At 69.5% G+C, this 50,056-nt stretch carries 54 protein-coding genes and 3 pseudogenes; 9 read left to right on the top strand and 48 right to left on the bottom strand.

The genetic code is table 11. The features are described 5' to 3' along the window. A pseudogene (locus VFQ64_RS04850) lies at positions 1 to 111 on the top strand (PaaI family thioesterase); the annotation flags it as partial. Here the strand turns inward: VFQ64_RS04850 and VFQ64_RS04845 are convergent. From VFQ64_RS04845 to VFQ64_RS04665, 37 genes and pseudogenes are all read right to left on the bottom strand, one after another. After that, a complete protein-coding gene (locus VFQ64_RS04845; protein WP_414712865.1) occupies positions 98 to 1,225 on the bottom strand; it encodes a PQQ-dependent sugar dehydrogenase in 1,128 nt (375 codons plus the stop codon). The pseudogene VFQ64_RS04850 and the gene VFQ64_RS04845 sit on opposite strands and share 14 nt — an antisense overlap. Positions 1,226 to 1,289: 64 nt before the next feature. Next, positions 1,290 to 1,727 carry a VOC family protein gene (locus VFQ64_RS04840; protein WP_325102167.1) on the bottom strand — a complete coding sequence of 146 codons (438 nt, stop codon included), beginning with the start codon at positions 1,725 to 1,727 and terminating at the stop codon, positions 1,290 to 1,292. Continuing rightward, positions 1,724 to 3,037: a UDP-glucose/GDP-mannose dehydrogenase family protein gene (locus VFQ64_RS04835; RefSeq protein ID WP_325102166.1), complete on the bottom strand. Its 1,314-nt coding sequence runs from the start codon at positions 3,035 to 3,037 to the stop codon at positions 1,724 to 1,726. The genes VFQ64_RS04840 and VFQ64_RS04835 overlap by 4 nt, the downstream gene beginning before the upstream one ends. Positions 3,038 to 3,203: 166 nt before the next feature. Then, positions 3,204 to 4,163 carry an alpha/beta hydrolase gene (locus VFQ64_RS04830; RefSeq protein WP_325102165.1) on the bottom strand — a complete coding sequence of 320 codons (960 nt, stop codon included), beginning with the start codon at positions 4,161 to 4,163 and terminating at the stop codon, positions 3,204 to 3,206. A 134-nt stretch (positions 4,164 to 4,297) separates the two neighbouring features. Further along, positions 4,298 to 4,714: a hypothetical protein gene (locus tag VFQ64_RS04825; protein WP_325102164.1), complete on the bottom strand. Its 417-nt coding sequence runs from the start codon at positions 4,712 to 4,714 to the stop codon at positions 4,298 to 4,300. Positions 4,715 to 4,815: 101 nt separating this feature from the next. After that, positions 4,816 to 5,949 (bottom strand): OmpA family protein, encoded by a 1,134-nt coding sequence (locus tag VFQ64_RS04820; RefSeq protein WP_325102163.1) that lies wholly within the window; start codon positions 5,947 to 5,949, stop codon positions 4,816 to 4,818. A 151-nt stretch (positions 5,950 to 6,100) separates the two neighbouring features. Beyond that, positions 6,101 to 6,598: a DUF2793 domain-containing protein gene (locus VFQ64_RS04815; RefSeq protein WP_325102162.1), complete on the bottom strand. Its 498-nt coding sequence runs from the start codon at positions 6,596 to 6,598 to the stop codon at positions 6,101 to 6,103. Then, positions 6,595 to 7,512: a phage tail baseplate protein gene (locus VFQ64_RS04810; protein ID WP_325102171.1), complete on the bottom strand. Its 918-nt coding sequence runs from the start codon at positions 7,510 to 7,512 to the stop codon at positions 6,595 to 6,597. The genes VFQ64_RS04815 and VFQ64_RS04810 overlap by 4 nt, the downstream gene beginning before the upstream one ends. Before the next feature lie 141 nt (positions 7,513 to 7,653). Beyond that, a pseudogene (locus tag VFQ64_RS04805) lies at positions 7,654 to 7,851 on the bottom strand (phage tail protein); the annotation flags it as partial. Between the two features lie 867 nt (positions 7,852 to 8,718). After that, complete coding sequence (locus tag VFQ64_RS04800; protein ID WP_325102161.1) at positions 8,719 to 9,108, bottom strand: peptidoglycan endopeptidase; 390 nt, start codon at positions 9,106 to 9,108, stop codon at positions 8,719 to 8,721. Beyond that, positions 9,105 to 9,923: a DUF2163 domain-containing protein gene (locus VFQ64_RS04795; RefSeq protein WP_325102160.1), complete on the bottom strand. Its 819-nt coding sequence runs from the start codon at positions 9,921 to 9,923 to the stop codon at positions 9,105 to 9,107. The genes VFQ64_RS04800 and VFQ64_RS04795 overlap by 4 nt, the downstream gene beginning before the upstream one ends. Before the next feature lie 88 nt (positions 9,924 to 10,011). After that, positions 10,012 to 12,285 carry a DUF2460 domain-containing protein gene (locus VFQ64_RS04790; RefSeq protein WP_325102159.1) on the bottom strand — a complete coding sequence of 758 codons (2,274 nt, stop codon included), beginning with the start codon at positions 12,283 to 12,285 and terminating at the stop codon, positions 10,012 to 10,014. 333 nt (positions 12,286 to 12,618) lie between these two features. After that, the gene (locus VFQ64_RS04785) at positions 12,619 to 13,161 is read right to left on the bottom strand and encodes a tail tape measure protein (RefSeq protein ID WP_325102158.1); all 543 of its coding nucleotides are present in this window, start codon (positions 13,159 to 13,161) and stop codon (positions 12,619 to 12,621) included. Next, complete coding sequence (locus VFQ64_RS15585) at positions 13,154 to 13,447, bottom strand: phage tail assembly chaperone (protein ID WP_414712864.1); 294 nt, start codon at positions 13,445 to 13,447, stop codon at positions 13,154 to 13,156. Before VFQ64_RS15585 ends, VFQ64_RS04785 begins: the two co-directional genes overlap by 8 nt. Before the next feature lie 33 nt (positions 13,448 to 13,480). After that, positions 13,481 to 13,792, bottom strand: coding sequence for a gene transfer agent family protein (locus VFQ64_RS04775; RefSeq protein WP_325102157.1), 312 nt, complete (start codon positions 13,790 to 13,792; stop codon positions 13,481 to 13,483). 161 nt (positions 13,793 to 13,953) lie between these two features. Next, complete coding sequence (locus VFQ64_RS04770) at positions 13,954 to 14,361, bottom strand: phage major tail protein, TP901-1 family (RefSeq protein ID WP_325102156.1); 408 nt, start codon at positions 14,359 to 14,361, stop codon at positions 13,954 to 13,956. A gap of 243 nt (positions 14,362 to 14,604) precedes the next feature. Beyond that, positions 14,605 to 15,003, bottom strand: a complete 399-nt coding sequence (locus VFQ64_RS04765; protein WP_325102155.1) for a hypothetical protein — start codon at positions 15,001 to 15,003, stop codon at positions 14,605 to 14,607. Beyond that, positions 15,000 to 15,548, bottom strand: coding sequence for a head-tail connector protein (locus VFQ64_RS04760; protein ID WP_325102154.1), 549 nt, complete (start codon positions 15,546 to 15,548; stop codon positions 15,000 to 15,002). Before VFQ64_RS04760 ends, VFQ64_RS04765 begins: the two co-directional genes overlap by 4 nt. Before the next feature lie 175 nt (positions 15,549 to 15,723). After that, the gene (locus VFQ64_RS04755) at positions 15,724 to 16,725 is read right to left on the bottom strand and encodes a phage major capsid protein (RefSeq protein ID WP_325102153.1); all 1,002 of its coding nucleotides are present in this window, start codon (positions 16,723 to 16,725) and stop codon (positions 15,724 to 15,726) included. Between the two features lie 95 nt (positions 16,726 to 16,820). Further along, positions 16,821 to 17,156, bottom strand: a complete 336-nt coding sequence (locus VFQ64_RS04750; RefSeq protein WP_325102152.1) for an HK97 family phage prohead protease — start codon at positions 17,154 to 17,156, stop codon at positions 16,821 to 16,823. Further along, entirely contained in the window at positions 17,153 to 17,458 is a 306-nt protein-coding gene (locus VFQ64_RS04745; protein ID WP_325102151.1) for a DUF6127 family protein, read from the bottom strand. Before VFQ64_RS04745 ends, VFQ64_RS04750 begins: the two co-directional genes overlap by 4 nt. Next, positions 17,455 to 18,570, bottom strand: a complete 1,116-nt coding sequence (locus tag VFQ64_RS04740) for a phage portal protein (RefSeq protein ID WP_325102150.1) — start codon at positions 18,568 to 18,570, stop codon at positions 17,455 to 17,457. The genes VFQ64_RS04745 and VFQ64_RS04740 overlap by 4 nt, the downstream gene beginning before the upstream one ends. Positions 18,571 to 18,745: 175 nt before the next feature. Further along, entirely contained in the window at positions 18,746 to 20,071 is a 1,326-nt protein-coding gene (locus tag VFQ64_RS04735; protein ID WP_414712863.1) for a DNA-packaging protein, read from the bottom strand. Continuing rightward, a complete protein-coding gene (locus VFQ64_RS04730) occupies positions 20,068 to 20,589 on the bottom strand; it encodes a hypothetical protein (RefSeq protein WP_325102149.1) in 522 nt (173 codons plus the stop codon). The genes VFQ64_RS04735 and VFQ64_RS04730 overlap by 4 nt, the downstream gene beginning before the upstream one ends. A gap of 321 nt (positions 20,590 to 20,910) precedes the next feature. Next, positions 20,911 to 21,252: a hypothetical protein gene (locus tag VFQ64_RS04725; protein ID WP_325102148.1), complete on the bottom strand. Its 342-nt coding sequence runs from the start codon at positions 21,250 to 21,252 to the stop codon at positions 20,911 to 20,913. A gap of 176 nt (positions 21,253 to 21,428) precedes the next feature. After that, positions 21,429 to 22,262 (bottom strand): archaeosortase/exosortase family protein, encoded by an 834-nt coding sequence (locus VFQ64_RS04720; RefSeq protein WP_325102147.1) that lies wholly within the window; start codon positions 22,260 to 22,262, stop codon positions 21,429 to 21,431. Between the two features lie 11 nt (positions 22,263 to 22,273). Beyond that, on the bottom strand, positions 22,274 to 22,984 hold the full coding sequence (locus VFQ64_RS04715) for a hypothetical protein (RefSeq protein ID WP_325102146.1): 711 nt from the start codon (positions 22,982 to 22,984) through the stop codon (positions 22,274 to 22,276). Next, a complete protein-coding gene (locus tag VFQ64_RS04710; RefSeq protein WP_325102145.1) occupies positions 22,974 to 23,213 on the bottom strand; it encodes a hypothetical protein in 240 nt (79 codons plus the stop codon). Before VFQ64_RS04710 ends, VFQ64_RS04715 begins: the two co-directional genes overlap by 11 nt. Next, positions 23,213 to 23,866: a hypothetical protein gene (locus VFQ64_RS04705; RefSeq protein ID WP_325102144.1), complete on the bottom strand. Its 654-nt coding sequence runs from the start codon at positions 23,864 to 23,866 to the stop codon at positions 23,213 to 23,215. Before VFQ64_RS04705 ends, VFQ64_RS04710 begins: the two co-directional genes overlap by 1 nt. A gap of 134 nt (positions 23,867 to 24,000) precedes the next feature. Continuing rightward, positions 24,001 to 24,627: a hypothetical protein gene (locus tag VFQ64_RS04700; protein WP_325102143.1), complete on the bottom strand. Its 627-nt coding sequence runs from the start codon at positions 24,625 to 24,627 to the stop codon at positions 24,001 to 24,003. Positions 24,628 to 24,735: 108 nt separating this feature from the next. Beyond that, on the bottom strand, positions 24,736 to 25,398 hold the full coding sequence (gene pdeM / locus VFQ64_RS04695) for a ligase-associated DNA damage response endonuclease PdeM (RefSeq protein ID WP_325102142.1): 663 nt from the start codon (positions 25,396 to 25,398) through the stop codon (positions 24,736 to 24,738). A 131-nt stretch (positions 25,399 to 25,529) separates the two neighbouring features. Continuing rightward, the gene (locus VFQ64_RS04690; protein WP_325102141.1) at positions 25,530 to 26,528 is read right to left on the bottom strand and encodes a sensor domain-containing diguanylate cyclase; all 999 of its coding nucleotides are present in this window, start codon (positions 26,526 to 26,528) and stop codon (positions 25,530 to 25,532) included. Continuing rightward, positions 26,521 to 26,790, bottom strand: coding sequence for a hypothetical protein (locus tag VFQ64_RS04685; protein WP_325102140.1), 270 nt, complete (start codon positions 26,788 to 26,790; stop codon positions 26,521 to 26,523). The genes VFQ64_RS04690 and VFQ64_RS04685 overlap by 8 nt, the downstream gene beginning before the upstream one ends. Before the next feature lie 93 nt (positions 26,791 to 26,883). After that, complete coding sequence (locus VFQ64_RS04680) at positions 26,884 to 28,272, bottom strand: M20/M25/M40 family metallo-hydrolase (protein WP_325102139.1); 1,389 nt, start codon at positions 28,270 to 28,272, stop codon at positions 26,884 to 26,886. A 289-nt stretch (positions 28,273 to 28,561) separates the two neighbouring features. After that, positions 28,562 to 29,461: a retroviral-like aspartic protease family protein gene (locus VFQ64_RS04675; protein ID WP_325102138.1), complete on the bottom strand. Its 900-nt coding sequence runs from the start codon at positions 29,459 to 29,461 to the stop codon at positions 28,562 to 28,564. Between the two features lie 44 nt (positions 29,462 to 29,505). Then, positions 29,506 to 31,911, bottom strand: coding sequence for a ligase-associated DNA damage response DEXH box helicase (locus VFQ64_RS04670; protein WP_325102137.1), 2,406 nt, complete (start codon positions 31,909 to 31,911; stop codon positions 29,506 to 29,508). A gap of 189 nt (positions 31,912 to 32,100) precedes the next feature. After that, complete coding sequence (locus VFQ64_RS04665) at positions 32,101 to 32,283, bottom strand: hypothetical protein (protein ID WP_325102136.1); 183 nt, start codon at positions 32,281 to 32,283, stop codon at positions 32,101 to 32,103. A 90-nt stretch (positions 32,284 to 32,373) separates the two neighbouring features. Here VFQ64_RS04665 and VFQ64_RS04660 point away from each other — a divergent pair, with 90 nt between their 5' ends. Then, positions 32,374 to 33,372 (top strand): ligase-associated DNA damage response exonuclease, encoded by a 999-nt coding sequence (locus tag VFQ64_RS04660; protein ID WP_325102135.1) that lies wholly within the window; start codon positions 32,374 to 32,376, stop codon positions 33,370 to 33,372. Positions 33,373 to 33,651: 279 nt separating this feature from the next. Here the strand turns inward: VFQ64_RS04660 and msrA are convergent, their stop codons facing one another. The 6 genes from msrA to VFQ64_RS04630 all read right to left on the bottom strand — a co-directional run bounded on the left by msrA (position 33,652) and on the right by VFQ64_RS04630 (position 38,619). Next, positions 33,652 to 34,311 (bottom strand): peptide-methionine (S)-S-oxide reductase MsrA, encoded by a 660-nt coding sequence (gene msrA / locus VFQ64_RS04655; protein WP_325102134.1) that lies wholly within the window; start codon positions 34,309 to 34,311, stop codon positions 33,652 to 33,654. Then, positions 34,308 to 34,442, bottom strand: coding sequence for a hypothetical protein (locus VFQ64_RS04650; protein WP_325102133.1), 135 nt, complete (start codon positions 34,440 to 34,442; stop codon positions 34,308 to 34,310). The genes msrA and VFQ64_RS04650 overlap by 4 nt, the downstream gene beginning before the upstream one ends. A gap of 183 nt (positions 34,443 to 34,625) precedes the next feature. After that, positions 34,626 to 35,825, bottom strand: a complete 1,200-nt coding sequence (locus tag VFQ64_RS04645) for a pyridoxal phosphate-dependent aminotransferase (protein WP_325102132.1) — start codon at positions 35,823 to 35,825, stop codon at positions 34,626 to 34,628. 77 nt (positions 35,826 to 35,902) lie between these two features. Then, a complete protein-coding gene (gene pabB / locus VFQ64_RS04640; RefSeq protein WP_325102131.1) occupies positions 35,903 to 37,660 on the bottom strand; it encodes an aminodeoxychorismate synthase component I in 1,758 nt (585 codons plus the stop codon). A gap of 121 nt (positions 37,661 to 37,781) precedes the next feature. Next, positions 37,782 to 38,276 carry an RES family NAD+ phosphorylase gene (locus VFQ64_RS04635; RefSeq protein ID WP_325102130.1) on the bottom strand — a complete coding sequence of 165 codons (495 nt, stop codon included), beginning with the start codon at positions 38,274 to 38,276 and terminating at the stop codon, positions 37,782 to 37,784. Further along, entirely contained in the window at positions 38,269 to 38,619 is a 351-nt protein-coding gene (locus VFQ64_RS04630) for a hypothetical protein (RefSeq protein ID WP_325102129.1), read from the bottom strand. The genes VFQ64_RS04635 and VFQ64_RS04630 overlap by 8 nt, the downstream gene beginning before the upstream one ends. A gap of 92 nt (positions 38,620 to 38,711) precedes the next feature. Between VFQ64_RS04630 and VFQ64_RS04625 the strand changes: the two genes are divergently transcribed. After that, on the top strand, positions 38,712 to 39,365 hold the full coding sequence (locus tag VFQ64_RS04625) for an MBL fold metallo-hydrolase (protein WP_325102128.1): 654 nt from the start codon (positions 38,712 to 38,714) through the stop codon (positions 39,363 to 39,365). 205 nt (positions 39,366 to 39,570) lie between these two features. On the opposite strand, the gene VFQ64_RS04620 is transcribed toward VFQ64_RS04625, so the two are convergent. Continuing rightward, positions 39,571 to 40,074, bottom strand: coding sequence for an MAPEG family protein (locus VFQ64_RS04620; protein WP_325102127.1), 504 nt, complete (start codon positions 40,072 to 40,074; stop codon positions 39,571 to 39,573). Positions 40,075 to 40,206: 132 nt separating this feature from the next. Between VFQ64_RS04620 and rpmF the strand changes: the two genes are divergently transcribed. The 5 genes from rpmF (at position 40,207) to VFQ64_RS04595 (ending at position 43,166) form a co-directional block, all read left to right on the top strand. Further along, positions 40,207 to 40,386 carry a 50S ribosomal protein L32 gene (gene rpmF / locus VFQ64_RS04615; RefSeq protein ID WP_325102126.1) on the top strand — a complete coding sequence of 60 codons (180 nt, stop codon included), beginning with the start codon at positions 40,207 to 40,209 and terminating at the stop codon, positions 40,384 to 40,386. Between the two features lie 29 nt (positions 40,387 to 40,415). Beyond that, positions 40,416 to 41,456, top strand: coding sequence for a phosphate acyltransferase PlsX (plsX, locus tag VFQ64_RS04610; protein ID WP_325102125.1), 1,041 nt, complete (start codon positions 40,416 to 40,418; stop codon positions 41,454 to 41,456). Further along, entirely contained in the window at positions 41,453 to 42,439 is a 987-nt protein-coding gene (locus VFQ64_RS04605; protein WP_325102124.1) for a beta-ketoacyl-ACP synthase III, read from the top strand. The genes plsX and VFQ64_RS04605 overlap by 4 nt, the downstream gene beginning before the upstream one ends. Before the next feature lie 80 nt (positions 42,440 to 42,519). After that, complete coding sequence (locus VFQ64_RS04600; RefSeq protein ID WP_325102123.1) at positions 42,520 to 42,819, top strand: integration host factor subunit alpha; 300 nt, start codon at positions 42,520 to 42,522, stop codon at positions 42,817 to 42,819. A 5-nt stretch (positions 42,820 to 42,824) separates the two neighbouring features. After that, positions 42,825 to 43,166 (top strand): MerR family transcriptional regulator, encoded by a 342-nt coding sequence (locus tag VFQ64_RS04595; protein WP_325102122.1) that lies wholly within the window; start codon positions 42,825 to 42,827, stop codon positions 43,164 to 43,166. Positions 43,167 to 43,168: 2 nt separating this feature from the next. On the opposite strand, the gene VFQ64_RS04590 is transcribed toward VFQ64_RS04595, so the two are convergent. Further along, positions 43,169 to 43,780, bottom strand: coding sequence for a TetR/AcrR family transcriptional regulator (locus VFQ64_RS04590; protein WP_325102121.1), 612 nt, complete (start codon positions 43,778 to 43,780; stop codon positions 43,169 to 43,171). A 120-nt stretch (positions 43,781 to 43,900) separates the two neighbouring features. Between VFQ64_RS04590 and VFQ64_RS04585 the strand changes: the two genes are divergently transcribed. Continuing rightward, on the top strand, positions 43,901 to 46,291 hold the full coding sequence (locus tag VFQ64_RS04585) for a TonB-dependent receptor (RefSeq protein ID WP_325102120.1): 2,391 nt from the start codon (positions 43,901 to 43,903) through the stop codon (positions 46,289 to 46,291). Positions 46,292 to 46,340: 49 nt separating this feature from the next. Here VFQ64_RS04585 and VFQ64_RS04580 read toward each other — a convergent pair whose 3' ends face one another. From VFQ64_RS04580 to VFQ64_RS04570, 3 genes and pseudogenes are all read right to left on the bottom strand, one after another. After that, the gene (locus tag VFQ64_RS04580; RefSeq protein ID WP_325102119.1) at positions 46,341 to 47,867 is read right to left on the bottom strand and encodes a peptide chain release factor 3; all 1,527 of its coding nucleotides are present in this window, start codon (positions 47,865 to 47,867) and stop codon (positions 46,341 to 46,343) included. A gap of 110 nt (positions 47,868 to 47,977) precedes the next feature. Continuing rightward, complete coding sequence (locus VFQ64_RS04575; RefSeq protein WP_325102118.1) at positions 47,978 to 48,853, bottom strand: aldose 1-epimerase family protein; 876 nt, start codon at positions 48,851 to 48,853, stop codon at positions 47,978 to 47,980. After that, positions 48,846 to 50,056, bottom strand: a pseudogene (locus VFQ64_RS04570) (phenylalanine--tRNA ligase subunit beta); the annotation flags it as partial. The pseudogene VFQ64_RS04570 and the gene VFQ64_RS04575, both read right to left, overlap by 8 nt.

Below are 50,056 nucleotides of genomic sequence, written 5' to 3'. Positions count from 1 at the left end.
ATCGTCACGCGGCTCGGCACGCGCATCGCGAACGTCGAGGCGGTCGCGTGGCAGGACGATCGCGCAAAACCGATCGCCTCGGCGCGGATGAACTACCTCATCGTGCGGTGAGCTTGATCATCCGCCCCGCCGAGCCACGCTGCCCGTCCTCGAGCAGATAGATCGCGCCCTCGGGGCCTTGCTCCACCTCGCGGATGCGCGCGCCCATGTCCCACTGATCGCCCTTGCGCGCATTGGTGCCGTCGAGATCGACGCGCACGAGCGCCTGCGACGACAGTCCGCCGATGAACGCATCGCCCTTCCACTGCGGGAACATGGCGCCCGAATAGATCATCAGACCGCCGGGCGAGATCACCGGATTCCACCACACCATCGGGGGCTCGAAGCCGTCACCCGGCGCATGATCGGGGATGTCGCGGCCGTCATAATGGCTGCCGTTCGACGCCTTGGGCCAGCCGTAGTTCCGTCCCGGCTGGATCAGGTTCACTTCGTCGCCGCCCTTGGGACCCATCTCCTGTTCCCACAGATCGCCCGACGCGTCGAAGGCGATGCCGAGCAGGTTGCGATGGCCATAACTCCACACGGCTGGGTGGAAGCCCTTCGCGGCAAGCGGATTGCCCGGCGCCGGCTTGCCGTCGAGCGTCAGCCGCAGCACCTTGCCCAGCGTCGCCTTTGGGTCTTGCGCCGGATCGAACTTCTGCCGATCCCCGTTGGTGAAGAACAGGAAGCGGCGGTCGGGCGAAAAGGCGATCCGTCCCGAATAATGCCCGTCGCCCGCGACGAACGGCATCGCGCGGAACAGCGTCTCGACGTTGCCGAGCCGCTCGGCACCCGCCGCACCCGCTAAGGTGCCGCGCGCGAGCACGACACCATTGCCGCCTTGCCCCGCCTCCGACCAGCTCAGATAAACCCGCTTCGATGCCGCGAAGTCTGGTGCGAGCACGACGTCCATCAGCCCGCCCTGCCCCGCCGACGCCACCTTGAACGTGGCGATCGTCGCGCGGCTCTTGCCATCCGCAGACACGAGCAGCAGCCGCCCGTCCTTTTCGGTCACCAACATGCGGCGATCCGGCAGGAACGTCATCGCCCACGGTGAATCGAAGTCCGCGACTATCGTCTCGACGAACGGCTTGCCCCCCGACGCGGCGCCTTGCTGCCCGGCTTGCGGATCGGCGGAACAGGCGGTGGCGGCGAGCATGCTGGCCGCGAACAGGCTACGAAGGATCACGGTCACTCCCGACGACGATTGTGCCACCTATACCGCCCGACCGACCGCCTGGTTCCGCGCGTCAGTCCACCGGGCGCGCCGCATCGTTGGCCCACAGGCCCGGCGTCGCAAGTTCGAGCACGTGGCCATCGGGATCGTTGAAGTAGAGGCTGCGGCCACCCGCGGGCCAGGTCACCTCGTGCGTCACCGCCACGCCGCTGCCCGCCAGGTGATCGCGCCAGGCGTCATAGGCATCAGCGGCGATCGCGAACGCCATGTGCAGCGGGCCGCTGCCGTCATGCCCCGGGATGATGCCGCCCGGGATCGCGACATCGTCGCCCGATTGCCCGCGCGCGAACACCAGCAGCACGCCGCCATGCCCCGCATCGAACGCCGTCAGGCGATCGCTCGCGATCATCGCCGTCAGCCCGAGCACGTCGCGGAAGAAGCCGATCGAACGCGCCATGTCATCGACATAAAGCGCGGTCTCGAGCAGTCCCGATATGCGCGGCCGGCTCACCGCCCGACGGCGGTATAGGCGAAGCCCAGGCGCTCGGCCTCGGCGCGATCGTAGATGTTGCGCAGATCGACGAGCACCGGGGCGTTCATGATCTGCTTCAGCCGCACCAGATCGAGCGCGCGGAACGCGTCCCATTCGGTGACGATCGCGACCGCATCGGCCCCCGTCGCCGCCTCATACGGGTCGGCACAATAGATCAGCGATGCGGGCATCACCGCCTTGGCGGCCTCGGTGCCCTCGGGATCGAACGCCTTCACCGTCACGCCGGCATCGGTCAGCGTCTGGATCACCGCGATCGACGGCGCGTCGCGCATGTCGTCGGTGTTCGGCTTGAACGTCAGCCCCAGCACCGCGACGGTCTTGCCGCGCGGATCGTTGCCGAGCGCCGCGAGCACCTTGCGCCCCATCGCCCGCTTGCGCGCATCGTTCACCTTCACCACCGCCTCGACGACGCGCACCGGCGTGTCGTAATCCTCGGCGGTCTTGAGCAGCGCCAGCGTGTCCTTGGGAAAGCACGATCCGCCATAGCCCGGCCCGGCGTGCAGGAACTTGCGCCCGATGCGATTGTCGAGCCCGATGCCGCGGCTGACGTCCTGCACGTCCGCGCCGACCGCCTCGCACAGATCGGCGATCTCGTTGATGAAGGTGATCTTGGTCGCGAGGAACGCATTCGCGGCGTATTTGATCAGCTCCGACGTGCGCCGACCGACGAACAGTAGGGGGTTCTCATTGAGGTACAGCGGCCGATAGATCGCCCGCATCACCGCGCGCGCGCGCGGACCGCTGTTCGAATCCTCGGAACCGACGACGATGCGGTCGGGGTGTTTGAAGTCGCCGATCGCGGCGCCCTCGCGCAGGAATTCGGGGTTGGAGACGACGGCGGCATCCATGTCGGGCCGCCGCTCGCGCAGGAGCGCCTCCACCCGGTCGCCGGTCCCCACCGGCACCGTCGACTTGTTGACCACGACCGTCGGCCCGGTCAGCGCGTCCGCGATCTCCTCGGTCGCGGCGAAGACATAGGACAGGTCGGCATGGCCGTCCGCCCGCGTCGGCGTCCCCACCGCGATGAACACCGCGTCCGCGCCGTCCACCGCCGGCGCGAGGTCGGTCGTGAACGACAGCCGTCCGGCTGCGACGTTGGCGGCGACGAGCTGGTCGAGACCGGGCTCATAGATCGGCATCCGCCCCGCCTTCAGCGCGTCGATCTTGTCCGCGTCCTTGTCGACGCACACCACCTCGTGACCGAAATCCGAGAAACAGGCCCCGGAGACGAGCCCGACATAGCCCGACCCGATCATCGTGATGCGCATGGAAGGTGACAGTCCTATGGTACAAAGCGCCTCCCTTAACGGAGCCGGCCGCGATTGCCACACCGGGCGCGGTGGCGCGCCGGCACAACGGTACGAGTTTGGAACAGACACGGCGCACCCTGGGCTGCGGAGCATCAGGACGCTGCGAAGGCGTGAATGTGGGGGGTCAAAGGCCGGCGACGAAACGCTCCAGCGCAGCATTGACCTCGGCCGGCGCCTCCTGCTGCACCCAATGACCAGCGCCTTCGATCAGCGTCGTGCCGCGGAAATCGTCGCAGGCAGCACCTGCCGCCGCGAAGCTGTCATGGCCGGGCACGAAGCCGCGCACCGGGTCGAGCGTACCGGCGATGAAGCAGGCGGGCTGCTCGATGTGCCGCCCTTTCACAGCCTCGCGTGTCGCGAAATCCAGATCCTGCGCGCGGTAGCGGTTGAGCGGGCCATGCCAACCGCCCCGCGCAAACGCCTTGCGATAGGTTTCCATATCGGCCTCGCCCATCCACGCGGGATAGTGTTCCGGCGCGGCCATGCCGGTAAGGAACCGATCTTCGGGCCCCTTCGGAGCATAGGCTTGCACGCGCAGCCCCTCGCCCGAAATGCCCCAGAATATCTTGTCGAGCGTCAGCGGATCGTCGGAAAACTCGGCTTCCGCGACGCCGGGCTCCTGAAAGTAGAGCTGGTAGAAGAACCGGCCGGCATGCACCCGCCGCATCGCCTCCAGAAAGTTGACGTCGCCTGCGGGAATGTAGGGGACGCTCAGGCCGGCGACCGCCGCGACCTTGTCGGCATGCCTTAGAGCCGTGTTCCACACGATCGGCGCACCCCAGTCATGCCCGAACAGGATCGCCCGCCCGCCTAGCGCGTCGATCACCGCCGCGACGTCGCCGCACAGTTCGGCCATGGTGTAGGCGGCGATCTCGGCTGGCTTGTCGCTCTCGCCATAGCCGCGCACGTCGAGCGCCGCGATCCGCCGGCCGAGACGCGCGAAATGCGCGATCTGGTAGCGCCAGCTGTGGCTCAGCTCGGGCCAGCCATGCACACACAGGATCGGCAGACCGGCCGGGTCATGCGGCCCGTCGGCGATCACGCTCAGCGTCACGTTGCCGTTGCGAACTTCGAACCGTTCCATGCGCGTACTCCTATACCGCCGAGCATGGGCAAGCATACGCACTGAGACAAGGTCGAGCCGCTCTGCGCCCGCCGGAACGGTGCCGCGAGCAAGGGCTGGAAGCAGGGAGAGGGCCTAGGGATTGGCGCGTTCCGTTACCAGCTTCGCGAGCCGATCCGCACGTCGTCAGCCAGCTTCATGGCCAGCGACCGTGGGACGTAACCCCCGGCACGCCTGATCGCGTGAGCGGGAACCGCGTCGTCGAGCCGGTGCACGGTAGCGCGCCAACGGACCGGCAGGCGATGCGCATGCGTGTCCGGAGCGGGCGATGGGCGATACTCGGGCGTTGCGCCGGTCGCCTCGGCCACCGCGACCGCGCCGAAGCCGGGCGCATAGACGATGATGCGATCGCCCGCCCGATACTTCAGCAGCTTGTCCCGACCGGGCCCAGTGGGTTGGTTGCCATAGCCCACAGTGACAACTGCATCGGCGCGCTCCTCGTGCCAGATGCGATGCACCCGGTCGGTTCCGAAGCGCTTCGTGCTCTTGAGGATGTGCCAGTAACTCGCCACCGCGACGCCCCCATTTCCGCCTGATGCCCGCTCGTGCCACAAAGAAAAAGGGAGGCCGGTTGCCCGACCTCCCCTCTTCATCTCAGCCGAGAGGCTGTGACTTACTGGCCCGAACCCGGGCCGTAGGTCACTTCCACGCGGCGGTTCTGCACTTCGCGCACGCCATCGGCGGTGTCGACGCGCGGACGGCTCTCGCCGAACGCTTCGGTCGCGATCACCGTGTCGGGGATCGAACGCGAGGACAGGTAAGCCTTCACCGCATCGGCACGACGCTGCGAGAGACCGACGTTGTACGACGCGGAACCCGACTTGTCGGCGTGGCCTGCCAGCATGACCTGAGCGTTGCCGCAGGTCTGGTACTGGGTGACGGCGTTGTCGAGGATCGACGAAGCCTCAGGCGTGATGTCCGACTTGTCCCACTCGAAGAACACGATGAACGGTCCCGGCGAGCAGACTGCGGCCGGCGCAACCTCGACGGGCGGCGGCGGCGGCGGGGGGGGCGGAGGCGGCGGGGGCGGCGGTGCCGGCGGCTCCGGCGTGAAGAAGTTGTAGGTCAGGCCACCCAGGATGCTGTGCGACCGGAAACGCCCCTCGGAGGTGCGGTTCGTGACGTCGATCAGCTGGACGTTATCGGCGTTGAAGAAGCGATACTTCAGCGACACGTCGATATTGTCGGAGAGCGGCGCACGGACGCCCGCCAGACCCTGCCACGCAAAGACCGTGTCCGAGTCGTCGATGAAGTTGCCGTTGGTGTTCAGGCCATAATTGGCCTTGACCCGCGCCACGCCGACACCGCCGCCGACGAAGCCCTGGACACCATCGTCCGGACCGAAGTCGAGCAGGCCGTTCAGCATGAAGCTGAGCGCGCTGGTCTTGCCGCCGGCAAAGGCGAAGGAGTTCGCAGGAACGTTGGCGATCGCGCCACCGGCCGTGAACGCCGAGGTGCCCGTGGTCGAGCTGAAGCCCTCGACGACGGCGCGGCGATAGCTCACCTCCGTCTCGACGCGGAAGCCACCGAAGTCGTAGCCGATCTGGCCACCGACGTCCCAGCCATAGTCGTGATCGACCGTCGACGTCCCGGAGGTCGCGGCGGTGGTCCCGGTGATGTCATAGTCGATATCCTCGACGATCATCGCCCCACCTTCAACGCCCACGTACCACGACTTGTCGCGGGCGAGGGCAGGCGTGGCGAGGGCCGTGGAGGCTAGTGCCAGAATAGTGGCAAGCTTCCGCATGGTAATCCCCTTTCACAGTGTCATTTCTGACAGCGCAAACTCAGTACCGAATGGTTGGTTTCCGTGCAAGATGACATTGCCCGGCAACCGTTGTATTTGCGCCACAGGTTTATGCCTTAGGGGCCGACCCGTTAAAGGTCTCTGACCTGGATCAATTCGCGATCAGACCATGCGCCCGCATGGCGGTTAGAACCTGGTCGAGCACGGCGCGTACTTCCCCATCGACCACGGTGCCGCCGGTCGGCGCCGCGATCGCCGGCCGCTGGGCACCCACCACGCGGACGCCGCCGATCACCAGCTCCGCGCCCGCGATCCGTCCGGTTCGCCACGCGCCATCGGCATGGGTCGCGATGCAGCCGTCCGCCATGCTCCATACCTGCATCCCCTCCCGCGGCGCCGCGAACCGCCAGCCGCCCGCGGTCCATCCGGCCAGCGCGCCGGCCTGGCCCGACCACGCACCCGTCGGCGCCGCACCGACCACCCAGCATTGTCCCGGCGCGGCGTCGGCGGGCGGCACGTTCTGCGCCACCGCCACGACGTTCGCCTGGGTCAGCAGGTCGAGCCGCGCCAGCGCCTCGTTGTGCGTCATCTCCTTTTGCGCCTGTCCCACCTCCAGCAGCGGCAGCGCCCATCGACTCGTCTCGCTCATAAGCCCTCCACTTCGATCATCACCGTTGCCGATTCGCCATGCGTGCCGCGCTGCCGCACCATTACGACCACCGGCCCGGCCGACCGCTCGTCCGGGGTGACGCGGATGGTTGGCGCGGTGACCAGCACCTCGCGCGCGCCGACCGACACCCGATAGCCTTCGCTCTCCTCGGCGAGCGGCGCCTCGACCCGGTCGAGCCAGCGCCCGCCGGCCCGGCTCCGCCGTGTCCAGGTCACCGTCGCGCCGCCATCGTCCTCGGCCGTCCAGCGCAGGTGCACGGGCGGCGGCGGCAGCACGGACGCGCCGCTCACCGTCGCGACCGCGACCGGCGGGTCGTCCCCGTCGCCGATGCCGGCCGCCATCACCTGCACGTCTCCACCCAGCGCCGTCAGCGGCAAGTCGACCGTGCGCACCGTCGCGGCGGTGAGCAGCGCGAAGCGGTCGCCCGCCGCGCCGGCGGAGACCTGCGTCGCGCGTCGGCCGCGCCATAATCGGCTCAGCCGCCAGCGTGCCCCGCCCAGCGGCTCGGCACGCCCGAACTGGATCAGCTCGTTCCCCACCAAGGCCAGGTTCGCGCCGGCATTGAGCGCGGCCGCGGCCGCATCGCCCAGCGCCATGTCCGCGCGCGTCAACGCCACCACGATCATCCCGGCTTCGTCCACCAGCGTCGCCGTGGCCGCCGCGAACGGCGCCTCGATCGTGCCGATCACGGCCGGCGCGGCGGTCGCGCCGATCTCCGTCCAGGTCGCGCCGCCGTCGAGGCTGAGCAGCAGCGGTGCCGCACGCCACCCCGCCCCCTCGCCGCAGGCGACCACCGACAGGCGCGGCTGGGTCGGCACCCCATCATCGAGCCCCGGCAGCTCGACGGCGTGCAGCAGCGTCCGTCCCACCACCAGGTCCGGCTGCGGCAGCATCCGCCCGGAACTCGCGCTCGCCGCGAGCGCCGAAGCGGCCAGCGGCGACAGCGTCAGCGACGTCGCCATGCCCTCCAGCGCCACCGCGTCCACCCGCCAAGTCCCGGTCTCCCCCGCAACCGCGATCACCGCCCCCGGCGCGAGCGTCAGCGCCGCCAGGCCGACAGGCAAGGTCCGCCGCACCCGTGCCGCCTCCGCGCGCCCGAGCGCCGCCTCCGCGATCCCCTTCGCCATGCCCGCCGAGATCGCCGCCGGCACCTCCAGATGCGATGTCGTGCGGCCCGCGCCGGGGCGCCGCGCCCGCTGCAGGCCGGGCCTGCCAGTCACGCTGGGGATCATGGTGGCTGACCGTCACCACGCCCGGCGCGGCATCCGCCGCCGCGACCTCGCGCGACCCCTCGCGCCCATCCCGCTCGGCCACGGTTCCCGCAACCGCGCCATCGTCCCGCATCACCAGCCCGGCACCGGCAGGCGCGAACCACGCCCCACTCGCCGCCGCCAGCGTCTCCAGCACCGCCCCCACCGACCCTCCGCTCGCGGCGAAGCCGTCGAGCCGCAAGGCCGGCGCGCCCGTCACCTCATGCGCCAGGGTGGCCGCGATTGCCCCCACGCCGACCGGCTCGACATCGGCGATCACCTCGAAGGTCAGGCTCGGCAGCCGGTTGCCGAAGCTCTCCAACGCCATGTCCTCGAACACCGCATAGGCGAAGCCGCGATGCGCCGGCGTCAGCCCCACTCCCTCGGCCGACGCGATCAGCGGATCCGCCGCCTGGTCTTCCGCGCCGGTATGCAGCCGAAACCCGGTCTTGACCTTCCAGTCGCCCGCGGCGCCGCGGATCAACTGCCCGTCCGCCCACACCCGGCCGATGTCGAGCACAGCGCGCGCGGACAGCAGCACCGCAAAGGATGCGGAATAATTGTAATGGGTCACGCTCGGCTGCCCCTTGCCGGCACGAGTCGTCGAGCGGCCGATCAGGTCGGTCGACCAGATCACCGTGCCCGCCACCCGCATCCGCCCGAACAGCTGCGGGATCGCCGTCCCATAGGAGGAGGTCTGGATGCGCAGCTCGGTCAGCCGCGGTCCCTCGCGCCCCTTGGGCCTGAACAACACGCCATGATCGACGCTCTGTCCGACCAGCGCGCCCAGCGCCGCCCCCACCGGCCCGCCCAGCGCCCCGCCGACGGCGGTCAGTACCAGCGTCGCCATCAGCCCTCTCCCATCCGCCAAATGCCGAGGACCGGCCACGGCACGACCCCAGGCCGCACCACTACCCGCCGTAAACCCGCATCCGCATGGACCAGCCCCGCATCGGTCCGGATGCCGAGGTGCAGCTGCCCGGGGCCGGTGCGCATCAGCAACACGTCGCCCGCATGCGCGTCGTCGCTCCGCACCAGCACCCGGTCGAGCAACGCCGCTACCGCGCCCGCATCCCCGCCACGCAAGGCGTATCCCGTCGGCACCTCGCCCCTGAACCCGCCCGCCCGCAGCGCCCACGCCGCCAGCCCGACGCAATCGAGCCCGGTATCGGGCACCCGCCCGTGCAACCGGAACCGCGCGCCCACCGCCGCCAGCGCAGCGTCCGCGACGGCGCTCATGCGCCCGGATACCGCGTCAACAGGTCCAGCCCCGGCAGATATGGCTCGCCCCGGAAGTTCGCCGCATTGCCGAACCGCCCCGCGCACGTCGCCAGACTCTTGTCGCACCCCTCGATCAGCTCGACGAGCGTGCCGACCTCGACCGCGAACGCCGGCTCCGCCCGCAGCGTCAGCGTCATGCCGGAGGACGCCGCGATCCACCCCTCCAACCCGCCATTGGCCCCGCCGAACCACCGCAGCCGCCCGCCTGCATAAGCGCCGGGGGCGAGCACCGCGTCGACCGTCATCACCCGCTGTGTGCAAGCGACCACCCGCGCGAACACCCGCCGCCCCGCCATCGCCACCCGGCAGCGCCGGTCGCCCAGTTCGGCCCGGCACTCGGGTGAGGTCTCCTCCACTACCGGCCGCGCCAGGCTCGCGCTCGCCCCCTGCAGCTCGGCGGTGAACGCGCCGCCCTTGACCGACACCGCCCCGATCCGCCCCTCGCCCAGCTCCACCCGGTCCGGAAAGTCTTGGGGCCCGCCCGTCCAGTCCACCGCGAACAGGGTGACGCGCGCGCCGTCCCAGCGACCCGCGAGCAGGTCCGCCTCGCCGATCGCCGCACTCGCCAGCGCGCCGGCGACATCCATCGTGTCCGCCTCCAGCCCCAGCCCGCGCCGGATCGCCGACGGCGCCATCCCCGGCGCCGCGCGATGCAGCAGCCCGTCGATCAGCAGGTCGCGGTCATGCCCGGTCAACCCGATCGTCACCCCATCGCGCCGCTCCACCCGCCAGCACAAGGCGAGCGTCGTCAGCTCGTCCGACAACATGTCCATAACTTCTCCCCCCCGCTTGCGGGAGGGGACGGGGGAGGGCATGTCACCCCTCCAACATCCCCTCCCCTAGCCCCTCCCGCGAGCGGACCTATTCCCGCACCTCCACCAGCGGCACCGACACCGCCTCCCCCGCCGCCCAGGTCGCCAGACTCACCTCCAGCCGATCCTCAGCGAACCGCACCGGCACGTCGAACGCAAAGCCCGCCCGCACCATCGCGCCCGCCGCCGGCGCGACATCGAACACCACGAACCCGCCCGGTTCGACCACGAATGCAGCCGTCGTCGCTCCATCGACCGTGAGCGAGACACTCCCGGCCACCGGCCGCGTGATCCGCCGCGCCGTCTCGCCGTAGTGCTTTACCAGTGCGTAGCGCCGCCTCACCCCGTCCCCGGTCCCGAGCACGACGTTCGCAGCCGACGAATCGAACGGATCGCGCAAGCGGAACCCCCGCGCCGGCCCCATCCTCGCCCGAAAGAACCCCAGCAGCGCCGCGATGTCCGCCTCCGACCGCACGCCTGGCCCGACATCATAACTGGTCCGCGCCGCCGCCCAGTTCGCCTGCCGCTGCTCCGCCCCGCCGCTGCCTGCGATCACCGCCGTCGAGAAGGCCGGCGCCACCGCCGCCTCGCGCCCCAGCGCCAGCGGAAACAGCACATCGTCGAATGCCTGCACGTCGCTCTCTCCTTCCCAATATACAAAGCCGTCGCGCAGCACCTGCGGCAGCGCCCACAGGAACACCGCCGCCACCCCGCGCGCCCGCGCCGCTTGCGCGGCCGCAACGATCGCGTCCCACTGCCCCGCGTCCTCGGGCCGCAGCACGAACCCGCTCAGATAATGCTGGTCCGCCACCGGATAGCCGAGCCGCGCCTGAACCGCCGCCACGCCCGCGCGCGTCGCCGCCGTGTCACCGGCGGTCACCCAGTCATAATCCTCCAGCTGCAGCACATCGAACGCCGGCCCAGAGTCACTTTGGGCCCACCCCACCGGCATGTTCGCCCGCCGCAGCTCCGGCGCGGCGCGGTCGAGCACTGTCGGCAGATACGCCAGCAGGTGCGTCACGCATCCGGGCGCAGCGGCCTTTGCTGCCGCCGCCAGCGCCGCGGTCGAGCCCGCCAAACACGCGCCCGCCGCATCCAGCGTCGCTTTCTGCGCGGTGTTCAGGCTCGCCCGCACGCTCGGGATCGCCACCGGCGCGAACGCCGCCACCGCCGCGTCATCGTAAAGACACGGCCGCAAGCTTCCGTCCGGGGCGGGCATCGTCCACCACCACGGCTCTCCGACCTGGAACTTCGGCTCCAGCCCGGCCGCGAGCGCGATCGCCATGAACGCCGCCGCGACTGTCCGCAGATATGCCATCGCCTCGGCGTTCGCCGGCGACAGCAAGGTCGAGGGCGGCACCCACCCGGTCAGTGCCGGCGATCCATCCGCCGCCCGCTGCTTCCACGCTTCGGGGCAATGCGCGTCGAACAGCTCATAGCTGAGCGACCAGATCACCCCGTAGCCGAGCACTCCGGCCTTCGCGGCAAAATCCGCATGCCACGCTGCGCAGGCCACGTTCAGCACCCCGCCGGCGGCGGTCGCCAGCCCTGCGGAGAGCCGGAAATAATGGCTCATCCCGACATAATGGTTGATCGTCCCGCGATAGCCGAGCTGCAGCGCGTTGCGCAGCAACCGCGCCGGCGTCAGGTGATAGCTGTCGTCATAGCCGCTCGCGATCTGCAGCCCATGCGGCGGCACCACCACGTCGCCGATCGCCAGCACCGCGCCGGGTCCGTCGCAGACCAGCCCGGACAGCTCCACCCAGCCTTGCGCCGGCGCGGGCAGATCGGCCGTGCTCGCCGCGACGTAACCGGGCGGCACCAGCGACACGAACATCCGGTCGACATCGCCCATCCACACCGGCGCGCCGCCCGGCTCGAAGCCGCCGCGCACCGCCGCGAAGTCGAACGCGACCAGCGCGTCCTCGCCGGTGCCGGCGGCGTAATTCCACAACCGCACATAGGCGGTGAACGCCGCGCCGCCCGCGTCGCGCCCCTCGATCGTCAACACCGGTCCATCGACCGCGTCGAGCGCCACCACGCCCCCCGACCGCCAGCGGAAGCGTAGCCGGCATCCCCGGAAGTCGCGGCTGGTCTCGTACGCCAGCAGCGGGTGATCGAACCGGTCCGCCGCCTCCCAGATCAACCCGACCAGGTCGCCCTCGCGATAGAACACCGCATCCACCCGCAACCCGTCCCCCGCGCCGGTGACGACCGAAGCCATCGCCGGCCGCGGAAAGTTCACCGTCCAGAACCGCGGATCGAACCGTGTGATGAAGTCCGACGCCTGCTCGCGCCGCTCGGACGCCAACCAATGTGGCATAGTGAGATCCTCCCCTGCAAGGGGAGGGGGACCGCCGCGCATCGCGCGCTGGAGGGGTGTCACCATCAATGTGGCGCCCCTCCAGCCGGTTACACCCCTCCGACCGGCTGCGCCGGCCACCTCCCCTTGCAGGGGAGGATTTGATTGCGGAACCTCGGCTGCGCCTACCCCTCGAGCGCTGCCCGTACCGCCCGGGCCACCTGCCGGCTCGACTGCCGCATCGCCGCGCGCCGCACGCGAGCAGCGCAGCTGGTCTCGAGGCGGCGAAGGCCGGCCGGGCTCGGCGCAGCCGAGCTTCGACGTCACGGGATTTACTCCCGTGACCGCCCTTGCCTACCCCTCCAGCGCTGCCCGCACCGCCCGCGCGACCTGCCGGCTCGACTGCCGCATCGCCTCCGCCCCCTCGCCCGGCCGCGCATTCACCGTGATGCTCACCCGCACATCGCGCGCGCCACCCGCAACGCCGGCCTCCACCCGCCCGGCGGACGCCGGCACGAACAGCTCGGGCCCGCGCTCGCCGACCAGATAGGGCCGCCCGCCGACCACCGGTCCGCCCGTCGCCCGCCCCGGCAACCCGCCGATCAGTCCCGCAAGCGTCCCCAGCAACCCCCCGCCGCCGGTCACCGATTGCAGCCCGCTCTTCAGCGCCGCCGCCGCGATCGCGTCGAGCGACCGCAACGCCGTCGCCTTGAGGTCGTCGAACCCCAGCTTGCCCGATCTGACCGCGCGCAACAGCGACCCTTCGATCGCCCGCCCCGCCCGGTTCGCGCCCGCGCCCAGCGTTCCTTCCAGGCTCGCCCGCATCGCCGCCACGTCGCTGGCGAAGCCGCGCGTATCCAGCCGCACGCCCGCGACCAGCCGATCCACCTCATCCACAGCACTTCTCCAATTCTCCGAGCAACGACCGCGTCACCGGCGCTTCTTCCCGCGGCGCCAGCACATCGACGACACACCGCAGCTCCGCCGGCGTCGCCCGCCAGAACTGATCCGGCGCCCAGCCCAGCACGACGGCGCAGAAGCCGGCGAGCCGGATGGCGGCACTGCCAAAATCCTCCCCTGCAAGGGGAGGGGGACCATTCGCCCACTTGGGCGGATGGTGGAGGGGTATCCCCTCCTCGATAGCGTGACACCCCTCCGTCCCGCGGCCAGGGCCGCGCGCCACCTCCCCCTCCGGGGGAGGATTCAAGGCGGACACCTACCGCCCCGTCAAAATCTGCTGCAGCAACACCCGCAGCACCGGCATCGCCGCGCTCAGCCCCGCGTCGGCCACCGCCTCGCCCAGCCCTTCGCGGGTCAGCCCACCCGGACCATCGCGCAGGCGATGCCAGAACAGCACCACCATCTCCGCCAACGCCAGCCGCCCGTCCACCGCCCGCTCCACCAGCGCGAACAGCGGCCCCAGCTCCTGCTCGGCCGCGACCAACGCCTGGAACGACGGCCGCAGCACCAGCACCTCACCCGCCACCCGCAACGCAGCCTCGCCGCGCAGTTCATTTGCTTGGGTCATATGACTTCTCCTTCCCTTCTCCCCTCGCGGGAGAAGGTGGCTCGGCAATGCCGAGACGGATGAGGGGGCGGCCGCAAGGCGGCCGTGCGTGCGGTGCAAGCAACCCCTCATCCTTCCGCCGGCTGCGGCGGTTCCGCCCTCTCCCACAAGGGGAGAGGGGACTAGGCCGCCACCACCTGCCCGGAACTCTCCAGCGACAGCGTGTACGTCCGCTCCCCGTTGAAATCGCCGGCATAGTCCAGCCGCGTCACTAGGAAGCGCCCGGTCATCGTCTCGCCCCCTTCGAAGCTCAGCCGGTAATCGTCGAGCACGCCACTGAGCGCACTCGCCCTCACCCGCGCTTCCGCCGCCGAGCCGGTGAACACGCCCGCCCCCGACACGCTCACCGAACGCACGCCCGCGCCCGACAACAGCTGCCGCCAGCCGCCCGAATCCTTGGTGGTCACCACCACCGCCTCGCCATTGACCGACAGCTGCGTGGTCCTGAGCCCCGCTACCGTCGCGAACACCGGCGTCACCGCGCCATCGCCGACCTTCAACAAGAAGGCCGAACCCTTTTCGATTGCCATGATGTGTCTCCTGATTTGATCCTCCCCGTTCACGGGGAGGGGGTGTGCAGGCGAGATCGTGTCCCCCGGACACGATCTTGGCCGTCCGGGGGACGGCCAAAGCCTGCGCACTCGCCCACTTGGGCGAGGGGTGGAGGGGCCGGGCCGCGAAGGCAGTTATGGGAGTACATCCCATGACGACGGGCGGGTTCGTTTCACGACCCGCCGCCCGGCCTTGCTGAGTCCGCGGCTAGCTTGCGCTAGTCACGGCTCGGCTACGGCCCGAAACATCCGCACCGACCACTCGCTGCGCGCCGTCCAACCCTCCTTCGTCCGCGTGAGCCGGCTCCGCGCCAGCGCCAATCCGCCGATCCGCCACCCCTCGCCGATCTCGGTCGGCAGCAGCGCGATCAGCTCGTCCGCGAACGCCACCATCCCGCGCAACGGCAGCGGCCGCTCGCCATCGTCGTGAAAGCTGATCGCCAGCATCCCCGTCCGACCCTGCACCCCCGCCGCGTTCTCCGACTTGAGCACCGGCTCCTCGATCACCGCATAGGGCAGGCCCGCGCGCACCGGCGGCGCGTCGAACACCACCAGCGGCTGCAATTCCTCGTGCCGCAGCTCGGCCAGCACCGCTTCGACCAACGCCGAACCCGCGCTCATCGCACTGCCGTCATGAGCTTCATCCGCCGGAACGGCCGCCACAGCGCCGCTACCGCCGCCGGCGGCTGCGCGATCCCGTCGCGGTGCTCGAACAGATGCGCGACCAGCATCACCAGCCCTTGCGCCACCGGCATCGGCACCGCCGCCCAGTCCGCCGCCAGCCCGGCCGTATAATCCACCGCCACCCGGCCCGCGCCGCCCGCATCGGCGACCTGCAACCAGCCGTCGCCGTCCGCGTCGATGTCGATCGCGTAAGCATCGACCGCGAGCACGAACGGCGCGGCGGCGACCGGCAGCGCCGTCACCCCGGCGATCGCGGTCACCGGCCGCGCCCGCAGCCGCTGCCAGCCACCCGTCGCCGGCAGCACGTCCTCGTGCAGCCGCCGCACCACCGCCACCCCGCAAAACGCCTCCGCCAACCCGAATGCCGCGGCCGCCGCCCGCGTCAGCAGCGCCGCCTCGACGCCTCCTTGCAGACGCAAATACTCCCGCGCCGCGACGACCAGCTCGGCCACCACGGACGCCGGCACCGCCGACTGAGCCATATATTGTCCTTCTCAAATCCTCCCCCGCAGGGGGAGGGGACCGCCGGCCCGCTTGGGCCGGTGGTGGAGGGGGGCGGCCGCCCCGTCAGACGGGACGGGCTATGCCCGCCCGCTGCCCGGGGCGGCCGTGTCCTCGATTAGCCGTGCTAATCGAGGCACTCTCCGCTCATGAAATTCAGCTCGCGCTGAACTTCATGAGCTTCACCGCTTCCCCATTCACCACGCACCCGCCGATCCGCTTGGTCGCATAGAACCCGACGAACGGCTTGTTCGAGTACGGGTCGCGCAGGATCGCCGTCTCGCTGCGCTCCGCGATCAGATAGCCGAGCCGGAAATTGCCAAACGCGATCGCCAGCGCGTTCGCCGCAATGTCGGGCATGTCCTCGGCTTCCACCACCGGATAGCCGAGCAGCGTCGCCGGCTGCCCCGCCAACAGCCCCGGCTGCCAGATGAAAGCGCCGTCGCTGGTCTTGAACTTGCGCAGCCGCGCCACTGTCGCGGCGTTCATCACGAAGGCCGCCCCCTGCCGGTACGGCGCGCGCAGCGACTGCACCAGGTCGATCAGCCGCTCCTGCGGGTTCGCCGCGAAGTCCCCCGCCGCCCCGCTCGGCAGATATTGCAGCGCCCCGAACGCCCGCGCCGCATCTCCCGCCGCGCTCACCGGATTGGTGAGGAACCCCTTGGGCCGGTTCACCCCGGAGCCGTTGACGAACGCCGCCCCCTCGGCGCGAGCGAACTCGGTCGCGATCTCGTCCGCCAGCCACGCCTCGACGTCGAACGCCGCGTCGTCCAGCATCGCCTGACTGGCGCTCGGGTTGGCATAGAGCTCGCCACTCGGCGGCGCGACCTCCGCGAACACCGGCGTCGCCGTCCCCGGCCGGGCGTCGGTCTCCGCCGCCCAGCCCGACGGCGTGCCGCCGGTGGTCACCAGCTTGCGATAGCCGGCCGACCCCACCTTCACCACCTGCGCGATGCGCCGGATCGGCGAGATGGACGCCAACATCCGGTCGATCGCCGCATCGATCTCGCGCGGCACCGCATAGCCGCCCGCGTCCCCCGTCACGCCGGTAAACGCCTTCAACTCCAGCGTCTGCCCGGTCCTGACGAACCCCTGGAACGCAGACGCGCGCTCCCCTTCCGATGCTCCCGCGAGCACCGGCCTGTCGATCACATCCATGGTCTTCTCCTGCTGAAATCCTCCCCGCTCACGGGGAGGGGGACCATTCGGCCAGTTGGCCGAATGGTGGAGGGGGCTCACCGCGAGCCCCGAACTCAGTAAACCGCCTCTACCCGCGCACCCGGCTGCATCGGGATCGCCACCAGGCTCACCTCCACGAGCTCGGCCGCCAGGATCTCGCGCCGCGCGCCCTGCCGCGTCCGCGTCGCGCGGAACCCGACGGACAGTCCGTCGCCTAGGCGAACGCAGTCCGCCGCACCCTCGACATGCAAGCCCTCCGCGTCCTCGCGCACAGTGACGGTGCCGATCGCCGGCCCACGATGATCGCGCAGCAGCGCCACCTTGCCGGCCGCGAAAGCCCCGCGCCGGAACACGTCGCCTGCCCGGTCCACCCGGTCGAACAGCGCCGCATGGCCGCTGAAGCCGCTCACTTGATCCACTCCCCGAAGCCCAGCCGCACCGCCAGCACGGCGAGCAGCAACGCGAACACGATCCGCAGCACCCAGGCGATGGCCGCCTTCCACGCCGACCGTTTCGCGTCCCGCCACGCCCGCAACAGCTCGCGCAGCTCCGCCAGGTCCGCCGACGCGCCGGCATCGGTGAGCCCCAGCCGGCTCAGCGCCCGTGTCGCGCCCAGCTCCCCCGCCTCCTCCGCGATCGCGCGCAGCGTCACCAGGTCGGCTCCACGCTCAGCCCCCTGCGCCAGCAATTGCGCCAACACCGTCCCGCTCATGACCCATCCTCCTCAAAGCCGAGCATCGCCCGCTTCTCCGCACGCGTGATGAAGTCCGCCGCCGTGACGCTCGCCCACAGCGCGGCGCGGTCGTCGGCCAGCGCGGGCACGCCATCCAGATCGACCCGCAGCCACGGATCCGGGAACCACCCGCTTAAGCCCTGTGCCAGCCCGTCGAGCACCGCGCCCGCGAGCGGCAGCACCGCCAGCCGCCACAACGCCCGGTTCGCCTCGCGATAATTGGCATGCGTCGAGTCGCCGGGCAGCCCCAGCAGCATCGGCGGCACACCGAAGGCGAGCGCGATCTCCCGCGCCGCCGCCGCCTTCAGCCCGACAAAGTCCATATCGGCAGGCGTCAGCGACAGCGGCTGCCAACGCAACCCGCCTTCCAGCAGCATCGGCCGCCCCGCCTGCGCCGCGCCCGCGAACCCCTGTTCCATCTCGCTGCGCAGCCGCGCGAACTGCTCCGGCGACAGCGCCGACCCGTCGCCGGGCTCGTACACCAGCGCGCCGGACGGCCTTGCCGCATTGTCGAGCAGCGCCTTGTTCCAGACGCCCGCCGCATTGTGCACCGCGATCGCGTTCGCCGCCCCGCCCAGGCAGCCCAGCCCATAATGGTCGTCGAGCGGATGAAAGCCGCGCAGGTGGATCACATCGGGCCGCGGCCCGTCCGCCGCCAGCCGCGCCACCCGTCCACCGACGGTGTAGCGGTACGCCGCCGGCCACCCGCCCGCATCCGCCTCCACGCTCACCCGCTCCGGCCGCAAGGGGTACAAGGCGGCCGGGTCGTCCTCGGGCGAACGCAGCACCTGGACGAAAGCATTGCCATGCAGCTGCAACTGCGCCGCGACGCTCTCCAGCAACCCCGCGCCTCCCGTTCGCCCCTGCACCAGCGCCAGCAACGCCGGCGAGGACGCCTCCAGCGGCGCGCCCCCGACCGCTTCGGCCACCAGCCGCACCGCCCGCTGCGCGATCGCGTTCCCGCAATAGCCGCTGCGCACCTGCGCCTCGTACGAAGGCGGCCACTCCCCCACGCTCACCGCGCCGGCACGCGACCCAGATGTGGAGAGGGCCGGCCGCGACGCCTCGCGCCGCCACCCGAAAAGTTTCATGTGATTGTCCTTTCATACCCTCTCCCGCTTGCGGGAGAGGGACAGGCGCCGTCAGGCGCCAGGGTGAGGGCCGGCGCGACGGACAATCCGTACAGCCAGCCCGTCAGACGGGTCGGCTATGCCGCCCGCTGCCCGGGCCGGCCGAGTCCTCGGCCAGCTTGCGCTGCCCGAGGCTCTACATCGCGCGCACTTGCGCCCGCTTTGCCGGCCGCAGCAACAGCTCCGTCACCGCCCACACCAGCGCATCCGCGCGATCCGGCGAGCGGCTCGGCCCCGCATAGACGCCGCCGACCACCATCCCACACAGCTCGTCCTCCAGTGCGCCGAACCCCGAACCATCAGGCCCGCGCACATGCTTCACCCGCCCGCGCTCATATTCCGCCGCCACCGGCTCCGCGCGCGCCAGCTTGCCGCGGCTGGCACGGACGAGCCGCACCGGCAGCGTTCCTTCGGCCCCGCGCAGCACGGTCTCGACCATGTCGCCGCCCTGGTTCGCCTCCGCGATCACCCGGTCCGCGCCATGCCGGCCCGCGCACGCCGCCACCGCGCGCGCCCAGCCGTCCGGGGACAGTCCGGCGACGCTGGCATCCTCCAGCACATAGGCGACACCGTCGGCCAGCCCCACCGCGACGATTCCGCACGCGTCGCCTCCGGCGCTCGCCGGCGGATCGACCCCGACCACCACGCGCGTCAGCACCGGCACCGTATCGACCGATGCCGCGTCGAGCATCGCCCGTGTCCACAATGCACCTTCGCGATCCTGGATCAGCTCGCCATCCAGCTCCTGCCGTCCGAGCGCGGTGCCGGCGTACAGCCCCTCCATCGCCTCCCGGAAGCTCACCGCCAGATGCGGATTGTCTCGCGTGCGGCCGCCGGTCACCACCGCGTCGCGCAGGCTCAGGACGTGGCGCACCAGCGGCACGGGGAGCGGTGTCGTCGTCACCACGGTCCTGGGCGCCGTGCCCAGCCGCAATCCCAGTTCCAGATTGCGCCAGGCGGCCTCGCCATAACGCCATTTGGCCAGTTCGTCGCACCAGGCCACGTCGTGCTGCGGTCCGCGCAGGCTTTCGGGCGCCTCGGCGGAGTAGATATAGGCCTTGGCGTCGGACGCAAAGGTGATCTCGTTGCGGTCACGCACCCACCGAACGGGTTCGTGGCCGTGCGCCACCGCCAGGATGCCGCTGTCGCCCTCCACCATGACGCGTCGCACTTCGCTCAGCGTCGCGCCGACCAGCGCGATCCGAGCGCCGGGACGAGCCCGCGCCACCGCGCTGACCCACTCGGCGCCCGCGCGCGTCTTGCCGAAACCGCGCCCGGCCATCATCATCCACACCCGCCACGCACCCGGCGGCGGCATCTGGCCCGGCAGCGCCCACATCCCCCACATCTCGTCCAGGCCACGGCGCTCCACATGGGTTAGCCGCGACAGGAGCGTCGCCCGCGCGTCGGCGTCGAGCGCCACCAGCTTTTCCAGCAAATGGCACGAATCAATCGCGCTCACCGCTCGCCCTCGCTCTGCCGCTTCCCCTCGATCTGCCGCTTCTCCTCGATCTGCTGCTTCCCCTCGACTTGCCGCTTCAGCGCGTCGAGCTTGCGGTTGACCGAGGCGAGTACCGTCTGCGCATCGGGTTGCTTCAGCCGGGTCGGCACCCGTCTGCCCTGAGGGTCGGCCCGCCGGCGCTGGTCCAGCATTCGGAGCGCCAGGTTCTCGTCGAAGGGCCGCGGTGCGTCGCCCGCGTCCTCTTCGCCGTCGCCGAGTGAACTGCCGGGCGCGCGCCGCACGAGCTCGCACTCGAGGTTGACATAGCCCTGCTGCAGCGCTTCTTCCCATCGCTCGGCGAACTCAGGGTCGTTCGCGCGTGCCGTATAGGTCCAGCTCAGGCCGACTCCGGCGGTTTCGCACGCCAGCCTGACGTTGCACGTCGCCGCCAATGTCGCCAGAAAGCGTTCGCGACGAACCCGCGTGACCCCGCTCGGCCCGCGCGGCTTGCCCTTCTTGTCCTTCCCGTTCGAGCCCATTCTACCCCCCTCTCGCTTGACCGGCGCGCGCGGCGCTGCTGCCGGCGAAGCCATCGCCACCCCGCCGCGCCCACCGCCTTGATCCCTGAACACCCAGACGGGCCGACGCCGAGCCCATCGCCCGACGCCGACCCGTCCCTCGCGCCGCCCCAGCCGCGCGTCCGCCGAAGCAGCGTCGCGCGTCACCCCCCGGGCACCCCTCCCGGCAAGCGACCCGCCCGACTCACAATTCTTCAGCGTTCCTGATATGTGCCACAACAGCGTGACGCTGTCAAGCCATTTTATCCGATCTGGTTCGTGATAAGTTGGAGCAGCCGGCGTTCAGCCGCCGCTTCCGGTCCAGATCGTCTTCCACCCGGCACTGGTCAGCGCCAGGCAGGCGGAGGGATCGCGCACCGCCAGCATCTCGCGTTGCGGCCGCAGCGCGCGGCCCAGCGAGGCGATCCAGGTCAGCTCCAGCCGCACCGTCTCGCCGGCGACCGCGAGGCGCGACGGCGCGCGCTCCTGCAGGTCGCCATAGACATATTGCACCGACCCGCCCTCGCTCTCGGCCCCGCTCTCGGCCCCGCCGATCGGCGCCATCAACGCCACCGGCGTGACCGTGATCGCCTGCCCGCAATCGGGGTGCCGCGCGATCCGCGACGGGGTTCCCTTGCTCGCCATTCCTCCACGACGGCGTGTGCGCGGCGACGCGGAAGCCGGACCGCATCAGCACACCGTCCACCCGCGCGATGAACTGCTCGGACGTCGGCGCGGCGTTGCCGGCGAACTTGAACGCGGCCCCACCCAGGATCAGCGTGACGAACAGCCCGCGTTGCGCCCAGATCCTCACGCCACGCTCAGGCCCGGTCGGCGGCCCAGCGCGCGCCAACGCTGCAGGCACTGACCGTGACCACCGTCAACACCAGGCCGAAGATCGTCGAGCCCTCCCCTTCGTGCCAGTAGACGAAGCCCTCCAGCGACCGCGCCGTGAACACCAGCCGAGCGGTGTTCAGCGCAATGATGCCGACGCAGATCGCCGCCAGCGCCAGCGAGGCACGCCGCGACCAGCGGCCGGTGTCGAGCGCGTACAGGCTTACGAAGCAGAGGATGGTATAGGACAGATTGGAGAAGGACGAACACGCCATGTACACCGTCACCCCGACATCGCCGGGCGGCTTCAGGATGTTGTCCGACCAGGTCGTGCCCGGCACGACCAGCTGCATCAGCATGCCCGCCGCGGCGGTATCGAGCCGGAGGAGCACGTCGCCGGCGAGCACGGGGATCGCGGTGCCGAGCAGCCGCTGAAGGCCGATCGCGACGAACACCGCGCCGGCACGGCGCTGTCCCTCCGACCAGCCGCCGCCGAACAGGATCAGCAGCCCCAACGGCGCCAGCGCGATCACCCCCGACCGCCCCGGACCCAGCAGCGCGCACCCCGCCAGCACGGCGACCGCGCCGATCTGAAATCCGGTCGCGGCGGCGCCGCGCTCGGGATCGCGCAGGATCAGCAGCAGCGCGCAGCCCCAGGCGATCAGCTCGATGGCGTTGAACACGCCTGCGATCTGGGCGGGCGCCGCCCACCACAGCTTGGCGACCGAGCTCAGCGACACCGCCGCGAACATCGCCACCGCCCAGCACAGCAGCTCGCGGGTGGAGAGCATCCTCGCCGCCGCCCGGCCTTCGCGGGGCATCACCGCCTCGCTCACGGGGTCTCGCCCATCCGCACGTCCGCCTTGCGCCGCAGCGCCGCCAGCGCGGTGCGGAGCTGCGCCTCCTGCTTCGCCGCGATCGCCGCGTCGCGCGCCGCCGCCAGTTGCGCAGGGAGCGGCGCGGCGGCGGATTGTCGGCCGGTCACCACCCCCATCAGCACGGTGGCGCCCATCGGCAGGCGGAACAGCCGCCCGGACTCGAACCGCGCCATCTGCCGCGCGATCTCCGGCGGCAGCGTGGCGCTGTCGAAGCGCCGCTCGCGGCGCTCGAACGGCAGGCGCACCCGGTCCAACGTCGACGCCACGTCCTTGAGTGAGTCGGCATTGTCGAGCAACCCCTCGGGCAACCCGCGCGCGCCGACCTCGATCGCGTCGACCACCAGGATCTGGCGGCCGGCGAAGCGCAACGGATTGGCGGCCATGTAACGCCGCGCCTCGGCCACGCTCGCCGGCGCCGGCCGCCCGACCAGCCGCTGCGCCATCACGCTCGCCGTCACCATCTCGCCCGCGCGCTGTACCGCGGCGCGCAGCACCGGGTCGCGCTCGATCTCCGCCGCGCGCGCCGCGCCGACCAGCAGCCGGCGGTCGATCACCTGCGCCAGCAGCGTCTTGCGCGTGGCGGCGTCGATCGCGTCGGCGGGCAGGCCGGCACTCCGCGCCTCCGCCTGCAGGTCGTCCTCGGTAACCGGCACACTATCGATCACCCAGCACCGGCCCGGTCACGGCCGGCGGCGCGAACAGCACCGGGCGCGCCAGCAGCGCCGCCGCGACCAGCACCGCGATCACGGCCAGGTGCCACCAGCGCACAGCGCTCAGCCACGGCATCCGTCGCACCAGCCGCGCGCGCGGCGTCTTGGCGCGGACGCGCAGGTACACCCCGTCGTCGGACGGCGGAGGACCGAACACCCGCCCCTGCATCAGCCGCCCGATCATCAGGCGAAGGTGACGGTCACCTGGGGGGCCGCCAGCCCTGCCGGAAAGCGCGGCAGGGCGGCCATGAACCTCGCGCGCGGACCCGCACCGATCTTGTGCCGCCGCACCCGCATCGCTGCCAGCGCGCCGAACGCGGCGATCGCGGGCACCAACCCGCCGCCGGCCAGCGGCCCTGGCGCGCCTGGGCCCTGGGCGATGACCACCTGATCGAACGACGACCCATTCGACGCCGGTGCGAAGAAGAACGTCCCGGTCTTGAAGGTCGGGTTGCCTTCCGAGCCGGTGTACAGCTGCCCCTTGGGTGAGAGGAAGTTGAAGAAGGTCTCGGCATCAGCGCCGTCGCCCAGTCCGAACGACACGCTGCTGTTGCTGTCCTGGATGTCGGCGTTGTTGAAGTACAGCGTCTGCACCGAGGCCGGGGTTCCGCCCGATGTCGCGTTGGTCGCGGTGGTCGAGAAGTAATAGCCTTCGAAAACATCGGCGGTCGGCACCGGGTCGGCGACCAGGAACCGCAGCGTCGGCCGCTGGCCGGTAAAGGTGAAGCTATAGGGCTCGGCCGCCGCCCCGGTCGCGCCAAGCGCCAACGCCAGCGCCGCGCCCATTCCGATCACGCGCATCCGCCGCGCGGCCAGCGACCGCTTCATCCCGCTCATCACGACCCCCGTCTGCGGCCCACCCCGCCCCCGCGGCGATAGAGAAAGGCGTAAGCGAGTCAACGGCTTGCCGATCATGGCCGGAATGATCGCCGCCGGCGGAGGACGGGGCCGCTCCTGCTTGCCTGTTTCTGTCAGCCGCCCGAGAAAGCTCCTCCGGGCTTGCGCATGCGCGCCATCATCAGCGCCGCGCCCGCCGCCAGCGCGGAGAGCAAGCCCATCCCGACCTCGGGTGCCGGCACACCGGGTCCGCCGACACCCACCGCCGACACCCTGAAGCCGCTCGGCGCGCCACTGGTCGGGTCACCCGTTAAGCCGTTGGTGTAGAGGAAGCTGAGGGTATAGCTCTGCCCCGGGGTCGTGCCGATATCCTGGGCCAGGCCGTCATATCTTCCCACGGTCACGCCGTAGAAGTTCAGGTCGTTGACGCCGTTGGCTCCCGGGCCCTGACCTGCGCGGCTGGGGGACGAGCCTGGCGTATAGGACCAGGTCTCGGCAAGCAGGTTCTGGCCGCCGTTCAGCCCGAAGAAACTGTTGCGGGAAATTTCTTCCGACGGTTGTTGATAGCCGGCAAAGACGATCCGCGTGATCGTGGTGGTCGGCGTATAGGTGAACACATACGGCGTGTCCCGTTGCGCCGGCGCGTCCTTCAGGTCCAACAGCACCTGCGCCGCCGCCGGCGTCGCCCCCAGCGCCACCGCCAGCGCCGCGCCAACCCCGACCACGCGCAACCGCGCCGCCACCGACCCATTCCTGCTCATCACGACCCCCCGTTCGCGGCCCCTCCCGCTAGCCTGCAGCGCCTAGGGTAAGAGGCCGGAGAGCCAACGCCTTACCGATCATGATCGGATTGCCTCGGCGTCGGGCCCTCACGCCGCGAGCGGGAACCGCAACAGCCGGTTCTCGACCGGCACCAGCGCCTCCGCCCCGCGCCCGACCGCCCGCACGATCGCCGGGTGGCCGGGGTCGAGCCCGCCGGTCAGCGCCCCGAACGCCGGCAGCACCAGCTTGGTCGCGGTCGCCACGAAGCAGCGCCGCGCCACCGCCCGCCCCCGCACCGTGAGGCGAAGCTTGGGGTGGAAATGCCCGCTCAGTTCCGGCCGCGTCTCGCCGGGCTCGGCCTCGTGGCGCAGCACCAGCCCGTCGACCACCGCCGCCGGTGCGAGCTCGCCGCCGCAGCGGTCGGCGATCACCGGATCGTGATTGCCCGTGATCCAGGTCCAGCGCGTGCCGGCCGTCAGCCCCGTCAGCGTCGCCCGCGCGCGCGGCGACAGCCGCTCGCAACCCTCGCCGTCATGGAAGCTGTCGCCCAGGCACCAGACCTCTTCCGCGCCGCACGCCGCGACCAGCGCCTCCAGGTCGGCCAGCGTGGCTTGGCTGTCGTACGGCGGCAGCATCTGCCCCCGCATCGCGAACCAGCTCCCCTTCTCCAGATGCAGGTCCGCGACCAGCAGCGCGCGCCTGGTCGGCCAGAACAGCGCGCCCTGCGGAAGCGCAAACAGCGCCTGCCCACCAAAACAAAACGGGACCATGACCAGCCCTTACGCACGCCAACTCCCGCCACGCAAGGATGATGAACAGGATGGGGCAGGCCGCGTGCCCCAACCTCCGTTCGCCCTGAGTCCTTCCACGGCCTGCCAAGGCAGGCGCGCCCAGGCCAGGCCTAGGCCGCGTCCTGCTGGAACAGTGTGCTGCTCAGCACATGACGGTTCCTGCCGCTCCGCTTTGCCGCATACAGCGCCGCGTCGGCGTCGGCGAGCCAGCGGCTGACGGTGGAGATCGCGCCATCCAGCGGCGCCACCCCGAAGCTCGCGGTGACGCGCAGCCCCGGCGCCGCGGCGATCGTCGTCTGCGCCAGCGTCGCCCGCAGCCGCTCGGCACAGCGCAGCGCATCGGTCGCCGGGGTCTCGGGCAGCAGCACCGCGAACTCCTCGCCGCCCAGCCGACCCAGAATGTCCGTCGGCCGCAGCGCGTCTTCGCAGACCCGCACCACCGTTTTCAGGACTTCGTCCCCGATCGGGTGACCATAGGTGTCGTTCACCGACTTGAAATGGTCGACGTCGAACGAGATCAGCGAGCACGGTCGGCTATAGCGGCGGTGCCGCGCCAGCTCCTGCTCGGCGCGTTCGGTGAACGCGCGCCGGGTCATGGCGCCGGTCAGGTAATCGTTGTTGGCGATGGCGCGCAGCTCGAACTCATCGATCACCAGCCGTGCGAAATTGCCGAGGATCGTGACCTCCGCGGGCGTGAAGTCGCGCGGCCGGGTGTCGATCACGCACAGCGCACCCAGATTGTAGCCGTCGCTCGTCTCCAGCGGCACACCGGCATAGCTGACGATCCTGGGCGCGCCGGTGACGAGCGGATTGGCGGCGAAACGCGCGTCGATCCGCGCGTCGGGCACCACCATCGCCTCGCGCTTGCGGATGGTATGGTCGCAGAACGCCACGTCGCGCGGGGTTTCCCGCTCGGCCAGGCCCTGGATCGACTTGAACAGCTGCCGGTCCTTGCCGATGATCGACACCGCACAGATCGGCACGTCGATCACCGACTTCACCAGCGTCGTGATCTTCTCGAACGCGGGCTCCGGCTCGGTGTCCAGCGCGCAATAGCGCTCCAGCGCGGCCAGCCGCCCCGCCTCGTCGGCAAGCTTGGGGTCAGACATCGGCTTTCTCCCCGGAGAGGATGGTCAAGGTGGCGGACAGCTCGGCGCGATAGGATTCGACCAGCTGGTCGACATGCTCCTGGATCTTCGCCGTGCCCAATCCGGCGCTGCACAGGTTCTCGATCAGCTGCGACAGGTTGCGGTGATGACGCAGCACCGGATCGCGCAGCTCCATCGGCAGCTCAAGCCCGAGATAGGCCAGGTGCGGCGCGGACGGGCCGTCGGATTGAACTGGTTTAAGGCGTACGATCGTGGACGACATGGGCGAGCTTCCTCTCGATCCGAACCTGCCGGAACGAGGTGAAGATTCCGTATGCGCGCCGTCGGCGCGCGCTATCGCCGCCGCGTCGAGGGTTCAGCCGGCAAAGGCCTTCACCAGGTCGAACAGATAGTCCCGCCCCTCGTACAGCGACCGCACCCGGATGCGCTCGTTCAAGCCATGCGTACCGCTGCCGTCGCGGTCGACGAACATGCCGGGCACGCCATAGACCGGCATGCCGATCGCCCCCAGAAACACGGCGTCGGTGGCGCCGGTCGACATCAGCGGCAGGATCGGCAGGCCGGGGAAGTGCTTGGCCGCGGTGGCGCGGATCGGGCCCATGATCTTGGGATCCAGCGTCGGCGGGATCGCGGTCGGGCGCTGCGGCTGGTTGGCGGTGACCGTCACCTTGTCGCCCGCCAGTTCCTGCAGCTTGGCGAGCGTGCCCTCGACGGTTTCGCCCGGAAAGATGCGGCAGTTGACGTTGGCGGTGGCGCGCTGCGGCAGCGCGTTCTCCGCATGGCCGGCGCTCACCCGCGTCGCGACGCAGGTCGTGCGCAGCGTCGAATGCATCGCCTTGTCGCGGCTGACGATCGCATTCGCCGCCGCGTCGTTCGGATCGGCGAGCAGCCGGGTGATCGCCGCGCCGGTCTCCCCGCCCAGCGTCTTCGCGGTCTGGCCGAAGAAGGCGCGCGTGGTATCGGTGAAGCGCACCGGAAAGCTGTATCCTTGTACGCCGCGGATCGCGTCGCCGAGCCGATAGATCGCGTTCTCGGGCACCGGCTGCGAGCTGTGGCCGCCGGGGTTGGTGGCGGTGAAGGTATAGTTCTGCGCCGCCTTCTCGCCGACCTGCACCGCCAGCAACTGCTTGTTTCCCGCGTCGTCCAGCCGCCCGCCGCCGCCCTCGTTCAGGACGAATTCGGCCGCGATCAGCTCCGGCCTGTTCTTGGCCAGCCATTCCGCGCCGTTCCAGGCAAAGGTCGTCTCCTCGCCACAGGTCAGCGCCATCTTGATCGTGCGCTTCGGCTTGTACCCGTCGCGCTTGAAGCGGATCAGCGTGTCCGCCCAGATCGCCACCATCGCCTTCATGTCGACGGTGCCGCGCGCGTAGTAATAGCCGTTCTCTTCGATCAGCGTGAACGGATCGCGCGTCCAGTCCTTGGGATCGGCCTCGACCACGTCGAGATGCCCGAGCAGCAACATCGGCTTGAGCTTCGCGTCGGCGCCGGGCAGCACCGCCACCAGCCCGCCCTCCTTGGGGTGCTCGGGCACGGAGAAATAGGAGAGGTCAGCGTCGGCAAAGCCCGCTGCCTTCAACCGCACGCCGATCTGCGCCGCGGCCTGTGTGCAACTCCCCTGCGACAGCGTCGTGTTGGTCTCGACCAGCTCCTTGTAAAGCCCGAAGAACTCGCGCTGATCCGGCCGCGTCTGCCCGACTGCCGGAGATGCCACCAACGCCGCCGCGATCATCAACCCGAGCTTCATCGCCGTTCCTCCTCAGATAGCTCACCCCCATCCCGTTCGTCCTGAGGAGCCGCTGAGCGAAGCCGAAGCGGCGTCTCGAAGGACATGATCGGGGCTGACGGAGGGAATAGAGCGTGTTTGCCCCGCCCGCGCAACGCCTTACCCAATCGGAGCCACACCCTTTCCCGTTCGTCCTGAGGGCCCACCAGGTCTTGCTGGCGAAGGTGAAGCAATCCGAGCCGCACCCTTTCCCGTTCGTCCTGAGGAAAGGCTGAGCGAAGTCGAAGCCTCGTCTCGAAGGATAGGCGATTCAGCCCGGCAGGAAATCTCGCGGCGGCGCGAAGCGGATCTCGCGGTTGGCGAAATCGATATGGACCTGTTTAAACAGCCGCAGCGCGTCCATGCCGAGCAACAGCGCCGGCGTCTTGCCCACCCCGAACCGCTCGAACGGCGGCACGTCCGAAAATGCGACGGTCAGCCATTTGAACCCGACCCCGCCGATATGCAGCCGGTCGATCGCGAACGCGGTGGTCTTCAGCGTCTCGCCGGTCGCCGACTTCATCTCCATCGGGCCGATCAGCCTGGGGGCTTGCATGATCGCCGCCAGCAGTGCCGAATTGCCGACGCTCACCGCCGATCCGGTATCGATGATCACCGACACACGGACGTCGCGCCAGAATGCCTGGGTGACGATCAGCTGCCCGAACAGCGAGCGTGCCTCGACCACGATCTCGCCCGGCGCGGCGGCGGCGCGACGATTGCGCTTCTTGGCCCGCTTCAGCGTCATTCGCTGCCGGTCGAAGTCGATCGACACCGCGTGGTCCTGCAGCGCGTCGATCCCCAGCATCCCCACCGCCCCCAGGTCGCGCGCGCCCAGCGCGGGCGCGAGGGTCCGCGCGCGCGTGATCGTGCTGACCGCGAGATTGGGCACGATCACGGAGCCGACCCGCGCCGGCCCGGTCATCGCGATCACCCGCACCGGCGGTCCGGCCGCCAGTCCCAACAGGCCCGCCAGCTCGCGGCTCACCACCGTCCGCTCCGCGCCGGTATCGATGATGAACGGCCACGGACCACGCCGGTCGATGGTGACCGGCACCGTCATCCGCCCCGCCTCCGCCCCCAGCGCGAGAACTTCCTCCTCCGACAGCGGCGCCGGCGGTGTAACGGCCTGCGTCGGGTCGGCTGCCACCAGCAAAAGGAGCAGGCTCATCATCGTTTCGATGCTGCGCCCGTCGCGACCCGTTCGCAAGAACCTCAATCCGCCCGCATCGCGTCCGCGATCATCCCCTCCGCCTCGATCAGCAGCGCGTCCTCGGCGCCGCCGCCGGTCGCCACCCGCTCGCGCCCGATCAGCGTCAGCACCGGCACCGCCAGCGGTGTGACGCGCGGCAGATCGACATGCACCATCGTCGCCGCCGCGCGATCGAGCAGCCCCGCGAGCCGTCCGACATCGGTCATCCGCGCCCGCGCATCGTCCCACGCCGCCTGCAACAGCAGGTGCGTCGGCTCGTATTTGCGCAGCACGTCATAGATCAGGTCGGTCGAAAAGGTGACCTGCCGCCCGGTCTTGCGCTTGCCCGGATGCTGGCGCTCGACCAAGCCCCCGATGACGGCCACCTCGCGAAACGCGCGCTTGAGCAGGTGCGATCGCTCCACCCATTCGACGAACTCATGCTCCAGGATGTCGGCGGAGAACAACGCCGCCGGATCGGTCACCCGCTCCAGCCCGAAGCACGCGATCGCATAATCGTTGGCGACGAAGCCCAGCGGCTTCAGCCCGAGATTCTCCATCCGCCGCGTCAGCAGCATGCCCAGCGACTGGTGCGCGTTCCACCCCTCGAAACCATAGGCGACCATATAGTGCCGCCCCTCGCGCGGGAAGGTCTCGACCAGCAGCTGGCCCGGCTCCGGCAGCACCGAGCGGCGCAGCTGCATCTCCAGCCACTCGCGCACGTCGTCGGGAAACCGCCCCCACTCCGCCGGGGTCGCCAGATAGGCGCGCACCCGGTCGGCGAGGCTGGTCGACAGCGGCATCCGCGCGCCGCCATAGGTCGGAATGCGCGCCGGCCGGCTCGACGCGCGCACCACCAGATCCTCCGTGTCGATCCGCTCGACCTCGCAACTCAGCCCGGCGAAGAAGAACGTGTCGCCCGACGTCAGCGTCGCGGCGAAACTCTCCTCCACCTTGCCCAGCGCGCGTCCGTTCTTGAAGCGCACCGTCAGCATCGTCGCCTCGACGATGATGCCGGCGTTGAGCCGATGCTGCGCCACGAACCGGGGATGTGACACCCGCCACAGCCCGTCCTCCTCAGTCAGCCGCTTGAACCGGTCGTACGCCTTCAACGAATAGCCCCCGTCCCGAATGAAGCCGAGCACGCGGTCGAACAATTCGTCGGTCAGCCCCGAATAGGGCAGCGCCCCGCGCAACTCGTCCAACAGATCGTCGCGCCGGAACGGCGCCGCACACGCGCACGCCATGACATGCTGCGCCAGCACGTCGAGCGCGCCGGGGCGGAAGATGTCGGGGTCGAGCTCGCCCGCCTCCACCGCATCGAGCGCCGCGCGGGCCTCCAGATACTCGAACCGGTTGCCCGGCACGACGATCGCCTCCGACGATTCGTCCAGCCGGTGGTTCGCGCGCCCGATCCGCTGCAACAGCCGGCTCGACCCCTTGGGCGCGCCCATCTGGATCACGCAGTCGACATCGCCCCAGTCGACGCCGAGGTCCAGCGAAGCGGTCGCGACCAGCGCGCGCAGCTTGCCGTCCGCCATCGCCTGCTCGACCTTGCGCCGCGCCTCGCGCGCGAGGCTGCCGTGATGGACGCCGATCGGCAGCGACAGCGTGTTCACCTTCCACAGATCCTGGAAGATCAGCTCGGCGAGGCTGCGCGTGTTGCAGAAGATGATGGAGGTGCGATGCGTCTCGATCTCCGCCATCACCTGCTCGGCCGCATAGCGTCCCGAATGCCCCATCCACGGCACCCGCCCCTCGGGCAGCAGGATCGCGATGTCGGGCGCCGCACCCGGCTCGCCGATCACCAGGTCGACCGCGTCGATATCGCCGTCGGGCGCCAGCCAGGCGCGATAGCCGTCGGGGTCCGCCACCGTCGCCGACAGCGCCACCCGCCGCATCGCCGGCGCCAGCCGCTGCAGCCGCGCCATGCACAGCGAGAGGAGGTCGCCGCGCTTGCCGGTCGCGAACGCATGCACCTCGTCGACGACGATCGTCCTGAGACTGGCGAAGATCAGGTCGCTGTCTGGATAGCTGAGCAGCAGCGACAGCGATTCGGGCGTGGTCAGCAGGATGTGCGGCGGCTTCACCCGCTGCCGCGCCTTGCGGTCGGACGGCGTGTCGCCGGTGCGCGTCTCGACCCGTATCGGCAGCCCCAGCTCCTCGATCGGCCCCAACAGGTTGCGCTGGATGTCGATCGCCAGCGCCTTCAGCGGCGACACATACAGCGTGTGCAGCCCATCGGCGGGACACTCCACGAGTTCGGCTAATGTCGGCAGGAACCCCGACAAGGTCTTCCCCGCCCCAGTCGTCGCCACCAGCAAAGCATGGCGCCCGGCGCGAGCGCGGACGAGCATGTCGAGCTGATGCCGGCGAGGCTGCCAGCCGCGCTTGGCGAACCAGTCGGGAAGGGGATCCGGGAGGTCCAAGACCTCTATCTAGTGTCTGCGTCGGCTACGATGAAGCACCTCCCCGGCGGAAGCCGGGGCCCAGTCGGCCGCGCCGGACACAGACATCGCACTTTGTCGGGTGATCGCATCTGGGCCCCGGCTTCCGCCGGGGAGGGATGATCGCCTGCCTCCTCTCGCCTTCTTCCCTGCAAGGGGAGGACCGAACCTCTACCGCTTGTCCGTCGTCTCGTGATCCAGCGGGTCCTTGTACAGCTCGCGCGTCGCCTGTTCGGTGCGCTCGTTCTGCCGCTTGGACCGCTTGTTGTGCAGCATCGCCCAGGCGAGCGCGAAGGCGAGGATCAGCGGTCCGATGACGACCAGGATTTCCCAACCAAAACTACCAGCGCCCATGATGTCCCACTCCGATCCAGTTGGCCCCCCAACGCGACCACAACCGTTTCGCTCCCGCAACCCCCCGTAACCCCCGCGCGTATTCCCCCGATGACGCAACTCGGCGACTGGATCGAACCGCATCCGCACGGCATCTACGTCCGCCCCGCCGACGCCTGGATCGACCCGTCAGAGCCGGCGTCCCGCGCGCTCGTCACCCACGGCCATGCCGATCACGCCCGCGGCGGCCACGGCCAGGTCTGGGCGACCCCGGCGACGCTGGCGATCATGGCCGCACGTTACGGCGAGCAGAACGGCGTACCCGTCGCCTGTGGCGAAACCATCCGGATGGGAGAAGTGGAGGTCGGCTTCGTCCCCGCCGGCCATTGCCTCGGCTCGGCGCAGATCGTGCTCGACTATCGCGGCGAGCGCGTCGTCGTGTCGGGCGACTATAAGCGCCGCCCCGACCCGACCTGCGCACCGTTCGAGCCGGTCCAGTGCGACGTGTTCGTCACCGAGGCGACCTTCGGGCTCCCGGTCTTCCGCCACCCCGACGCCGGTGACGAGATCGACAAGCTGATCCACCGCCTCCACGCCAATCCCGACCGCTGTGTGCTGGTCGGCGCCTATGCGCTCGGCAAGGCGCAGCGCGTCATCGCCGAACTCCGCGCGCGCGGACACGCGGCGCCGATCTACATCCACGGCGCGTTGCAGCGGCTGTGCGACCTCTACGAGGAGCATGGCGTCCGGCTCGGCGAGCTGCTCCCCGCCACCGGCGCTGCGAAGAAGGACGTGGCCGGCCACGTCGTCCTCTGCCCGCCCGGCGCGCTCAACGACCGCTGGTCGCGCCGCCTGCCCGACCCGATCACCGCCATGGCGAGCGGCTGGATGCGCATCCGCCAGCGCGCGCGGCAGAAGAACGTCGAGCTGCCGCTGATCCTCTCCGATCACGCCGACTGGGACGAGCTGACCGACACGCTGCTCGAGATCGCGCCCAGGGAGGTGTGGGTCACCCACGGCCGCGACGACGCGCTGGTCCACTGGTGCATGACGCGGCAGATCAAGGCGCGGCCGCTGCATTTATCCGGGTTTGAGGATGAGGATGATTAACGCAGCCGGCACGCCCGTAGCGTAGCTACGGACGAGACCGGCAAGGCCGGCCGGCGGGTCGCGGAGCGACCCTGTCCGACGTCACGGGATTAACTCCCGTGACGGCCCCGCGACATTGTTCGTTGCGCCACTAGAGCCGTCTGGGCGTGGGGTAACGCACCCACCTCCGTTCGCCCTGAGCGAAGTCGAAGGGCACGTCCGACCAATGTGCTTCGACTTCGCTCAGCACGAACCGCGGTGGTGTTTCCTGACACCGCGGCGAAAGCCGGCCAGCCGACCTCATTTGGCTAAGGCCGGAAACCCCGCGCGAAACCCCGCCACCTTCGGCGCATCCCAGCGCACGATATACGGATGCCCCGGGTTCCGCCGCGCGAAATCCTGATGATACCCCTCGGCCGGAAAGAACTGCCCCGTCTCCACCCGCGTCACGATCGGCGCCCCGAACGTCCGCGCGGCGCCCAGCTGCGCGATATACGCCCGCGCGACCTTCGCCTGCGCCGGCGTCTGCGGGAACACGGCGGAGCGATAGCTCGGCCCGGTATCCGGCCCCTGCCGGTTCAGCTGCGTCGGGTCATGGGCGATCGAGAAGAACACGCGCAGCAGCGTCGCATAGCTGACCTGACGCGGATCATAGACGATCTTGACGACCTCGGCATGGCGCGTCGTCTCGCTCGACACCAGGTCATAGGTTGCGGTCGCACGCGTACCCCCGGCATAGCCCGACTGCACGTCGCGCACGCCCTTGATGCCCTCGAACACCGCTTCCAGGCCCCAGAAACAGCCGCCCGCGAGCACCGCCGTCTGCAACCCGGCGGCGGGCGGAACGTCGACCTTCGCCGCGGGGATCACCCGCGCGCGCTCCGCCTCCGCCGGACCGGTGGACAATGCCGCCGCGGTCAACACCGCGCCGGCGAGCAGCAGCGACCACCCGGCCCTCATCGCGCGGCGATCTCCGTGCGCGCGGGCTCGGCCTTCGGCTCGGTGGCATGCGCCGCCGCCAGCCCGATCGCGCCGAGCGCGAAGCCGGCCACGAACTGCCACAGGAAACTGGATCGGAGACGATGGGCCATGATGTTGCTCGGTTCTTGTTGGCGTACCGACAGCTACGTCCGCCCGGTGCCAAAGGTTGCAGTCGCAAGTCGGCATCGAAAATGCCCCGCGACAATCGATGATATAAAGCGCCGGCGCTTAACGCAGCTTGCGCGCCCCGTTCATCGCCCGTCCGGGTTCGCGCCGCCTCTCGCGCGGGCGGATCAACGAAGTGCCGCGCAGGCTTCCTGAATCCGCTCGCACGCGGTGCGCAGCAGTTCCTCCGATGTCGCGTATGAGATCCGCATCGCCGGCGACAGGCCGAACGCGGCGCCATGCACCGCCGCCACCCGCGCCTCGTCCAATAGATAGCCGACGAACGCTTCGTCGCTGTCGATCACAACGCCCTTGGGTGTCCGCTTGCCGATCAAGGCCGGGAACGAGGGATAGACATAGAAGGCCCCTTCCGGCCGCGGACAGCTCATCCCTGTCGTCTGGTTGAGCATCGACACCACCAGATCGCGACGCGACTGGAACGCCGCCGCCCGCTCCTTCAGGAATCCTTGCGGCCCGGTCAGCGCCGCCACCGCCGCCGCTTGTGCGATCGAGCACGGATTGCTGGTCGACTGCGACTGCAGCTTCGCCATCGCCTTGATCAGCCACGCCGGCCCGCCCGCAAAGCCGATCCGCCAGCCGGTCATCGAATAGGCCTTGGAACAGCCGTTGACCGTCAGCGTCCGCGCGTACAGCTCCGGACACACCTCTGCGATCGTCGCGAACTTGAAATCGTCATAGACGATGTGCTCGTACATATCGTCGGCGAACACCCAGACACGCGGGTGCCGCGCGAACACCTCGCCGAGCGCGCGCAGCTCGGCGACCGTGTAGGCCGCCCCCGTGGGGTTCGACGGCGAGTTTAGGATCACCCACTTGGTGCGCGGCGTGATCGCGGCGTCGAGGACCGCCGGCGACAGCTTGTAGTCCTGCTCCGGTCCCGCCGCGACGACCACCGGCGTCCCGCCCGCGAACTGGACCACATCCGGGTAGCTGACCCAATAAGGCGCCGGTATCACCACCTCGTCGCCCGGACCGACGGTCGCCACGATCGCGTTGAACAGCGTGTGCTTGCCGCCGACATTGACGCTGATCTGCGACGGGTCATAGGTCAGCGCATTGTCGCGCGCGAACTTGGCGGCGATCGCGGCCTTCAGCTCGGGCGTGCCGTCGACATTGGTGTATCTCGTCCGGTTCTCTCGAATGGCGCGGATGCCGGCGTCCTTGATGTGCTCGGGCGTGTCGAAGTCGGGCTCGCCCGCGCCCAGCCCGATCACGTCGATGCCTTGGCGCTGCAGCTCCTGTACCCGCGTCGTCACCGCCAGCGTCGGCGAAGGGCTGATGCGCGCGAGTGCGGCGGACGGCTGCATGAGTTTTGCCCCTGTCGATAGACCCGGCGCCTATAGCGGCGCGGCCGATCCGTTCGCAACCGCAACAAATCGCGGGATCAACCCGCGCGCGATCCGATGGTCGCGGGCAGGAGCCCCCGCAGGGCATTGCCGAGCAGGAATCCGTGGCGCAGGTCGCTGCCCGTCAGCTCGCCCTCCACCGCACGGCTCTGCTCGATCAGTTCGCCGCGCAACACCCCCGGCAACAGCCCGCGCGCGAGCGGCGGCGTCACCAGCACACCGTCGCGTTCGACGAAGATGCTGGTGAAGCTGCCCTCCGTCAGGAACCCGTCACCGTCCTCGAACACCACCTCCGCGGTTCCGGCGCGCGCGCGCGCATCGTCGTAGAAGCGGCGATCGCTGCTCTTGTGCCGCAACCGCCAATCGGTGGACGCGACCGGCAGCGGCACGATGGCGGCCTCCATTCCTGCGACCTTGGCGGGCATCGGCGCGACCTCGATCGCGATCCGCCCCGCCTCCGACAACAACAGCCGCACCCGCCGCGCCTCCCGCAAGCGGAAGGTCGCGGCCTGCAGCTCGTTGCGCGCATGGTGGCGATCGAAGTCAAACCCCAGCGCCGCCGCGCTTGCCCGCATCCGCTCCAGATGGCGCTCGAGCAGCGCGATCCCCTCCAGCGGATCGAATCGCATCGTCTCGATCAGGTCTACCCGCCGCTGCCCCGCCGTCAGGAAGGCGCCCTTGGCCAGCGCCTCGTCCCACTCCTCGTCGGCGCGGCTGTCCGCGATGATGCCGCCGCCCAGTCCCATTGTCGCCGCGCCGTCGTGCACGGTGAGGGTGCGGATCGCCACGTTGAACTGCGCCGATCCACCCAACGCCCCTGGCGCATCGATCCGCCCGATCGAGCCGGTATAGACGCCGCGCGGCAGACCTTCGATCTCGCGCAATGCTGCGATCGCCCGCAGCTTGGGCGCGCCCGTGATCGACCCGCAGGGAAAGGCGGCGGCGAGCAGGTCGACCGCGTCCATCCCCTCCGCCAGCCGCGACGTGACGGTGGAGGTCATCTGCAGCACGGTCGGATAGCGCTCGACCGTGAACAGCTCGGGCACCTTCACGCTGCCCGGCGCCGCGACGCGCGACAGGTCGTTGCGCAGCAGGTCCACGATCATCAGATTTTCGGCGCGCTGCTTGGGGTCGGCGGCCAGCTCTTCGGCCGCGCGCGCATCCGCCGCCGCCGTCGCGCCGCGCCGCGCCGTCCCCTTCATCGGCCGACAGGTGATTGCGCCCGCATCGAGCGCGAAGAACAGCTCGGGCGAAAAGGACAGGATCAGCGCCGCCCCCGTCCACACGATTCCGCCCCACCCCGCCGCCGCCCGCGCGCGCACCGCCGCATACAGCGCCAGCGGATCGCCCAGGAACTTGACCGCCGCCTGAAAGGTCAGGTTGGCCTGGTACATGTCCCCGGCGGCGATCAGGTCGAGCACCGCCGCGATCCGCCGGTCATACGCGTCGCGCGCGATCAGCGGCTCCGGCGCCAGCACCCGCGCGCCCGCCGGATCGGGCAGCAGCGTCGCCACCTCGACCGACTCCCAGCCGTCGAACAGCCCGAACCACAGCAGCGGCGTCGTGCCCGATGCGGGCTCCAGCGACGGCTCGAACGCCGCCGCCGCCTCGTACGACAGGAACCCCGCCGCCGATCGCCCTCGCGCCACGCCCGCCCGTACCGCGTCGAGTGCCGGCCCGACGCCGGCGCTCTCATGGGTCGCCATCACCTCCGCCGGCCGCCGGTACAAACGCGCCGCCGCCCCGCCGTCGCGCGCGTCGTCGAGCAACACGAAGGGTTCGGTCAGGTCGAGCACCGCGCAAGCGTTGCACCGCCGCCCATCGAGGGCAACCCGGACCGTATCGCTCTCCCGTCAGCGGCCACCTGTCCACCTCGCCGGAAGCCGGGCCCGGTTACATGTCGCCAGCAAGAGCAAATCAGCTCCTGGCCCGCCCCAGGACCGCATCCGGATCAAGCAAGGTCAGCCTCGCCCCCTCACCCTCACCTTCCGCGTCGCGCCACCGCCACAGCACCAGGTTCGTGCCCCCCCGGTTCTGCACCGACGGCACCAGCGCCCCTTCCGCCCCCGCCGCGATCAGCTCGTGGGCGAGCTGCCAGCTTGGAGGGGTGCCCTTTTTCAAAGCGAAGATGGTGCGCCAATCGCATGCCACGATCGCAGGCTCCGCTTGCGTCAGGTCGGCTATGGCAGTTGCCTCAACCTCAAAGGCGACCAGCGTACCGGGGCGCACCAGGTCTCGATGCGCCTCCTCGATCGCCGTGGTGTAATCAGCCGATAGGTAGAGTGCGGGCGTACCCATCGGGTTCCAGCGCCCGCCCGTTACATGCGACCCGCTCTCGAACGGGCGGCGCTGCCAACGAACGCCGAGCATCCGCCAATAGCGGCCCGACAGCCGCCGCAGCGCGTCAGGCATAAACGCCCTGTTCCATGCTCTCCAGCGTCCACATCACCGCATCGGCATGACCCTCCTCGACCAGCTCCTCTGCAGTCTTTCCGAACCCGACGATCGGCACGTGCTTGAACCAGATGATCGCCCTTCCCTCATCCCCGGACAATTCCGCCGCACGCGCGATCACGGCGGCGATCTGCCCCAGCTTGGCCTGGATCGCGGGACTCTGCGGCTTGGCCGTCATGGTGTTGCGATTGACGTGCGCCAGCTTGGCGAGCCCCGACATGGGCAGGCGCAGTCGCGCGGCCAGGCGGCGCGGAACGATCAGGTCATGGTCGCGGATGTCATCGAAGAAAGCAGCAAGCATGGGTGCACTCCTTGCCTGATATATGCACTTGCTGCTGCGAGAACACAATCGGTCGCGTTGACGCCGCCACGCGGCCGCGCCATCCCACCGCGATGATCCGACCTCCCTTGCGCGCCGCGATCGTGCCCGTGACGCCGATCCAGCAGAACTGCACGCTGATCTGGTGCACCGCGACCATGCAGGCCGCGGTCGTCGATCCCGGCGGCGACCTGCCGCGCATCCTGGAGGCGGTCGCGCAAGCCGGGGTGACGGTGGAGAAGATCCTGCTCACCCACGGCCATATCGACCATGCCGGCGAGGCAAAGCCGCTCGCCGACCAGCTCGGCGTGCCGATCGAAGGCCCGCACGAGGCCGACCGCTTCTGGCTCGCGCGCTTGGCCGACGACGGGCGCAGTTGGGGCATCACCGGTGTGCCCTTCGAGCCCGACCGCTGGCTGGTGGAGGGTGACACCGTGACGATTGGCGACCTCTCCCTCGACGTCTACGAGACCCCCGGCCACACCCTCGGTCATGTGATCTTCCATCACGCGCCATCCGATTTCGCGCAGGTCGGCGACGTGCTGTTCCAGGGCTCGGTCGGGCGCACCGACCTCCCCGGCGGCGACCATGCGCAGCTGGTCCGCAGCATCACGGGCAAGCTTTGGCCGCTGGGCGACGTCACCTTCATCCCCGGCCACGGCGCCGTCAGTACCTTCGCGCGCGAGCGCCAGCACAACCCCTTCGTGAGCGACGCGGCGCTCGCCTGACGAAGGGCCTCTTTGAAAGCGCTGTCCTACACGCGCCGGCGCTGCCAAGCCTCGGCCAGGACGCTCTTTCTCATCGCCAAGCCGGCCCGCGACTGGGTGCCTCTCGACGAGTGCGCATCACGGCAACTTCGACAACTTCGCGCAACGACCATGACGCCCCTAAAACCGCATTTGACCCTAAACTTTCCCTAAACTTCCGCGCCTCTCACCCCTGCGGCATCACCATTTCGGTCCCTGGTGCCGTCGGTGTCGACCCGGCCTGCGCCGCGATCACCGCCGCCCAGATCGCGAGCAGCAGCTGCACCAGCATGGTGATGCCCGTGCCGCCGCCGCGTCCGACCAGCCAGCCGTCCATGCCCAGTCCGTGCAGCACGCGCGCGACCACGAACAGCAGCGCCGCCGCCCAAAGCCAGTAAGAGGGTCCGACACTGAGCTCGATCGCGAACACCAGCGCCAGCACCACCCACGCGTTCTCGCCGAAATTGGCATGCGCGCGCATCCGCCGGATCACGCGGTCGTTGCCACCGTCACCGACCGACACCTTCTCCGACCGACGCACCTGGCCCACGCGGACCGACAGCCATAGGTTGAGCAGCGCCAGCGCGGCCGCCAACACCAGCGTCACCTGCGGTACGATCAGCAGCATCCGGTTCTCTCCCCCAAAAGCGGGCAGCCTGCCATGTCCCTGTTCGGCTTGCAACGCGGACACGATCCGCTATAGCCGCGCGCTTCGCGACGCGTCCAAACCGTTCGGGACTTGCGCTGCCGGCTCTTGCCGAATCGGTAGCTCCAGCACCCGCGCGGGATGCGTTTGATCACGTTCGACTGATAAGGTGCCGAAATGGCCGTTCCAAAGAGAAAGACCTCGCCCTCTCGCCGTGGCATGCGCCGGTCTCACGACGCGCTGGTCGCGCCGAGCTTCCAGGAATGCCCTAACTGTGGCGAGCTGAAGCGTCCGCACAACCTGTGCAATGCCTGCGGGCACTATAACGGCCGCGAGATCGTTTCGGTCGAGAGCTGAGCCACTAGCCCGACGGGAACGATTGCCCAATGCCCGATCAGTCAACGATCGCCGTCGATGCGATGGGCGGCGATGAAGGACTGGCCGTCATGCTCGCCGGCGTGGCGCAGGCGGCGGGGCGGCATGCGGGCATGCGCTTCATCCTGGTGGGCGACGAGCTACGGGTCGCGGAGGGGCTGAAGAAGCACCCCTCGCTTCTTGCGCATGCAGAGGTCGTCCACGCACCGCAGGTGGTGGGCGCCAGCGACAAGCCGTCGCAGGCGATCCGCCGCGCCAGGACGACCTCGATGGGCATCGCCATCGACCTGGTGAAGAAGGGGCGCGCCGGGGCCGCGGTGTCGTCGGGGAACACCGGCGCGATGATGGCGATGGCCAAGCTCTCCCTGCGCATGTTGCCCGGCATCGACCGCCCCGCGCTCGCGGCACCGCTGCCGACGCTCGGCGCCAACGACGTCGTGATGCTCGACCTCGGCGCGAACACGGAGGTGGACGCCCGCAACCTGGTGCAGTTCGCGGTCATGGGCGCGGCCTATGCGCGCATCATCTTCGACCTGGAAAGCCCGCGCGTGGCGCTGCTCAATATCGGGTCGGAGGATCAGAAGGGCACCGACGTGATCCGCGATGCGGCTCAGGCCTTGCGGGACGCAACGCTCCCCATGACCTTCACCGGCTTCGTCGAGGGCGACAAGCTCGCGCGCGGCGATCACGACGTGATCGTCTGCGACGGCTTTGCGGGCAACATCGCGCTCAAGACCGCGGAAGGCACCGCCCGCTTCGTCGCCGACCTGCTCAAGCGCGCCTTCACCAGTTCGCTCAGGTCGAAGTTCGGCTTCCTCGTCTCGCGGCCCGCGACCCGCCTGCTGCGCGACCATCTCGACCCCAACAACCACAATGGCGCGGTCTTCCTGGGGCTCAACGGCATCGTCGTGAAGAGCCATGGCGGCGCCAGTGCGAACGGCGTCGCCACCGCGATCGGAAACGCCGCCAAGATGGTCCGCGCCGACCTGATCCGCCGCATCGCCGACGATCTCGGCGACTTCAGCAAGCCCGACATCGGGGCCGCCGCATGACCCGTCCTGCCTTGCTCCGATCGGTCGTCACCGGCACCGGATCGGCGCTCCCCGTCCGTCGTGTGTCCAACGCCGAACTGGCCGAGCAGGTCGACACCACCGACGCATGGATCGTCGAGCGCACCGGTATCCGCTTCCGCCACATTGCCGGCGATGGCGAGACCACCGCGACGCTTGCCGCCGACGCCTCGCGCGCGGCCCTTGCTGCCGCCGGCATTGACGCGACCGAGATCGACCTCATCGTCCTCGCCACCGCGACGCCGGATCAGACCTTTCCATCCTCCGCCACCAAGGTGCAGGCGCTGCTCGGCATCCCCGATTGCGTCGCCTTTGACGTCGCCGCGGTGTGCTCGGGCTTCCTCTATGCGGTGCAGGTCGCTGATTCGATGCTGCGCACCGGCATCCACAAGCGCGCGCTGGTGATCGGCGCTGAGACCTTCAGCCGCATCCTCGACTGGGAGGATCGCGCCACCTGCGTCCTGTTCGGCGACGGCGCCGGAGCGATCGTGCTGGAAGGGCAGCAGAGCGACGACAGGCCGACCGCGCGCGGCATCCTGGCCACCCGCCTCCACGCCGACGGCCGCCACAACGACCTGCTCTATGTCGATGGCGGTCCGTCGACCACCGGCACCGTCGGCAAGCTGCGCATGAAGGGTCGCGAGGTGTTCCGCCACGCTGTCGTCAATCTGGCGGCGGTGCTCGAGGAGACGCTCGAACTCGCCGGGCTGACTTCCGCCGATGTCGATTGGGTCGTGCCCCACCAGGCCAATTCCCGCATCCTCGACGCCACCGCGCGCAAGCTGGGGCTGCCGGCCGAAAAGGTGGTGGTGACCGTCGACCAGCACGCAAATACCTCGGCCGCCTCTGTACCGCTCGCGCTCGACGTGGCGGTGCGCGATGGGCGTATCAAGCCGGGACAGCTGGTGGTGCTCGAGGCGATGGGCGGTGGTTTCACCTGGGGGGCGGCGGTGCTGCGCTACTAACCGGCCGCGATTGAAAGGCTTTCCGTTGCCGGTAACCTCGGTTAAGACGGTAAAAGGGAAGGGGGATGTAGGCTGTGCTCATGACCACCGTAGGAACGCTGACGCGAGCCGATCTGGCAGAGGCGTTGCATCGCGAAGTGGGGTTGAGTCGTGCGGACTCTGCCAAGATCGTCGAGCAGGTGCTGACCGAGATGTGCCAGGCGCTGTCGAACGGCGAAAACGTCAAGATCTCCGGGTTCGGTACCTTCGTGCTCCGTGACAAGGGCGAGCGCGTCGGCCGCAATCCCAAGACCGGCGTCGAGGTCCCGATCGCGCCGCGCCGCGTCCTCACCTTCCGGGCCAGCCAGATGATGCGCGACCGCATCGCGGCGGCCAACTGACGCCGATGGCCTCGGCGCCGGCCAACAAGGCGAGCGGCGCGTTCCGGACGATCGGCGAGCTGTCGCGCGAGACCGGGCTGCCGCAGCATATCCTGCGTTATTGGGAACAGCGCTTTCCTCAGCTGCGGCCCCTCACCCGCGCCGGCAACCGTCGTTACTACCGGCCCGAGGACGTGGCACTGGTCCGCCGCATCGACCAGGCGCTCAACCGCCAGGGCTATACGATCAAGGGCGTCCAGCAGCTGCTCGCGACCGAGATGGGGACAGTCGCGGCGACCGAGGCCAATTCCATCGATACGATCCGCGCCATCCGCGACGGCCTGGCGGCGGCGCTGGCGGAAGACTGAAGCTACGGGGCCAACCCGCGTCGCAGGAAGTCCGCCACCACGCCCGCAACTTCGCCGGTCCCTCGGTCCTCTTCCCAGACGCCGTAGCGCAGGCCTAGGAACACGTTCATTCCCATCAGCGCCCAGGCGTGGACCTCCTCAAGGTCGCCACGCACCTCGCCCCGCGTCGCCGCCTCGCGCAGCCTTTGCGCGATGCGATCCGCGGTGGTGGTATAATGGCGGCGAAAGCTCGCCGGATCGACGAACTCGGCCTCGTCGATGATGCGGTAGATCTCCTTGTGCTCGCGCACGAAACCCAGGAAACTCTCCAGCCCCGCGCGTTCGCGATCGATCCCGTCGGCAGCGGCCCGGATCGCCGGGGCGACATGGTCGCGCACCTGCTCGCTCATGTCGCTGACGAGCGCGCGGAAGATCGCGTCCTTGCTGTCGAAATAGGTGTAGAAGCTGCCCAGCGCGACGCCCGCCCGCCGCGTGATCGCGCTGATCGAGGCGAGATGGAAGCCGTCCGCCGCGAACTCCGCCGCCGCGGCATCCAGCAGCGCCCGACGCGTTCGCCGCCCCCGCTCGGTGCGCGGAACCTTGCCGACGTCCCCAGACGCGACCGCCTCTACCACTTTTCGCCTCCCCCGTTAAAGCCAAGTTGAAACCTGGTTCGGGTTTCAGTATAGCCGGGGCAACGCGGTGCACAACCCGAGCCGGAACCGAGCTCGAGATGCCGCAAAAGGGAGGGGATCATGATTCGCATCACCACGCGCGCGCTGCTCATCGCCGGCGCCAGCCTGTTCGCAACGCCGGCCATGGCGCAGGAAACGGCAGCGCAGAGCGATTCCGTCGTGCAGGACCCGCAGGCGGATGCCGGCGCCGGCATCGGCGACATCGTTGTTACCGCGCGGCGGCGGGAAGAATCGCTCCTCGACGTGCCGATCGCCGTCACCGCCTTCACCGGTGCGCAGCTGGAGGCGCAGGGCGCGATCGACATCACCGACATCTCCAACGTCACGCCCAACGTGACGATCGAGGTGTCCCGCGGCACCAACTCGACGCTCAGCTCCTTCATCCGTGGCGTCGGCCAGCAGGATCCGGTGCCGGGGTTCGAGGCCGGCGTCGGCCTGTACCTGGACGACGTGTACCTCAACCGCCCGCAGGCATCGGTGCTCGACATCTATGACGTCGAGCGGGTCGAGGTGCTGCGCGGGCCCCAGGGCACGCTCTACGGCCGCAACACGATCGGCGGCGCGATCAAGTACGTCACCCGCCGCCTGCCCGACCAGTTCGAGGTCAAGGCGCGCGGCACCTATGGCACCTACAACCAGCTCGACGGCATCCTCAGCCTGTCGGCGCCGGTCGGGCCGTTCCGCGTCGGCGCATCGGTGGCGAAGCTGACCCGGGACGGCTTCGGCAAGAACATCAATCTCGGCATCGACAATTACGAGAAGGACGTGCTCGCCGCGCGCGGCACGATCGAGTTCACCAGCCCCGACAGCCGGCTGTTCATGCGGCTGACCGGCGACTTCACCGACGACACTTCGAACGCGCGCAACGGCCATCGGCTGATCCCCGGCTTCCTCAGCGGCGCGCCGGTGCTGGAGGACGAATACGACACCCGTGCCGGGCTCAACTCGCCGCGCAACGACGTCGAGTCCGGCGGCGTCTCTTTGACCGTCAATGCCGAGTTGAGCGACGCCTTCACCTTCCGCTCGATCAGCGCCTTCCGCAAGGACCGCAGCTTCACGCCGATCGACTTCGACGCGCTGCCCACCGTCGATGTCGACGTCCCCGCCGTCTACCGCAACGAGCAGACCAGCCAGGAATTCCAGCTGCTCTACGAAAGCGAGCGGGTGAACGGACTGGTCGGCTTCTACTATCTCGACGCCAAGGCCGCGACCAAGTTCGACGTGATCCTCGCCACCACCGGTCCGCTGATCGGCATTCCGCTCGCCTCAGGGTTCGGCCAGCAGACCGCCGGCCGGGTGACGACCGACACCTGGTCCGCCTTTGCCGACTTCACCTTCGACCTGACGGACCAGTTCAGCGTCTCGGGCGGCCTCCGTTACACGAGCGACGACCGTGGCAGCTATATCTTCAAGGCCAATCGCATTGGCGGCGCCGACCCGGAGTTCGGCGGCACGGGTACCAATTTCGGCGCACCGATCACCAACTTCCGCGGCACCGCCAAGTTCGAGAAGTGGACGCCACGCGCGTCCGTCTCGTTCAAGCCGACCGATGATGTGATGCTCTATGCGTCCTATTCGAAGGGCTTCAAGGGCGGCGGCTTCGATCCCCGCGGCAGCGCCAACGTCGCGGCGATCGACGTCAACCGCGACAAGGTTTTCAGCTATGCTGAGATTTACGACTTCTTCCTGTTCGAGCCCGAGGAGGTCGACAGCTACGAGGTCGGTCTGAAGGGTTCGGCCGCGAACGGGGCGGTCACCTTTGCGCTCACCGGCTTCTACGCCGACTACAAGAACGTCCAGATCCCGGGCTCGATCGGGATCGACGCCAATGGCGACGGCGTGTTCGAGGGCTTTTCGGGCGTTACCACCAACGCCGCTTCGGCCAAGTTCAAGGGGCTGGAGCTGGAGACCAACGCCCGTTTCGCCCGCGGCTTTGCCGGCGAGGGCAGCCGCATGACGCTGAACGGTACGCTCGGCTATATCGACGCCAAGTACGACCAGTTCGTCGGCAACCTCGGCACCGACGTGTCCAACATCACCGACATCCAGAACACGCCGACCTGGACCGCATCGGCTACGCTGGGTGCCGTCGCATCGGCGGGCGACGGTACGCTGAACTTCAGCACCACCGTATCCTATCGCAGCAAGACGCAGCAATTCGAGTATCCCAGCCCCTATCTCGACCAGGAGGGCTATGCGCTGTGGGACGCGAACCTGGTCTATACCTTCGGCGACTCCGACCGCTTCTCGATCGGGGTGCACGCCAAGAATATCCTCGACAAGCGCTACAAGACGTCGGGCTATCAGTTCCTCGCCACCAGCCCCACCACCGGCCTGCCGATCATCAACGCCGCCGGGAACCCGACCCCGTCACTGGGCCGCGAGGGCATTGCAACGGTGTTCTACGGCAACCCCAGGCAGGTATTCGGGACGATCGGTTTGAAGTTCTGATGGCCCGCTTCCAGCCCTCTCCCGCAAAGGCGGGAGAGGGCTGGAACGCTCACCGCTCCCGCGTCGCCGCGAACGTCACCTGCGGATAGCGTTCCGCGACATAGCCCACCTCCCACGCGCTCTTCGCCAGGAACACGGGATTGCCGTCGCGGTCCTTGGCCATCGCGGTGCGGTTGAGGTCGGTGAACGCCTTCAGGTCTGCCGCGTCGCCTGTCACCCATCGCGCGGTGTCGAACGGTGCGGGCTCCAGCCCGGCGGCGACCTTGTACTCCGCGTCGAGGCGGCTGAGCAGCACGTCTAACTGCAATTGCCCCACCACGCCGATGATCCAGTTCGATCCGATTTCGGGATAAAAGACCTGCGTCACCCCCTCTTCGGCCATGTCGTCGAGCGCCTTGCGCAGCTGCTTGGTCTTGGTCGGGTCCTTCAGCACGACCCGGCGCAGGATCTCCGGCGCGAAATTCGGCAGCCCGGTGATCCGCACGCCCGGGCGCTCGGACAGCGTGTCACCTACGCGCAGCGTCCCGTGGTTGGGAATGCCGATGATGTCGCCCGGAAACGCCTCGTCAGCCAGTTCGCGGTTCTGCGCGAAGAACAGAATCGGCGAATGCACCGCGATCGGCTTGCCGCTGCCCGACGGCGTCAGCTTCATGCCACGCTTGAACACCCCCGAGCACAGCCGCATGAACGCGATCCGGTCGCGGTGGTTGGGGTCCATATTGGCCTGGACCTTGAAGATGAAGCCGGTGACATCCTTTTCGTCGGGCTGCACCGGCGCGGGGTCCGCTGGCTGGGGGCGGGGGCTCGGCGCGAACTCGGCGAGCGCGGCGATCAGCTCGGCGACTCCGAAATCCTTTAGCGCCGACCCGAAATAGACCGGCGTCAGGTCACCGTTGCGATACGCCTCGGCATCGAACGCAGGATAGCCCATCTGCGCCAGCTCGATCTCCTCGGCGAAGCGCTCAGGCAGGACAACATCGGTCTCGATCTTGCCGAGAAAGGCGCGGCTGTCGCCCTCGGGGCGGCTGACCTTGCCGGTCGCGAGTTCCTGCACGCCCTCGAATTCGCCGCCCATCCCGATCGGCCAGCTCATCGGGCAGACGTCGAGCGCGAGCATGTCGGCGATCTCGTCGAGCAGCTCGAACACCGGGCGCCCTTCGCGGTCGACCTTGTTGACGAAGGTGATGATCGGGACGCTGCGCAGCCGGCACACTTCGAACAGCTTGCGGGTCTGCGGCTCGATCCCCTTCGCGGCATCGATCACCATCACCGCCGAATCGACCGCGGTCAGCGTGCGGTAGGTGTCCTCGCTGAAATCCTCGTGCCCCGGCGTGTCGAGCAGGTTGAAGGTGATGCCGTCGCGTTCGAACGTCATCACCGACGATGTTACCGAGATCCCGCGCTGCTGCTCGATCTTCATCCAGTCCGATCGTGCGCGCCGGGTCTGTCCGCGCGCCTTCACCTCGCCCGCGAGATGGATCGCTCCGCCGAAATAGAGCAGCTTTTCGGTCAGCGTCGTCTTGCCGGCGTCGGGATGCGAGATGATCGCGAAGGTGCGGCGGGGGGATTGGGTCATGTCGTCTCTTCGTCATGCCGGACTGGTTCCGGCATCCACCGCGCCGCGCATGTGCGGCCGGTGCATCGGCGGAGGGGTGGATGCCGGGACGGGCCCGGCATGACGGGTTGCTACGGCACCAGCGTCACGCTCATCCTGATCAACTTCTCGCCACCGACGGGAACGATGAACACACCCGGCTTGTCGCGAAACTCGCCGGCATAGCTCTCGGGATCGGCGATGCCGTGCCATGGCTCGACACAGACATATGCCGCGCCGGGCTTGGTCCAGATGCCGAGCATCGAGGTGTCCGGGAATGCGATATCGAGCCGTGGTCCGGCCGGCGCACCATAGGTGACGTGGTCCGACCGTACATCGTCCCAGACCAGCGCGTCCTTCTCGAACAATGCGTCGGCAAGATGGAGGATGCGGCCGTCGAGCGGCGTTTCGCGGGTCGCACCGGCAATTGTGCCGTCGCCCGCGATCGCCTTCAGCCGATCGGGCTCATCCGCCGCGAAGATGATGCGATGCGCATCGCGATCCTGGCCGTAGGGCAAGGGCCAGGCGAACGCCGGGTGGAACCCGAAGCTTGCAGGCATCTCGACGTCACCGCGATTGGCGATCGTCGCCTCGATCGCCAGCGTCGGCCCGTCGATGCGGAAGCCGACCGCCAGTTCGAACGCGAATGGGTAGCTTGCGCGGGTCTCTTCGCTTTCCGCGAGCACGAATCGCGCCTGGTTCGCGCCTACCTCCGCCACCGCGAACCGCGACCGCCGTGCGAAGCCGTGCTTCTTCATCGGGTACGCGACGCCGTCGACACGGATGGTCTCGCGGCTCGGCATGCCGACCACCGGGAACAGCAGCGGCGCGCGTCCCGTCCAGAACGCCGGATCGGCGTCGGTCATCAGCTCGCGCCCCTCGACGTCGCGCAGACTCGACAGCTCGGCGCCGACCGGGTCGATCGCGGCGCTGAGCACACCCGAGGCGATGCGAACCAGCTCAGCCACGCAATGTCGCCCCTTGCTTGGTCGCCGCAGCCACCACCTTGTCCGCGATCGCCTTCAGCTCGGCCTCGGTGAAGCTCTTGTCGCCGGGCTGCAGCACGATCTCGACCGCGACCGACTTCTCGCCGTCGCGCTCGAACACGTCGAAGATCCTCGCGGCGACGATCGCTACCTTGTCGGCGCCCCTGACCGCGCGCACCAGCGCATCGGCGTTGAGCCCTGCGGGCACCACGAACGCGAAGTCGCGCCGCACCGCCTGCAACGCCGGCGGCGCATAGGCGGGGCGCATGAACCCCGATGCGCGCTTGGGCGGGACCGCATCGAGGTACAGCTCGACCGCGGCAACGGGGCCGTCGATGGCGAACGCCTTCAGCACATTGGGGTGCAGCATCCCGAACGCTGCCAGCACCGTCTTCGGGCCGAGCCGGAGCGTCGCCGACTGGCCCGGGTGCCAGGCGTCGCCGGCCTCCCCCATTACCTGGAGATTGTCGACCGGCGCCCCTGCGGCGGCGAGCAGCGCCAGCGCTTCCGTCTTGGCATCGAACGCGTCGAACGCCGCAGCCTTGCCGTCGCGCCACCCGCGCCCGCGACGCTCACCCGCGAGCACCGCGCCAAGCGTCGGGTGTTCGCCCTCGCGCAGATAGCGACGCCCGATCTCGAACAGCCGCACCGCGGTGGCGCCACGGCGCAGGTTGCGCGCGGTCGCCGACAACAAGCCCGGCAGCAACGACGGGCGCATCACCTTCAAGTCCTCGCTGATCGGGTTGGCGAGCGTCCACGCGCCGCCACCGAAGGGCTGTGCCTCCGCCTCGGACAGGAAGCTCCACGTCACCGCCTCGTCGAGCCCGCGCGCCGCCGCGGCACGGCGGACCCGCCGCTCGCGCTTCTGATCGGGGGTCGCGGTCGGCCGGGCGACGCCGGGCAGGCGCGGCAGCGGGGTCGACGGGACGTTGTCGATCCCCTCGATCCGCACGACCTCCTCGACCAGGTCGGCGGCGCCGTCGACATCGCGGCGCCAGGTCGGCACCGTCACCGGCCACGCGCCCTCGATGGTCGCGAACAAGGCGTCGGAGAACGCGTCCGGACGCTGGATCGCGCCGACCGAAAAGCCGAGCGACAGCAGGATCCGCGCCTGCCGCTCGGGCGCGACGTGGAGCCCGGCGAGCTCGGTGCAGAGCCGCGGGTCGTAGCTGACGATGCTATCCT

This window comes from Sphingomonas sp. (assembly GCF_035714405.1).
Lineage (GTDB): Bacteria > Pseudomonadota > Alphaproteobacteria > Sphingomonadales > Sphingomonadaceae > Sphingomonas.
Note: the sequence above shows the minus strand (reverse complement) of the source record. Positions and strands in the feature narration are given on the sequence as shown.

Excerpts from the sequence above, each read along its gene's own strand:
- VFQ64_RS04835 (WP_325102166.1), bottom strand. The coding sequence starts at position 3,037 with ATGCGCATCACGATGATCGGGTCGGGCTATGTCGGGCTCGTCTCCGGG.
- VFQ64_RS04830 (WP_325102165.1), bottom strand. The coding sequence starts at position 4,163 with ATGGAACGGTTCGAAGTTCGCAACGGCAACGTGACGCTGAGCGTGATC.
- VFQ64_RS04820 (WP_325102163.1), bottom strand. The coding sequence starts at position 5,949 with ATGCGGAAGCTTGCCACTATTCTGGCACTAGCCTCCACGGCCCTCGCC.
- VFQ64_RS04815 (WP_325102162.1), bottom strand. The coding sequence starts at position 6,598 with ATGAGCGAGACGAGTCGATGGGCGCTGCCGCTGCTGGAGGTGGGACAG.
- VFQ64_RS04810 (WP_325102171.1), bottom strand. The coding sequence starts at position 7,512 with ATGCTGCCGCAGCCGGACCTGGTGGTGGGACGGACGCTGCTGCACGCC.
- VFQ64_RS04800 (WP_325102161.1), bottom strand. The coding sequence starts at position 9,108 with ATGAGCGCCGTCGCGGACGCTGCGCTGGCGGCGGTGGGCGCGCGGTTC.
- VFQ64_RS04795 (WP_325102160.1), bottom strand. The coding sequence starts at position 9,923 with ATGGACATGTTGTCGGACGAGCTGACGACGCTCGCCTTGTGCTGGCGG.
- VFQ64_RS04790 (WP_325102159.1), bottom strand. The coding sequence starts at position 12,285 with ATGCCACATTGGTTGGCGTCCGAGCGGCGCGAGCAGGCGTCGGACTTC.
- VFQ64_RS04775 (WP_325102157.1), bottom strand. The coding sequence starts at position 13,792 with ATGACCCAAGCAAATGAACTGCGCGGCGAGGCTGCGTTGCGGGTGGCG.
- VFQ64_RS04770 (WP_325102156.1), bottom strand. The coding sequence starts at position 14,361 with ATGGCAATCGAAAAGGGTTCGGCCTTCTTGTTGAAGGTCGGCGATGGC.
- VFQ64_RS04765 (WP_325102155.1), bottom strand. The coding sequence starts at position 15,003 with ATGAGCGCGGGTTCGGCGTTGGTCGAAGCGGTGCTGGCCGAGCTGCGG.
- VFQ64_RS04760 (WP_325102154.1), bottom strand. The coding sequence starts at position 15,548 with ATGGCTCAGTCGGCGGTGCCGGCGTCCGTGGTGGCCGAGCTGGTCGTC.
- VFQ64_RS04755 (WP_325102153.1), bottom strand. The coding sequence starts at position 16,725 with ATGGATGTGATCGACAGGCCGGTGCTCGCGGGAGCATCGGAAGGGGAG.
- VFQ64_RS04745 (WP_325102151.1), bottom strand. The coding sequence starts at position 17,458 with ATGAGCGGGACGGTGTTGGCGCAATTGCTGGCGCAGGGGGCTGAGCGT.
- VFQ64_RS04740 (WP_325102150.1), bottom strand. The coding sequence starts at position 18,570 with ATGAAACTTTTCGGGTGGCGGCGCGAGGCGTCGCGGCCGGCCCTCTCC.
- VFQ64_RS04730 (WP_325102149.1), bottom strand. The coding sequence starts at position 20,589 with ATGGGCTCGAACGGGAAGGACAAGAAGGGCAAGCCGCGCGGGCCGAGC.
- VFQ64_RS04725 (WP_325102148.1), bottom strand. The coding sequence starts at position 21,252 with ATGGCGAGCAAGGGAACCCCGTCGCGGATCGCGCGGCACCCCGATTGC.
- VFQ64_RS04720 (WP_325102147.1), bottom strand. The coding sequence starts at position 22,262 with ATGCCCCGCGAAGGCCGGGCGGCGGCGAGGATGCTCTCCACCCGCGAG.
- VFQ64_RS04710 (WP_325102145.1), bottom strand. The coding sequence starts at position 23,213 with ATGATCGGGCGGCTGATGCAGGGGCGGGTGTTCGGTCCTCCGCCGTCC.
- VFQ64_RS04705 (WP_325102144.1), bottom strand. The coding sequence starts at position 23,866 with ATGAGCGGGATGAAGCGGTCGCTGGCCGCGCGGCGGATGCGCGTGATC.
- VFQ64_RS04700 (WP_325102143.1), bottom strand. The coding sequence starts at position 24,627 with ATGAGCAGGAATGGGTCGGTGGCGGCGCGGTTGCGCGTGGTCGGGGTT.
- pdeM (WP_325102142.1), bottom strand. The coding sequence starts at position 25,398 with ATGGTCCCGTTTTGTTTTGGTGGGCAGGCGCTGTTTGCGCTTCCGCAG.
- VFQ64_RS04690 (WP_325102141.1), bottom strand. The coding sequence starts at position 26,528 with ATGTCTGACCCCAAGCTTGCCGACGAGGCGGGGCGGCTGGCCGCGCTG.
- VFQ64_RS04685 (WP_325102140.1), bottom strand. The coding sequence starts at position 26,790 with ATGTCGTCCACGATCGTACGCCTTAAACCAGTTCAATCCGACGGCCCG.
- VFQ64_RS04680 (WP_325102139.1), bottom strand. The coding sequence starts at position 28,272 with ATGAAGCTCGGGTTGATGATCGCGGCGGCGTTGGTGGCATCTCCGGCA.
- VFQ64_RS04675 (WP_325102138.1), bottom strand. The coding sequence starts at position 29,461 with ATGAGCCTGCTCCTTTTGCTGGTGGCAGCCGACCCGACGCAGGCCGTT.
- VFQ64_RS04665 (WP_325102136.1), bottom strand. The coding sequence starts at position 32,283 with ATGGGCGCTGGTAGTTTTGGTTGGGAAATCCTGGTCGTCATCGGACCG.
- VFQ64_RS04660 (WP_325102135.1), top strand. The coding sequence starts at position 32,374 with ATGACGCAACTCGGCGACTGGATCGAACCGCATCCGCACGGCATCTAC.
- msrA (WP_325102134.1), bottom strand. The coding sequence starts at position 34,311 with ATGAGGGCCGGGTGGTCGCTGCTGCTCGCCGGCGCGGTGTTGACCGCG.
- VFQ64_RS04650 (WP_325102133.1), bottom strand. The coding sequence starts at position 34,442 with ATGGCCCATCGTCTCCGATCCAGTTTCCTGTGGCAGTTCGTGGCCGGC.
- VFQ64_RS04645 (WP_325102132.1), bottom strand. The coding sequence starts at position 35,825 with ATGCAGCCGTCCGCCGCACTCGCGCGCATCAGCCCTTCGCCGACGCTG.
- VFQ64_RS04635 (WP_325102130.1), bottom strand. The coding sequence starts at position 38,276 with ATGCCTGACGCGCTGCGGCGGCTGTCGGGCCGCTATTGGCGGATGCTC.
- VFQ64_RS04630 (WP_325102129.1), bottom strand. The coding sequence starts at position 38,619 with ATGCTTGCTGCTTTCTTCGATGACATCCGCGACCATGACCTGATCGTT.
- VFQ64_RS04625 (WP_325102128.1), top strand. The coding sequence starts at position 38,712 with ATGATCCGACCTCCCTTGCGCGCCGCGATCGTGCCCGTGACGCCGATC.
- rpmF (WP_325102126.1), top strand. The coding sequence starts at position 40,207 with ATGGCCGTTCCAAAGAGAAAGACCTCGCCCTCTCGCCGTGGCATGCGC.
- plsX (WP_325102125.1), top strand. The coding sequence starts at position 40,416 with ATGCCCGATCAGTCAACGATCGCCGTCGATGCGATGGGCGGCGATGAA.
- VFQ64_RS04605 (WP_325102124.1), top strand. The coding sequence starts at position 41,453 with ATGACCCGTCCTGCCTTGCTCCGATCGGTCGTCACCGGCACCGGATCG.
- VFQ64_RS04600 (WP_325102123.1), top strand. The coding sequence starts at position 42,520 with ATGACCACCGTAGGAACGCTGACGCGAGCCGATCTGGCAGAGGCGTTG.
- VFQ64_RS04595 (WP_325102122.1), top strand. The coding sequence starts at position 42,825 with ATGGCCTCGGCGCCGGCCAACAAGGCGAGCGGCGCGTTCCGGACGATC.
- VFQ64_RS04585 (WP_325102120.1), top strand. The coding sequence starts at position 43,901 with ATGATTCGCATCACCACGCGCGCGCTGCTCATCGCCGGCGCCAGCCTG.
- VFQ64_RS04580 (WP_325102119.1), bottom strand. The coding sequence starts at position 47,867 with ATGACCCAATCCCCCCGCCGCACCTTCGCGATCATCTCGCATCCCGAC.